Below are 57671 nucleotides of genomic sequence, written 5' to 3' on the forward strand. Positions count from 1 at the left end.
TGGTGTCTCCGAAGATTGCTGTGGTGAAGTCTTCTGATCCGGCGTCGGGTTCGAATGTTGTTGCCGGTCAGGACATCAAGTACACGTTGACGTTCACGAACACCGGTAGCGGTGCGGGTGAGGTCGCGTACTTCGATGATCTGCGTCAGGTCGTGGACAAGGGTGTTCTCAGTGGTTTGACGGCTGAGGCTCCGTTGGCTGCGACGATGGTCGGCGGCGATGGTTTCTCGGTGACGGGAACCCTGGCCGCGGGTGAGACGAAGACGGTGACGTATTCGGTGAAGGTCAATGCCGATGTGGTCGGTGGGGTGTTCGTGAACAACTTCGTTGTTCCGGGTACGACTCCGCCGGTGGATCCTCCGGAGGTGTGTGATCCGGCGACGCAGCTGTGCACGACGCATCCGGTTCAGGTTCCGGGGTTCACGGTCTCCAAGACTGCGGATCCGGTATCGGGTACCAATGTTGCTGCTGGCCAGACGATCACGTACACGGTGACCGGCGCGAACACCGGTAGCACGACTCTTGATCCGGTGGTGTTGACCGATGATCTGTCGAAGGTTCTCGACAATGCTGCTGTGGTGGACGGTTCGCTCAAGGCAGTAGTCGACGGTGTCGACGCGACTGCTCCGACCCTCGAGGGCACCACGCTCTCGTGGACCGGCGCACTTCAGGCTGGTAAGTCGGTTGTCCTGACCTACCAGGTGAAGGTCAATGCCGGTGTTGCCGGTGGCACGCTGATCAACAACAAGGTGACCGGTACTGCGAAGCCGCCGACCGGTCCGGAGATCACTCCTCCGCCGGTCACGACCGAACACCCGGTTGATGGCACTCCCGCAATCGAGGTACTGAAGTCCTCTGATCCGTCCACCACGAACCGTGTGGTTGCCGGCCAGGAGATCACGTACACGCTCACGTTCAAGAATGTGGGCACCGCGGACGGTGAGGTCAGCTTCTACGACGATCTGACCGATGTTCTCGACGATGCAGTAATGACGAAGAATCCGGCTACCACTTCCACGCTGGTTGTTTCGGGTGTCGTCGACAACGTCTTTACGGTCACCGGAAAGCTGGCCAAGGGTGCGAGCGCGACGGTGACGTACACCGTCAAGGTCAATCCCGAGATCGGAACGTTGTCGGGTCCCGGATTCACTCCGGGTGTCCTGAACAACTACCTGGTGGTTGGTGGCGAGAACCCGCCGGTGGACTGTGTCCCGGGCGACGCTCTCTGCACCGAGCACCCGGTGGACCCGCCGGAGACCACCACGACGGTCCCGCCGACGACCACCACCACGACGCCGCCGGTCACGACGGAGCCTTGTGTTCCTCCGACGACGACCACGCGGATGGTTCCGACCACAACGGCTGCGACGACGACGGCTAGCGCGATCACTACTGGTGATGCTGATGTGACCGGTACGGAGGAATCCGCCCTCACGGAGGAGACCACCACAGAGGAGACCACCACAGAGGAAACCACGACAGAAGAAGTTGTCGCGGAGGAGATTGTGGATCCGTGTGGCGTGACGACAACTACGCCGCCGACGACAACGACGCCGGTCACGACAGTTCCGCCGACCACGACGGTTCCGACCACGACGGTGCCGGTTACACCGACGATCATCATTCCCCCGATCGTCGTTGTGCCTCCGGTCGTCGTACCGCCGACGGTTCCGGGTCAGCCGGTTCCGAGCACGGTTCCGGGACAGCCGAAGCCGCCGACGGCAAACCCGGGTCAGCCCGGTCAGCCGAAGTCGCCGACGTCTACTCCTCAGGGCGGAACGATCAACTCGGGTGGTGGCGCTGGTGAGAGTGGCGTGAATACCACGTTGCTCGCAGCAGGTGGATTGGTTCTGCTGCTGGCGCTGGGAACGGGTGTGGTTCTCCTGACGCGTAAGCGTCGCGAGGATGGTGACCACTGATTCCCTTGAGAATCTGAGGTAAACGACGTGGGGCAAATCACAGAGTATGCGATCTGCCCCACAGTCGTTTTCGTGCGTATTACGAGCCGAGCCGAGATCCGTCCTTCTTCCAGGCTGCAACTACCGACGGGCGAGGCTGGGAGGAACCACCGTCGGGCCAATGGGATGCGGGGCTTTCGATGCTGGCGTCGTCGGTCTCGCCGGGGTGCTGGACGCAGACGATGACGCGCTTCTCGTCCACAATCGGTCCGCAGGTTTCGGCGCCGACGGGGACGGTGAGGAACTGCCTTGTCTCACCACGATTTTCGCCTTCGAGGACAACACTGAACAGTCCGTCGTTGGACTTGAGTGCGTTGCCGTCGGTGGAGATCCACAGGTTTCCGTGCGGGTCGAAGGCAAGGTTGTCCGGGCACGAGATGGGGCTGACCTTGCTCTTGTCGAATCCACCGAAGTAGGTATCGGCTGTGGCTGGATCACCGCAGACGAGTAGGAGATTCCAACCGAAGGTGGTGCCGGCGTGGTCGTCGGTGATTTCGAGGACCTGGCCGTTCTTGTTGTTGTTGCGCGGGTTCGCCTCGTCGGCCGCTGCGCCGCCGTCGACGCCGCGCTTGGTGTTGTTGGTCAGCGCGACGTAAACCTTGCCGCTCTTCGGGTTTGCCTCGAAGTCCTCGGGACGGTCCATCTTCGTTGCCCCGACCTTGTCGCCGGCCTGGCGGGTGAAGACGGCTACCTCTTCGGCACTCATGCCGTCGACCAGCGATTCGCCCTTGCCGTCTTCGCCGGTGCGCAGGATGGCTACCCACTCGCCGGTTCCGTCGAACTTGCCGTCCGCGGGGAGTTTGCCGCTGCCGTCGATCTCGCCGGCAGAGTTTCCGCTGAGCTTGGCGACGTACAGCGTTCCGGCGTCGAGCAGAGTCATGTTGTGACGCATGGCTGCTTGACTCTTGCCGTCCTGCATCTTTCGGCTGGAGACGAACTTGTACATGTAGTCGAAGCGCTCGTCGTCGCCGCTGTAGGCGACGACGGTGCCGTCCGACGTGATGTAGATGGTGGCGGCTTCGTGCTTGAAACGTCCGAGCGCTGTGTGCTTGATCGGAGTGGACGACGGATCCCAGGGATCAATCTCGACCACGTATCCGAATCGGTTGACCTCGTTGGGTTCTGCGACCAGATCGAACCGCTTGTCGAAGCGTTCCCACTTGCGCTCGGAAGCGGCGCCGGCGAGGCCGTAGCGCTTCAGCCGCGCTGCGACCGTGGGATCGCTGACTCCCTCGGCGTTCGCGAAGTACTGGTTGAAGTTCTCTTCGCCGGAAAGCACTGTGCCCCAAGGTGTAACGCCGCCCGCGCAGTTGTTGAGGGTGCCGAGCACTTTGGTTCCGGTGGGATCGGCGCTCGTCTTGAGGAAGTCGCTACCTGCAGCGGGGCCGGTCACGACAAATTCCGTGGTTCCGGTGATGCGGCGGTTGTTCGATCCGATCTCCGGCACCAGCTTGCCGTTGTCGGATTCTCCCTTGACCTGGACGACCGACAGTCCGTGGCTGGCCAGGCCGATCTTGAACTGCTCCTCGGTCGGGTTCTCCGCATCGTAGCCGCGGAACATCGCGGGCTCGGTGGAGTATTCGTGGTTGACCACGAGTAGGTAGGTGTTGGGCTGTCCGTCGACCGGAAGCAATCCGGCGAAGTCGTTGTTGAATCCGAACTGCAGTTCCTGCGCTGCCGCAGTCTGCTTGTCGAAGTCGAAAGCCGGGGCACCGGCGAGAACGGCGTCACCCCAGCGAATCACGACGGCCTGATCGTATCCGTCAGGGACGGTGACCTTGTCTTCCTTGTTGGGAGCGACAGCGCTGAAGTTCGTTCCCGCCGGTGTCGATCCGCTGCTGCTGCCACTCGCCGAACCGGTTCCCGGTTCGGCGCTTGCAGATTCGTCCGAACAGGCGACGAGGGCACTGCCGGCCCCCACCGCGAGGACCGCCATGCCGCTGCCCCGGAGCATGCCGCGACGAGTCAACGCCGTGCGTGCGATGTCGCGAAAGTACTCGCCGCCCGAGGCGTTGGGGACCTCGTGAGAGCACGCATTTCCGCACTTGTACTGGCAGGTGATCGACGCGCGTGCAGACACGCCGTCGTGTTTGACGAACAAGGCCAAAGGCTTGATAGCCACCGTGAACTCCCGAGATTCGATGTACGGACTTCGGGAACCGTAGAAGCTCTAAGCAAGGGTAAAGGAACGTAAAAATGAACGGCAAAACAACGAGGTGACCCTTACCCGCGGTTTACGACGCGTCCCCGCGGGGACGTCGCATGACATTTGTCATCGCCGATCCATGACGGTGTCACCGCAGGTGATGACGCTGTGCACTGTTCTCGGCTCTGACTTCCCGCGAAGCTTGGATGCATGAGAGAACCACATGAGGGAAGCCTCCTGACGGACCTGATGGACATCGGACCCGCACCCACGATGGGCCGCGAACTTGTAGTGATCGTCGTGAATATCGCGATCATCGGAGTGCTGTTCGCGATCATCGGCTCCAATCCCGTGTTCTGGATTCTTGTTGCCGCTCTCGCTGTCTATGCGGGTATCCGATTCGTGATCGGACTGCGCGGCTGGAACCGAGAGGAGGCGCAGCGATGAAGGGCGATCCCGTGATCGACGTTGTCGGAATGTCGCGGCGCTACGGCTCGGGCAAGGATGCGTTCGATGCTGTCCGCAATCTTGATCTGAGTGTCCAGGAAGGCGAGTTGTTCGGCCTCCTCGGAACTAACGGTGCCGGCAAGACATCCACTCTCGAAGTGATTCAGGGTCTTTCGCGAGCCAGTGCGGGTACCGTGCGCGTTCTGGGGATGGATCCGGTGCGCAACCGCAAGCAGATTCGCCCGTCACTGGGCATCATGCTTCAGAAGGGCGGTCTTCCCCAAGATCTCACTGCCCGCGAGAGTTTAGCGATGTGGGCAGGAACCTGCTCGAATCCACTTCCCGTCGACGAGGTCCTCGAGCGCGTGGACATGCGTGACCGTGGCGATACCCGCGTGAAGTTCCTCTCGGGAGGTGAAGCCCGCCGACTGGACCTGGCGTGCGCGATCATCGGCCGTCCCCTCGTCCTCTTTCTCGACGAACCGACTACCGGACTGGACCCCGAAAGTCGTCGTAACACTTGGCAATTGATCGCTGGCTTGAAAGCGTCGGGCGTCACCATCATGTTGACGACACACTACCTGGACGAGGCCGAGTCCCTGTGCGACCAGTTGGCGATCATGCACCGAGGATCGGTGGTGCGCAGCGGAACCGTGGCGGATGTCGTCGCGGATCATCCCGCCCAGATCAAACTGCACCGCCCAGGTCTTCCGCTCCCAGCGCTGGCCGGCGCCGAGGTGCGCGTCGAAAACGATCTGGTGGTGATCACCACTCGCACAGTGCAGGAGACTCTGACGGAACTGCTGCTGTGGGCACAGCACAACAACATCCTGCTGACCGGGCTGGATGCCCGCGCGGCATCCCTGGAGACCGTATTCCTCTCCATTGCAGACCAATTCGATCATCACGCAACTCTCGAAGGAGCGTCGGCATGAACCGCATAGCAACCCTGTCTCGTTCGGAGTTCACGCTCCTGGGACGAAATCGACTGCTGCTCTTCAATGCAATCGTCCTCCCGTTGATCTTTCCCGTGGGAATGCTGTACCTGTCGCAAGACGGCGGACTGTCCGACAAGTCGGTGTCGGCAGGCCTCGAGGTGTTTGCACTCTTCCTGCTCGTGTTCGTGGTCTTCTACAACCTGCTGTCGGTGTACGCGACGCGTCGTGACGAGTTGGTTCTCAAGCGACTACGGACCGGGGAATGCAGCGACGCCGAGATCCTCGCGGGCCCGGCAGTACCGTCGTGGGTGCTCACCGGACTGTTGACGGTGGTCATCGGCATTGCCGTGATGGTTCTCGGCGGCAGTGCTCCGGTTAATCCCGTGCTGGTGCTGGCCGCGGTGATAGGCGGCGCCGCGCTCTTCACCGCGCTGGCGTTGATCACTTCGGCCGTCACTCGGAACGCAGAAGCGGCGCAGATCACCTGCATGCCGATTCTGATTCTGGCGACAGCAGGTATGTCTTCAATCAGGAATGTCGTGCCGGACAACGTTGCTCGCATTCTCGATTTCACTCCGCTGGCCGCGGTAGTCGATCTTCTCAATCTCGGATGGCTGGGGCGGACCACTGGCGAACTGGCCGATCTGGGCGATGCGCCCGGTGCTGCGGCCGGATTTGTCAACACCTTCGGTTCGGCTGCTCAACCGCTGTTGGTCATGCTGGCATGGATCGTCGGTTCGGTTCTGATCGCGAACGTCCACTTCCGCTGGGAACCGCGTTCGTAGAACTCTGAGAAGGTAGTGGGCATGATCGCGCAGAACTTCGGACGCTGGAATCCGAGACGGACGTGGCGAACCGCGTCGAACGTCGACAAGGTTCGCCTCTACACGCGGCAATCGTTCATCATGGTCGCAGTGGTTTTCGGTGGCTTCGGTGCGGTCACCGAGGTCGTTGCGGATCGGTATCTGTCGGGTGTCTTCCTCGGAATCAGTGCCGTTGCGTGCGTCATCGCCGTGTCTCGGATGCCTGATCTGGGCGGAGTCGTGGTCAAGCCCGTCCAGATTCCTCTTGCCGTGATGACGTTGTCGGCGTTCTGCTCGGCGGGAATTGCCTTGGGAAGCAATGGCGAGAACGGCCCGTACTTCTGGTTGGCGGCAATCCTTGTCGTGCCGCTTGCGGGGTTGACGTCGTTGCGCTGGCTGATCCTGGGCTCGGTGGTCGCCGGGGTTGTATTGGGACTGCTTGCCGGTCCGGAAAGCGGCGTGTCCGTCGGAATCGTTGCCGGATTCATGGGGCTGACCGTCTACATGTCGGTGTGGCTGCTGCGGATGGTCACCGAATTGGACGAGGCGCGCGGAGCCGCCGCCGCTCTGTCCGTCGCCGAGGAGAGGTTGCGATTTTCGCGCGATCTGCATGACGTCGTCGGGCGGGCACTGTCTGCAATTGCGGTGAAAAGTGAACTTGCAGCCACTCTTTCACGACGCGGCGACGATCGTGCCGCCGCGCAGATGGACGAAGTACGCGAACTTGCCCAAGATTCACTCGACGAAGCGCGCGAGTTGGTTCGGGGATACCGGTCCATCGCCTTGGCGTCCGAGTTGGCCGGTGCGCAGTCGCTGCTCGAGGCCGCCGGAATCTCCACCGCGATACGTGGATCGGCAGATCAACTGCCGGTGGAACTGGCCGAAGCCGCTGCCTGGGTCGTCCGTGAAGGAGTGACCAACATTCTCCGGCACTCCAGTGCCGAGAATTGCAGCATCGAGGTGTTCGCGGACGGCGTCGTGATTGCCAACGACGGCGCACGTATCGCAGAGCCGAACAACGGAACCGGCCTGAACGGATTGCGCGAGCGCGTCGGCGCCGTCGGAGGAACTGTCGAAACCGTCCAAGACGAAGATCGCTTCACGCTCACCGCCCACTTTCCGTCCCGAACGAAGGAGTCTCGGTGACCGAGCCGATCAAGGTACTGCTGGCCGACGACGAGAACCTGATTCGCTCGGCTCTGGCCATGATGTTGTCGCTCGAAGACGACATCGTTGTCGTGGCAGAAGCCGAATCCGGCGAGGACGCCGTGATCGCTGCTGCGAAGCATCAACCTGACGTAGCCGTGCTCGACCTTCAGATGGCCGGGATCGACGGGATCGAGACGGCGCAACAGATTGCGCAGACGGTCTCGGGGTGCGTCTCGATCATCGTGACGAGCCACGGGCGTCCCGGGTACCTGAAGAAGGCTCTGTCAGCAGGCGTCCGCGGATTTCTGCCGAAGACGACGCCCGCGGCGACGCTCGCCGAGGTGGTCCGCAGCGTCCATGCGGGCGGGCGGTACGTCGATCCGTCGTTGGCAGCCGAGGCAATCGGCGCCGGTGACTCACCGCTTACTCCGCGTGAAGCGGACGTACTCGAGTACGCGGCGGACGGAGCATCCATCGAGCAGATCGCTTCCCGGGCACACCTCTCGGCAGGAACCACGCGGAACTATCTGTCGTCAGCTGTCACCAAACTCGGTGCTGCCAATCGGCACGAAGCTGCAGTGATCGCCCGCCGGCAGGGGTGGATTTAGGGCCGAAGGCCCCGCGATGTCGAGAATCCCCGACTTGCTTCGTCCCTGTAGTGACGTGCGACCAGAATGGGTGGCACCGACACAGAGGAGATTCACGATGGCCAAGTACTTGCTGCTCAAGCACTACCGCGGCGCTCCGGCTGCAGTCAACGACGTGCCGATGGACCAGTGGACACCGGAAGAGATCACAGCTCACGTGAAGTACATGCAGGATTTCGCGGATCGGCTCGAGAAGGCGGGCGAGTTCGTCGACGGTCAGGCTCTCGCTCCTGAGGGCACCTTTGTCCGGTACGACGGCGAGGGTCGTCCCCCGGTCACCGACGGTCCGTTCGCGGAGACCAAGGACCTCATTGCCGGCTGGATGGTGATCGACGTCGACAACTACGACCGTGCCGTCCAATTGGCCGGTGAGCTTTCGGCCGCGCCCGGCGCCGGCGGGAAGCCGATTCACGAATGGCTCGAACTGCGTCCGTTCCTGACCGAGCCACCGACCATCACGGACTGAAACCTGTCATGGACGACGCCTTGCTTCGGAGTCTGACTCCGAGCGTGCTCGGCATCCTCGTTCGCCGCGGAGCAGATTTCGCGTCGGCCGAGGACGCCGTGCAGGACGCTCTGCTCGAGGCGGTCAGGGTCTGGCCGGACAACCCGCCGCGGGACCCGAAGGGCTGGCTGGTCACAGTGGCCTGGCGGCGGTTCCTCGACGGGATCCGGTCGGATGCGGCTCGTCGCAAGCGGGAGTTTCTTGTCGACGAGCAGCCAGGCGAGCAGCAAGTGAACGGGCCCGCGCCGGCAGTGGACGACACACTCCAGCTCTACTTTCTGTGCGCTCACCCGTCTTTGACGCCGTCGTCCGCCGTCGCACTCACGCTGCGCGCTGTCGGCGGGCTGACCACTCGCCAGATTGCGCAGGCCTACCTGGTGCCCGAAGCGACGATGGCTCAACGCATCAGCCGGGCCAAGCGCACGGTCTCCGGTGTGCGGTTCGACCAACCCGGCGACGTCGCGACCGTTCTGCGCGTCCTCTATCTGGTCTTCAACGAGGGCTACTCAGGTGACGTCGACCTGGCTGCCGAGGCGATACGGCTCACCCGGCAGCTCGCGGCCGCGATCGACCATCCCGAGGTGGCGGGGTTACTCGCGCTCATGCTCCTTCACCACGCTCGCCGCGTCGCGCGCACTGCCGCGGACGGCAGCTTGGTTCCGCTCGCCGAGCAGGACCGCAGCCGGTGGGACACCGATTCGATCGCCGAAGGGGTCGTGATCCTCCAGGCAGCTCTCGCTCGCGACCGGCTCGGTGAGTTCCAGGCCCAGGCCGCCATTGCTGCGCTCCACGCCGACGCTCTCACAGCAGACGAGACGGACTGGGTGCAGATAGTGGAGTGGTACGACGAACTCGCCGCCCTGACCGACAGCCCGATCGTCCGGCTCAACCGAGCGGTGGCCGTCGGCGAGGCGGACGGACCACGCGCCGGCTTGGCAGCTCTTGCAGCGCTGGACGATTCACTTCCACGCCATGCCGCAGTCGAGGCCTATCTCCGTGAACGCGACGGAGACCTGGAGACGGCGGCGAGGCTGTATGCCGATGCAGCGCACAAGGCATCCAACCTCGCCGAACGTGACCATCTGATGCTTCAGGCGTCCAGGATCAACGCCCGTCGATCTCGCGCAAGCGCCCCTGAGTCAGAGAACCTGTGACAGGAACGCCTGCAGTCGATCGGTTTCGGGATCGTCGAAAAGCTGTTCCGGAGTTCCGGTTTCGACAACGGCGCCACGGTCCATGAAGAGCACCTTGTCGGAAACGGAACGTGCGAAGCCCATTTCGTGCGTCACGACGACCATGGTCATGCCGGACTTCGCCAGGTCGGCCATCAACGCCAGAACACCCTTGACCAGCTCGGGGTCCAGAGCCGACGTCGCCTCGTCGAAGAACATGACCTCCGGCTTCATCGCCAAGGCGCGGGCAATGGCGACGCGCTGCTGCTGACCGCCCGAAAGGTTGCCGGGCCGCGAGTCGGCCTTCTCCTTGAGTCCCACCAGATCCAGCTGCTCGAGTGCGAGCGCCCGAGCTTGCTCCTTGGACAACCCCTTGAGCTTGTTCGGCCCCAGTGCGATGTTCTCGGCGACGGTCTTGTGCGGGAACAGGTTGAAGTGCTGGAACACCATGCCGATTCGCTGGCGAAGCTCGTCGGGGTTGTCCTTCAGGACGGACTTACCGTCGAGCAGTACGTCACCCTGCTCGGGCTCGTGCAGACGGTTCAGCACCCGCAGGAGCGTCGACTTACCCGAACCGGAGGGTCCGATGACGGTGACGGTGTTTCCGGCGTCGACGTGCAGGTTGACGCCGCGAAGCACCTTGTTGGTACCGAAGGACAGATGCAGGTCCTTGCCGGTGAGCGATACGGACTTCAGTTCAGAGCTGGTGGTCATGTCCTCAGCCCCTTTCCACGACGATGGCCTGCTCGAGCGGATCCAACGTGCCTGAGGTGTCGGCGCGTCCGGTCCGGAGTCGGTTGTCGATGTAGTTGACGAGGTGCGTCAGCGGGATGGTCAGAGCAAGGTAGAACAAGCCTGCCGCTACGAGCGGGGACAGGCTGCCGGTCTGGGCGTTGAGATCGCGTCCGACGGCAAAGAGCTCCCGCTGGGTGACGAGCAGACCGAGGAAGTAGATCAGCGACGAGTCCTTGATCAGCGAGATGAACTGGTTCATCAACGCCGGCAGAACGCGTCGTACACCCTGCGGGATGACGACCAGCGACATGGACTTTCGGTAGCTGAAGCCGAGGGCACGGGAGGCTTCGAGCTGCCCGGACTCGACACTCTGGATACCGGATCTGAAGATCTCACCGATGTACGCCGACGCGAGCAGCGACAGCGCCGCGACACCGAGCCAGTACGGATTGCTGCCGGTGATTCCCTTGACGATCGGCCCGACGCCGAGCCCGATGATCAAGATGATGACGACGGCAGGCAGGCCACGGAAGATGTCGGTGTAGACGCGGGCAGGCCAGCGCAGCCAACGGGTTCGCGAGATGCCGGCGACGGCGAGCAGCATGCCGAGGATCGTGCCGATGATGCCCGACGCGAGCGCGAGGATCAGGGTGTTGGGCAGACCGGTCTTGAGGAGATCGGGGAATGCCTTCTTGTACAGATCCCAGTCGAAGAACGTGTCCTTGAGCTGTTCGAGCGTCGACTTCGGTTGATACGACGCGGTATCTCCACCGTCGCCGTTGGCTGCGTTTTCTGCTGCGAGGGCTGCGAAGTCGGGCAGCTCCGGAGTGGCCGCGGCCTTGGAACCGGGCTTCCAGCCTTCGGGGAGTTGGCGCGGCACCCAGTCGGCGTACAGCTGAGCCCAGGTTCCGTCGTCGATGACTGCGTCGAGGCCCGAGTTGAGGGCGTCGATCAGCGGCTGGTTCTCCTTGTTCACCGCCCAGCCGACGAAGTTGTTGACCGAGAAGGTGTTCTGGATGATCGAGGTCGGATCACCGGGAGCGATCGCGCCTTCGGCCTGCTGAGACGGAGCCACCCAGGCGTCGATCTGGCCGGACTTGAGGTTCGCGTACGCCGTGGCGTAGTCGGGGAACTTCACGGGATCGAGCTTGAGGGTGTTCACGACGTAGTCGTCCTGAACCGTTCCCTGGACGACGCCGATGCGCTTGGATGCGTCCAGGTCGCCGAAGCCGGTGATCGCGCTGCCGTTGGGGACCACGAGGGAGAAGTATCCGAAGTCGTAACCGTTGGTGAAGCCGACGGTGTTACGACGGTCGTCGGTGGTGGTGATGGACGACGAGCCGACGTCGAAGCGTCGACCGGCAACCTGGGCGAGAAGACCGGCGAACTCGGTGCCGACGAACTCGACCTTCAAGCCCAGCTTGTCCGCGACGGCCTTCAGCAGTTCGTTGTCGTAACCGGTGTACTGGTTCTCGGAGTTGACGCAGATGCTCGGGGGAGCGTCACCGAGCGTGCCGACCGTGATGACTCCGGGTTTGATCAGATTCAGCTTCGAGGTGTCGATCTGATCGACCGGGGTGACGGTGGCCGTGGTGTAGCGGTCTTCGGCGCCCGCACCCGCTGCCGCATCCAGGTTTGTGGGCGCTGCGGTTGCGGCTCCCACTCCTGGAGGTGCACACAGGTCTGTGGGGGCTGCCGACGAATCCGAGCCACTCGAGCACGATGACAGAGTCAGCGCCAGGAGGGCAGTGAGGAGCAGTGCCACCACCAGGCGGATCTTCGCTGCGACGGAAGAAAACATGCCAGCAGCGTAAACCTAAGGGTAGCCATTTCTCCGTGTAGAACTGTTGACAGTTTTCGGACAAGCGGCCGTTGCGCTGCGGGCTTGCCTTCAAATCAGCGTGATTTTAAGTATCGCCAGGTCGGGGAATCTCGTGCCAAGAGAGCGGCGTCAGCGGGCGGGTGCGAGTTCGACGCCCGACGGAGGTACCAGGCGACGCAGCGTCCCGTCGAAGCCGGTGACGTAGAGCGCCCAACCGTCGCCGTCCCGGCCGATACGCACGGAACTCGGCCCGGTCCATCCACCCGAGAGGCCCGAAGCGACAACGCAGGAAGTGCCGGTATCAGGGTCGACGCGATAGATCGAGCCTTCGACGTGAGCAGCGGCGTAGAGCATTCCATCCTGCGACACGGTCAGATCGTCGAGGCCGGGTATCAGGCTCGGGACTGTCGCTACAACTGTCCACGCGTCAGGGGTATCCAAGGGGACCCGGATGATCTGACCGGTGAACAGATCATCTGTGTACGCGGCTCGCTGATCCGGACTGAGTGCGAGTCCCTCCGACCGCGGCACTGCAGACCAATTGGGAACGACGGCTCCGGAGTCGTGTCGATAACGCGACACGCCCTTCGACGGGCCACCTTCCGTTCCAACCCACGTCGTCAGCAGATCGCCGTCGGGAAGTCGGAGCAGACCGTTGCCCGCGAAGTCGACGGGTGCGGACAGCTGATCCGTCGAGGTGTCCAGTTCCCACAGCTTGCCGTCCTGTCGGGTGAGGAAGGACAGCCTCGAGCCGTCGAGCTGCAAACCGCCAGGGGCAGCCATGCCGTCGAGGACGGTTCGTACCTGCCCTGCGGCGTCGACGTGATAGATCTTCGACTCGCCGGAGAGGTAGAACCCGCCGTTGTCATCGGGCTCGAGGTTTTCGAGCTGCTCCAACCCTTGCGCTACGGTTTCGACCTGCCACTCGCCGCACATCGGCGCGGTTGTCCAGGTTGCCTCCGCCGGCGTCGCCGCAGCCACGGTCCCGGCGGCCATCGCCGCGACGATCAACAACGCCCGAGCTCGGTCGCGTGATAACCCCATTGCGCACAACTTACGGCAAACCGGACGAATATCAAACGGTCTGGTCGGTATAGCCGACGCCCAGAGGGTCGCTCCAGGTGGTCCACACGTCCGGCCCGAGTTCGATCTCGGCTGTGGTGAGTAGGCACGCGTCGAGTTCTCGGTGCAGTCGAGACGGGTCGATGGCTTGGCCGATGAAGACGAGTTCTTGTCGGCAGTCTCCGACGGGTTCTTCCCACTTGTCGAGGATTCCGTCACGACGGTAATCGTCGGCCGGCCACTCGTCACGGGGTAGAAACTTCCACCAACGGCCGACGTATCCGTGGCGAATGAGATGACCGGCCTGAGAAATACTCCCGATCTCGGTGAACCGCCCGGCATTCCAGTAGTAGCCCTTGGCCCGAAGTAACTTTCCGTTGGTCCACTCGCTGCTCAAGAAATCATGCAGCCGTTGGGGGTGGAAGGGTGCGCGCTCGCGGTACACCACCGAACTGATTCCGTACTCTTCGGTTTCGGGGATGTGTTCACCTTGGAGTTCTTGTAACCATCCGGGGGCCTGTGCAGCCTTTTCGAGCGAGAACAAACCGGTGTCGAGAATCGTGTCGAGTGGGATGCGACCGAGCGTCATCGGAACTATCGCAGCGGATGCGTTCAAAGAGCGCAGGACTGCGGTCAATTCGACCAGGTGCTGGTGCGAGACGAGATCGGCCTTGCTCACCAGGATGACGTCGGCAAATTCGATCTGATCGACAAGCAGATCCGCGATGTCTCGTTCGTCTTCCGGGGCATCGGCTTCGACGCGGCCCCCAGCCGTGTAGTTGCGCAGAAAACTGTGGCCGTCGACGACGGTGACCATGGTGTCGAGTCGGGCGACGTCGGCGAGGGCGTGGCCGTCGGTATCGATGAATGTGAACGTCTCTGCGACGGGCAGCGGTTCGGAGATGCCCGAAGATTCGATGAGTAGGTAGTCGAATCGGCCATCGGCGGCCAAGGCACTGATCTCGGAGAGGAGATCCTCTCGCAGAGTGCAGCAGATGCAGCCGTTGGTCATCTCGACCAGTTTCTCCTCGGAGCGGCTGAGCGAGATCTCACGCTCGACTTCTGCACTGTCGATGTTGATTTCGCTCATGTCGTTGACGATCACCGCAACCCGCTGGCCCTCCCGATTTCGCAGGATCTCGTTGAGTAGTGTCGTCTTCCCGGCGCCCAGGAAACCTGACAGCACCGTGACCGGAAGTCGTGTGTCGACCATGGTTTCCAGTGTCCTTCCGAATGAGAGAATCGCTGTGATCAGGCGGCGGTCACGTGAAACGCTGTGATCGCGTGACCGCCGCCCGGAATGTTGGACGATCAGGCCGCAGGCTCGAGGTAGCCCTCGAAAAGATCGACTACGACGCTGCCGCCGTCGGTGTCGCTACCGAACAATTCCTCGGCCGCGAACTTCACGTGGTACGTCGGTTCTTCGCCGGCGTCGTTGCGCCCGTGTCCGATTGCGTCGGGAAACGGCCACTTCTCGGTAGTCCGATGAGAGATCGTTCCCACCCGTCCGCGGCAGTACGCAGGCATTCGAATATGCCCCGGAACGTACTCGTCGCGCACGCGTACTCGCTGACCGATTTCGAAGGTGGTCGTCTCGACGGGTGCCGGCCGCCCTTCGGATTCGCTGGGCCGCGACAGTGGGAACGGTCCTCCTGCAAAGCTTTCGAGTTCTTCCTGCGTCAGGATTCCCTTTTCGACCATCAGTGTCGCGACGCCGATGACGTACCTCTCGTAGTACGGGGTCATCATGTAGTGGCGTGGTTCCATCCGCTCGACGACGTATCGAACTTCGTCGACGCTGAAGGCTCCGAGTTCGGCGACACCCGCGAACATCAGGCTGTACGGCAGGTGTTCCCACTCGGCGTGGAAGGTGGGGCCGATGTCGGCGTTGACGGTATGCGGGACTTTGCCGAAGCCTTGAACTCCGGCAAGATCGTGTACTCCATCCATGGTGTGCTTCTTTCTTGTCGGGGTGATCAGACGGTGGGGACCTGCGGGACTGCGACGCCGATCAGGCAGTCCTTGGTGACGATCTCTTGAAGCTGTTCCTGGCTCCAGCCTTCGGTGCCTGCGGGACGTTGCGGGAGAACCATGTAGCGAGTTTCGGCGGTGGTGTCGTAGACGCGGATCTCGATGTCCGACGCGATCTCGGTTCCCATCTCGGAGAGAACCTTCCGTGGCTCACGCACCACTCGCGCACGGTATTCGAAACTCTTGTACCAGGTAGGGGGCAGGCCGAGAATGGGCCACGCGGTGCATGAACACAACGAGCACACGATCACGTTCTTGAGGGTCGGGGTGTCTTCGACTGCCACGATGTATTCGCCCTGGGGGCCCAGATATCCGTACTGGGCAACCGCGGCGGTACCGTCGGTGAGAAGCAACTGCCGGAACTCGGGGTCGGTCCACGCCCGCGCGACCAATTCCGCTCCGCGCCTTGGACTGAAGTCCTCCTCGAAGGTCTTCTTCCATCCTTCGACGTAACCGTCGGGTACCAATCCCTTGCCGTCGAGTGCGCGGAACAGTGCCCACGCCCGGTCGGAGACCGGCGCCTGGGCCGGTGCGGCGTTCTCCGTTGTGTGGTCGATCGTTACTGACATCTGGTTCACCTTTTCTATGCGGGCTGATCATGTGTGAATCGGTGGAATTTGTTGTGCAAGTGCGGATACAGAACTAGGCGAGGCTGAGTTGTGGTGCAGAATCGGAGGTGCGGTCGGCAGGTGTCGGAAACACACCGCGGAGCTTTTCGAATGCGCGCCCGACCCGGAGGACCGTCGCATCGTCGAAGGTTTTGCCGGTGATCATCATTCCGACCGGAAGTCCGTTCACCAAGCCGGCCGGAACGGACAGGGACGGATGTCCGGTCACGTCGAATGGTGCTGTGTTGGCGATCATCCCGAGGGCCTTCGTGATGAAGGTGGCGCGGTCCACGTCCTTCGCCGGCAATTCGGATGCGACGTAGGGCAGTGTGGGCATCACCAGGACGTCGAACTGTCTCAAGGCAGTGTCGTAGGCGGCGCGGGCGAGCGGTACCAGGTTGCGAGCTTTTCCGTAGCTCGCGCCGCCGAGGGTGGTGATGCCGTGGTGGCCGGTCAGGGCCACTAGTTTGACGGTTTCGGACAGAGCGTCGGCGTGCTGAATGCGTCGAGAAGCAAAGTGTGCCATCAGTTCTGGATCGTACAAACCTTCGGCGTTCATGCCGTATCCGTTGCCGTCCAACATCTGGTAGGCACCACCATCCGTGGCGATCACGTTCCAGATATGGAAAGCATGCAGGTGCCACGGGATGCTTACTTCCTCTACCGTGCAACCGATTTCGGTCAGGCTATGTGCCGCTGCGCGGACTGCGTCGTCGACCTCGGGCTGTGAGACTGCGTGCCCGAAACCTTCTCGAACGATCCCGATTCGCAGACCATCCACATCGGAGTCGAGGGTGGACAGATAGTCACCTGCTTCGACGCTGTCGGCTTGGCGTGGGTCGTTACCGTCGCGACCGGCGATGACCGAGAGCATCAGTGCGGCATCGTGGACCGTGCGTGTGATGGGGCCGAGGTGGTCGATTGTTCGCTCGATGGGAAATGCGCCCGTATACGGAACGAGTCCGAAGGTCGGCTTGTGTCCGACGACGCCGCAGAACGCGGCCGGGATCCGGATCGATCCTCCTTGATCTCCGCCGATGGCAAAATCGACGTCTCCGTTTGCCACGAGAGCTGCACTGCCACCGGATGATCCACCTGCTTCGCGCTGCGGATCCCATGGGTTGCGAACCGGCCCGCTTGCCGGTGTGAAGCTCGAGCCGGAGAAACACAGGTCCTCACACACGGCTTTGCCCGCGACGGTTGCACCGGCCGCCAGTAGTCGAGTGACCACAGTCGCGTCGCGAGACGGAGTGAACCCTTCTACTGTCCGAGACCCGTTCATCATCGGAACTCCGGCCACGGTCACGTTGTCCTTGATCGCCACGCTTCGGCCGGTCAGGACGCCGTCCGACGTCGGCGGGATGCTTGTGGTCACATACCAAGCGCTCAAAGGATTTTCGCTCGCAGTTGGCGCCTTGTGCTCGCGTGACGTGGTCGGCGGGGTTGCCTCGTCGGCGTACAACTGGTCGACGACGTCGTAGGAGCCCAGTGCTCCGTCGATCAGGGCCGGCCACTCGAGCCGGGCTGATTGGTCGAGAGTGATGCCGTAATGCTTTGCGGCGGTGTCTATTGCATTGTCGTCAGGTCGGATTGTCGCCATGAGAAGTGTGCTCCTGATGTGATCGGCTTCACTTGTCTTTCAGACTAGGGCCGGATCCATAATTGCGTCAATAGGTATCGACATATTGACTCGTTAAGTTCGGGTTACGCGCGCTCAGAGAGAGCGGGGGTACAGGCGCCCACGGCGTGATTCAGCGAGCAGAATCGGTCGCTGCAGTGGAACGCCGTTGTTCGTAGAGCTTTTCGACGTCGTGACAAGCTGCCGAAGTACTGTTTCCGGATCGCCTGCCGACGTTCGTTCGACTGCGCGTGCGTAAGCGACGATCGCTTCGTACGTTGTCTCCGACAGGGAACTGAGCGGAGGCAGGAGTTCGTTCGAGCTCGCGCTGTATCGCTTTTCGAGGTCGTGATCGCCGGCTGCGGATTGAAAGTAGCCGAATGCCGCCCAGACTCCGTCAGCATCGGAATTGCCGATGAGCTGCTGAGTGGCCTCGTCGAGGACCAATGCAAACGTCCGCGTGGTGGCCCGCAGTCCGTGCTGGGCGCATTGTCGTTCGAAGAAGACCTCGTCATGGCCCACCAGGGTGGAAAGAATCAGTTCGGCCCCGGAGTCGGCTATCGACTCGATGATGCGTGAGAAGTCGGTTGTCCCCAACGGTACGTAGGCTTCACCGGCCACCGAGCCGGTGGATTCGGCAATCACGCGCCGGGCCGCCCAATGTGCTCCGAACGACCAAGAGTACTGCTGACCGACCAGGAACCAAGTGCGAGAATCAGTTTCGGACATCATTGCGGGTATGCCCGCTCGCGTCTGGTCGAGTGGTCGCTCCCCCAAGCGAAGAACCCCTGGACGCGATCGACCTCCTTCGTTGAGAACTGTGTGCACCAACAGCACACCGGTGTTCTGCAAGGCAGATGCAGCGGCATTGAAGGTTGACGAGGTCACACACGCGAAAACTGCGCGGCATCCGCTCTTCACCAGTCGTAGTGCGGTCGCCGCTCCGGCCGCGGAGTCGGAAGCATCGTCGCCTATCACCAAATCGACGACAACACCCCCGATACCGCCGTCGGCGTTGATCTGTTCGACAGCCAGGGCGGCGAGTGTCTCTGTGGCCTGAGCGAATACAGCTGCCGAGCCGGATTTGCTGACCAGCAGTCCGATGCGATGGCGGTCGGAGCGCGGCGGCTCGGGCGGGGCGAATCCACGCTTGTTCGCAAGCCAGGAAATGCCGTCCTGATCGAGGCTGGATTCGAGAACGATCCGGGTCCCGGTGCCGTCGGGAAAGAACCGGATCGTCAGGCGTCCGCGCCACGGTTGGTGGTGCACGATCACCACCGATCGGCCCCGCTTTACGCCGGCGACGTATCCCAACAGCGTGATCGGCATTCCGGCTAGATCTGCGCGTGCGCCGTCGCCGACGGGAAGGGAGATGGCGGCAGCGGCCCCCACCGTCAGTTGCTCACATTCGAGTTCGAGCAGTTGCCCCGTTTCGAGGCGCTCGAAGGCTGACCCTGGTGGGTCGGTCGTCACGATCTGTGCCGTTACGGAGAGACCTGGCACGTTCTACTTCCTGCCTGAAATAGGTGCTGGGGCTCAACAGGGCCTCACGCCCGGCGACGCACCGAAGCCGCGTCGGAATCCACAGTCGCCGTGGTCGGCAACTCGGAGGCGTTCGAACCTGCTTCCAGCGCTCGTCCGAGGACGTCGCGCAGGAACTGGAGTGCATCGTTGGCGGGTCCCGAGGGATCTATCGAGAACAGGCGATGACGTCCTTGACGCCGTTCGACGATCACGCCGGACAACCGCAGCGCCTTGAGATGTGTGGATACCGTGGTGCGACCGACCGTCGAAATTTGATCGCTGATGAAGCCCGCGTTGCACTCGCCGTGGGTAGCCAGCGTGTCGAGAATCTGTCGACGCACTTGGTCGGCCAGCACAGCAAACGCCAACTCTTCGTTTCGTTGAGTAGTCACTGTCTGCTGTCCGCGCTTCCTCGATGGTCTCTACTGAGATATGTCGACACTCGTCAACATATCTCGAGTTGCCTCCGAGGGAAAGAACGTGGCCGAAGATTTCCGGCGTTTACGTTCAGTGCTCGGCGGTGCTCACCGCGTCGCGCAGCATTCCGGTGCCAGGATGACAATTGATGTACTCGTACAGCTGATCGGCGGCGTCGAACACCGAGACCTCATGGTAGAGGCGCAATTTCGACAGACCCGCGGCAACTCGGAAGAACGTCGTGAAGATCCGCAGATGGGTCGGGTGGGATTCCGACCACCGCTCGAGTTGGTCGAGCGAGGCCCAGTGGCCGATGTTGTAGCTCAAGTCGAGGAAGTTTCCGTCGATGTCGATGTTGCGAACGAATCGGTTGCTGTAGCACCCGACGGCCGGGCCGTTGTCGCGGAGGAAATCCATGCCTGATTGAAGAGTGGGCAAAATTTCGTCCAGGTAGAGGCTGCGCTCGTCTGCTTCCGCGTCGGCCCAGTCCTGCCCGGACCTGATCAGTGCGATGTTGTCGTGTCCCCGCACTACTACGCGTCCACCTACGGCGGGGTCACCGGCGATGACCCGCAGATCGCCCGAGGCCTGCATCCAGTCGGTCTGGGAGATCGGAAACCGCTCGCGCATCGAACCCCAGTAGCCGTGCTCGTTGATTTCGCCGCTGACACCGTCCATGACAGCTCCCACCCCGGGGAGGTCGTCTTGGAACGCGTAGAGCGTTTCGAATTGTTCGGCTCGTGGTGCCACGATCTCCCGGAAGAACCCCAACCCGTCCGACAAGCGGTCATCGGACTCCCACCAGGATGCCACTGGAGTTGACTTGCTCCAACGTTGTTGGGAAGAAACATCTTTCCAGTATCCAACCACGATCAGGTTCTCGTAGCCCTGGTTGTCGATGTGATGGGTGAGGTCGTGGTGTGCCGGTCCGTCCGGCAAATCGAAGCCGGCAACGATATCGCGCATTGCCTGCAGTGCTGCGGGGCGCTGATCCTCGCCGCGGAACTGCACGCCGAGATAGCCCATCACGACCTGTTGCAATGCGTCGTCTGCGCGCCCGACCCACATGGGAAACGGTGGCGTGTAGGTATCCGGAACACGCCTGGTCAGCGTGCGCGGGCATTGAAGGTGTTCGCCGATTGCAGATTCCATGAGTGCTCCATGTGACGTAGTAGTCGAATCGGGTGCCTGGCACTTGGCAACGCCGTGCCGAAAATCTACGCCCGCTGCGCCGAGCAAACTTGGCTGTCAGCGCCCGATACTTGGCTCACTGCGCCAAGAATTGTGGTTGCGCGTCGGCAGTGAGAGATTTTGAACACCATGTTGAATGGGTAAGTGTCCGAAGATGTTACAGATCAGCGGGCAGTACTTGTGGGGGCCGCTGCTTGCGACCGGTATCGGCGCGGGCTGATCCCGAACTCCGCCTTGAAGGCTCGACTGAAGGTGGCAAGGTCGGCGAATCCCCAGCGGTGAGAAATCTGGGTCAGTGACCGGTCTACTCCGTGGCGCTGCACGATCTCACGACGGCATCCGTCGAGTCGACGGGTGCGAATCGACCGCGACACCGTCGTGCCGTGTTCGGCGAAGGCTCGGTGCAACTGGCGAATGGAGACTTTGACCGATCCCGCGATGTCCACCGGAGACAGGGCCGGGTCTGCGATGCGGGCGTCTATGACCGACAGGGCGGATTCGTAGAGGCTGGTTCGCCGCGAGGTGATCGGTCGCGCAGTTGTGTGAAGAACGGACTTGACCAGGTTGCCGATCTCGTTGACGACTTCCTCTTCGTCTCCGCTCGCGTCGGACGTCATACGGACGGAGGCAAGATCGTGAAGAAAGCGACCAAGCAGGCCACTCAGGCCCGCGTGTCCGTCGAAGGCAATGGCGGTCAGGCTCGTGACCTCCGCGTCGCTGAGCGACAGGTACGACCGTGGCCAGGTGAACACCTCGAGTCCCCAGATGCCGTCGTGTGCGTGTCCCTCGATCTGCCAATCGAAGGGGCGCGTGGTGTCGTACAGGACGTAGTCGCCACGTCGCAGGACGCATTCACGGTCGTCTTGGCGCACTACCGCGCTACCACGACGAATCATCCCGATCTGCAGATAGTCCGCACTGTCGCTCTTGATCAGGCTGTTGCTACGGACTATTCGTTGTTCCATCGATTGAACTGTGGACACCCGCACGTGTGCGAGTTGCGCCGAGCGGACGGCCCCGCTGAACCGATCACTGTCTCCGATATCGGAGATGTCGAGCGCGACGAAATGCTCGCGTAGCAAGTCTGCCCAGTCGCCCGTGAGCGTCGTACGTGTGGGCAGGGAGAACCCGGATCGCGCGAGCATTGCAGGGCGCCTCCTCGCAAAAGTCGAAGTTCTCGGGTGCTCGATGGTCAGAGAGTAATCCCGCAAATCTGACATGTCGATAGGAATCGACACGTCATCGGGTCGGGTAGAAATTGTTTGCCATACAAACAACGCCGAGTTATTGTTTGTCATACAAACAAGTAGGAGTTCGCAATGGTCACCGAGGCAGTTCCCGCCGCGCGTGCGACGCGTGAGTCGGGCAAGCAGACGCGCATGGCGCTGTTCAACGCCGCAACCGAGCTGTTCCTCGAGCACGGCGACAGCGTCTCCATCGCGCAGATCTGCACCGCCGCCGGCGCCCATCCCAACCAGGTGACCTACTACTACGGCTCCAAAGAAAAGCTCTTCGTCGAGGTTGCGTGCGCGGCCGTTCTGCGTGCAGGCAAGCGCGCCGAGGTCGATGCCGCTGACGCCGATACGGTCGGCGACTACACCGAGAAGCTGGTCGGATCCCTACTGGGCTCGGGCGCTCCCAGCGTCGAACTCTTCGTGGAAGCGATGATGATGACGGGTCGTCGTGGTGAACTCCGCGACCTGATCTCCGAAACGCTTCGCACTCTGCACTCCTCGGGCGAAACCGCCCTCCTCCGTACCTTGGTCCGCACCGGCTGGCAGTTGCGCGCGGGCATCGACGTCGAGTCGAAGGCCTTCTGGTCTGCAATCTTCGGCCTCGTCATCCAGAAGACTGCCACCGGCGAAAGCTTCGGCTACTCCCTCGAGGAGGCGGTTGCCGTCATCTTCGCCACCCTCCAGATACCCGACGCCGTACTCAACAGCTCGATGGAATGAACTCTCTTCGAGCGTGATTCTCCGACAAGGACTTCGATGAACATCGTTCGCGTATTCGACAGCAACGTCACCAAGACCCCGGACAAACCCTTCCTGATCGCAGACGGTCACGATCACACGTACTCCCAGGTTCAGGATGGAAGTCGCCGTGCCGCGGGCTATTTGCAGACGCTGGGCGTGCAGCCGGGTGACCGCGTCGCGCTGATGTGTTACAACACTCCAGGATTCGTGTACGCGATGCTCGGAGCCTGGCGCTTGGGCGCCGTCGTGGTCCCCATCAATCACAAGATGCAGACGCCCGAAGTTGCCTACGTGCTGGAGCACGCGAAGGTGTCCGTGTGCGTCTTCGACGGCGAGTTGTCGCCGGTTGTCGGTCGACTGGAGACGACGGCCAAGCTGATCAGCACGGACTCTGTCGCAGACGGTTTCGACTTCTTCGACGACGCCATCACCCGCCAGGAGGGCGTTGACGGTATCGACATCGACGAGAACGATCCGGCTGAAATCCTCTACACCTCGGGGACTACCGGCTCGCCTAAGGGCTGCGTCCACAGCCACCGCAACGTCGTCGGTGTTGCCGTCACCGCGGCCCTCGCCGTGTCGACGACTCGGGATGAGCGACTGCTCATGGCCGTTCCGATCTGGCACGCTTCCCCGCTCAACAACTGGTTCATGTCCACGCTCTACATGGGCGGAACCGTCGTGCTGCTGCGCGAGTACCATCCAGTCAAGTTCCTGGAAACTGTTCAGGAACAGCGTATTACCCTCTGCTTCGGGCCACCGGTTATCTACACCACCGCACTCAACCTGGTGCCGAACTTCGCCGACTACAACCTCGGCAGCGTTCGCGCGTGGCTGTACGGCGGCGGGCCGATCGGTGCGGATGTCGCGCGGCGACTGGTGGAGTCGTACGGCACCACCGAATTCCGGCAGGTCTACGGCATGACCGAGACCGGGCCAGTGGGCACTGTGCTGTACCCCGAGGAGCAGTTGAGCAAGGCGGGGTCGATCGGGCGCGTCGCGCTGGCCGGCGTCGATCTGCGCCTGGTTGCCGATGACGGCACTGACGCGGAGCCCGAACAGATCGGTGAGATCTGGCTGCGCGCCGACACCGTCATGCAGGGCTACCTCGACGACCCTGCTGCCACCAAGGCTGCCTTCGCCGATGGAGGTTGGTACCGCACCGGCGATCTGGCGCGCAAGGATGCGGACGGATACCTCTTCATCGTCGACCGCGCGAAGGACATGATCATCACGGGCGGCGAGAACGTCTACTCCAAGGAGGTCGAGGACGTGATCTCCGGCCACCCGGACGTCGTCGACGTCGCCGTTGTCGGAAAACCCAACGAAGAATGGGGCGAGACCGTCGTCGCACACGTCGTCTGGCGTGAACCGGATGTCATCAGCGCCGACGACATCAAGGACTACCTCTCGGACAAGTTGGCGCGCTACAAGATTCCGCGTGAAGTGGTGTTCGCGACCATCCTTCCGCGCACACCGACCGGCAAGATCCAGAAGCACCTCATCCGCGCAGCGAGCTGAAAGGCCTGTCATGACTGATATTTCCGAGAACACCGTCACCCACCCGGCTCCGCATCGCACCCATGCAGTGCTCAACCAGTCGGTGCCGCGCACGGACGTCAACGAGTTCCTGCTCGATACGGTCCTGGCCGAAGGCGTCGCGCGCCACGACGCCGATTGGGCCACCAGTGAACTCACCGATATCGGTGAACTGGTCGGCAGTGCCGGGTTCCAGCACGACGCCGAGCTGGCCAACACGGTGATCCCCGAATTGAAGACCTTCGATCGCTGGGGAAACCGCATCGACGAGGTCGAATACCATCCGTCGTATCACCGGATCATCTCTGCCGCCGTTGCGCACGGTGCTCACACCTCTGCCTGGGCTGACCCCAAGCCGGGTGCCAACGTGGCTCGGGCCGCGGCATTCATGCTCTTCTCCCAGGTCGAACCGGGCCACGCGTGCCCGATCTCCATGACGCACGCTGTGATCCCCTCGCTCGAGCTGCAACCCGATGTAGCCGCCATCTGGACCCCGCGTGCCCTTTCTCGGAGTTACACCCCCGAGTTAGATGCTCCCGGAAAGGCATCCGCGATCTTCGGAATGTCGATGACGGAAAAGCAGGGTGGCTCCGACGTGCGAGCCAACACGACCATCGCCAAGCCGGCCGGACGTGGCGGCCCGGGTGCGGACTACCTCCTCACCGGACACAAGTGGTTCTGCTCCGCGCCGATGTCCGACGCCTTCCTGGTTCTCGCTCAGGCCGAAGGTGCTGCCGGCGAGGGACTTTCCTGCTTCCTTCTCCCCCGCATCCTGCCCGACGGCACACGCAACGTCTTCCGTATCCAGCGTCTGAAGAACAAGCTGGGCAACAAGTCCAACGCGTCGTCCGAGATCGAACTCGACGGCACCGTCGGCACCATGATCGGTGAACCGGGACGCGGTGTGCGGACCATCATCGAAATGGTGTCCCAGACGCGACTCGACTGCATCCTTGGCAGCACGGCAGGTATGCGTCAGTCGGTGGCCGAAGCAGTGTGGCATGCACGGCACCGCAGCGCTTTCGGTGCCGTCCTGGCAGATCAGCCGGCCATGACGTCGGTGCTTGCCGACCTGGCTCTCGAATCCGAGGCCGCGACCATCACCGCTCTGCGATTGGCCCGTGCGCAGGACGAGGACGCGGACGAGCAGGAGAAGGCTTTCCGCCGACTCGCGACGGCGGTTGCGAAGTACTGGATCTGCAAGCGCGGTCCGCACCACTCCTACGAAGCGCTCGAATGCCTGGGCGGCAACGGCTACACGGAGGACTTCCCGCTCGCCCGTCGTTACCGTGAGCAGCCCGTCATGGCCGTGTGGGAGGGGTCGGGCAACGTCATCGCACTCGATGTCCTGCGCGCCATGACCCGTGAACCCGATTCCGTTGCCGCCTTCGACCACGAGGTCAACCTCGCTCGCGGCAACAACCCGGTCCTCGATCAGCACCTCGATCGGGTACGACGCCAACTCGGTGAGCTCGCCACGATGGCACCCGCCGACGCGCAGTTCCGCGCTCGGACCGTCGTCGAGGCTATGGCGTTGGCACTGCAGGCTTCGCTCATGGTGCGCCACTCCCCGGCTGCCTCGTCCGATGCGTTCATTGCCGCTCGCCTCGGCGCCGACCGTGGTCACGAGTACGGAACTCTGCCTGTGGGAACAGATTTCGCCGGAATTCTCGCGAGAGCCTAAGGCTGCTCCCTCAGTACCCTCGTGACGGTGTGTACTGCCGGCGTCGGATTGTTCGGTCGCCATGCCATCGCGATTTTCAGCGTGGGCGTGGCCCCGGCGATCGGCAGGTACACGACCCCGTCCATGGACAGATGCGCCGTCGACTCCACGACGACGGCGATCCCGACCCCCGCTCCGACCATGGCCAACAGGCTGTACGGATCGGGGGCCTCGTGCGCGACGGTGGGTGTGAAACCTGCTGTGGCGCAGACGGACAATGTTGCATCGCGCACCACCGAGCCGTGCTCGGCGGGATACATCACGAATCGTTCGGTTGCGAGGTCTTCCGGTGACACCGAGTCAAGGGTACTGAGGTGATGCCTGGCCGGAACCGCGACCATCAAGGTTTCCTCGCGCACCGTGTGAGTCTCGAATCCGCGCGGAATGGGCAGGCCGACGATGCCCATGTCGAGGGTTCCGCGTCGGAGAGCGTCGAGCACCTCACCCGAGTACATCTGCGGCCGTAGTTCCAGTTCGATTCCCGGATGGGAGTCGGCCAGCGATCGTGTGAGGGCCGACAGCACCGTGTAGCCGCCCGTTCCGCCGAAACCCACTGTGACACGGCCTGTCTCGCCGGTCGACGCGGCCGATGCGATATCTCGTACGACGGCGATCTGCGCTTCGATGATCCTGGCTGGCGTGACCAAGGCTTCGCCTGCGGCGGTCAATTGCACTGATCTGGTGGTCCGGACGAACAGGTCGGTACCGAGTTCGCGCTCGAGCGCGCGAATGGTCTGGCTGAGCGGGGACTGCCCGATGTGGAGTCGCTCGGCAGCGCGGCCGAAATGAAGTTCGTCGGCGACTGCGAGAAACGCGCGCAGTTGACGAAGTTCCACGTCTCTACTCCCGTCATTTCATTATGTGGTTTGCCCACATAAATGAGTCGAACTAAGTCTTGGACTCTACATGGATTTCGGACGATAGTGATTCACGCCTCACATTGCATCCCTTGGTGATGCCCGACGCGAGAATCAGGGAGAACCGTGGATCAACACCCAGGTCACGACACCAATCCGCCCGAATACAGCACCAAGCAAGCACGGAAGGCCGGCATTACGGCGTTTGTCGGAACGACCATCGAATGGTTCGACTTCTACATCTACGGAACCGCATCCGCTCTGGTGCTCGGCCCGCTGTTCTTCCCGGACGCGTCGCCGGCGGTGGGAACACTCGCTGCCTTCGCAACTTTTGCCGTGGGATTCGTTGCTCGCCCGGTCGGCGGAGTGGTCTTCGGTCATTTCGGAGACAAGTTCGGCCGCAAGAACGCCGTGATCATCACCCTCGCGCTGATGGGGTTGGGAACTGTCGGGGTCGGCCTCCTCCCTACGTACGCCCAGATCGGGATCTGGGCACCGATACTGCTTGTTGCACTTCGCGTTCTCCAGGGCATTGCCATGGGCGGCGAATGGGGTGGTGCCGTGCTGATCGCCACCGAGTTCGCTCCCCCGAAGAAGAAGGTGCTCTACGGCGCGTTCGCGCAGCAGGGTTCACCGGTCGGCAATCTGCTCGCGACGCTGGCATTCCTAGGCCTGACCCTGATGTCGGATTCGGTGTTCGAGTCGTGGGGTTGGCGCCTGCCGTTCCTCGGATCCGCAGCTTTGGTCATCGTCGCCCTCTACATCAGACTGCACATCTCCGAGACGCCCGAGATGAAGAAGGCAGTTGCGGCACAGGAACGTACACGGATGCCGCTGGTAGAGGTCCTTCGTTCGCATCCCGTCGAACTTGCTCTCGGCGTCGGCGCCGTGGTTGCCGGCGTCGCCATCACCTACGTCAAGACAACCTTTGCGCTCTCCTGGGCGACAACGGATCTCGGATTCGAGCGCAGCGACTTCCTCCTCGTGATCACCGTGGCACTGGTAGCCCAGGCGCTCGTACAGCCTTTCGGCGCCGTGCTGGCCACGCGAATCGATCCGTCGAAAGCTGTCCGTTGGATGCTGCTTCCGGAACTCGTGCTCCTACCGCTGATGTTCGTGCTGGTTCAGACCGGCTCCGTTCCCTTGGCGATTCTGGGTATGGTCCTCGCGACGGCACCTCACGCGATGTATTACGCCGCGTTGGCCGGCATTCTGGCGCAGGTTTTCCCCACCAATGTTCGGTATACGGGCATCTCTCTGTCGTACCAATTGTCGACCGCCGTTTTTGCCGGAACAGCCCCGATGGTCAGCCAGTATCTGCTGACGCGAACCAACTCGATCTGGCCGGTCGTGGCTCTCGGACTCGTCTATGTCGTTCTCTCCCTTGTCTGTATGACGGCTTTGTTGCGCAGGAGTGCGCTGCACGGGCAAGGGCTGGAGTCGACGAGCTCCTCGAACATGACTGATGCTTCCACCCTGAAAGGCGTTGACCACTGATGAACTTTGCACACACCGACCCCGCTCTGACAGCGGTAGTGGACAGATGGACCGCCGGGGCGGACCGAGAGACGTTGAACGGCTTGCTTGACCGACTGGGCCGAGATGCCGCCGGCCGTTTGTCCGAGCTTGCCGACATCGCAGACAAGAACCCGCCGGTGCTGCAGCAGTTCGACAAGGCCGGTGATCGCGTCGACCGGATTTCTTATCACCCGGCCTACCTGGAACTGTGCCGGGCGGCGTACAACGAGTACGGCCTTTCCGCGATGTCGCATCGAAAAGGTTTGCACGGATGGGACTCCGTGCCCGCTCCACTCGCGAAGTACCTGGCGTCGTACATCTTCGTGCAGGCAGAGTTCGGGCTTGCTTGCCCGGTGTCGATGACCGATGCGGCTGCGCGGACCCTGCGTATGTTCGGTGATCCGGCCGTGTTCTCGCCCTGGATCGACGCGTTGACGTCGACGGACCCCGAGCAGGCGAAGACGGGTGCGATGTTCATGACCGAGATTCAGGCAGGCACCGACATCGCCTGCACCGAAACACGCGCCGAGCGCGACGGTGACGGATGGGTTCTGACGGGCAAGAAGTGGTTCGCCTCCAACCCGGATGCCGACGTGATCATCACCCTCGCACGATTCCCGGGCGGACAGGATGGTTCGACGCGTGGAGTCGGAATGTTCATGGTGCCCAAGACTTTGGAATCCGGCGAGCGCAACAACCTCACGATCGATCGTCTCAAGGACAAGCTGGGTACGCGTTCCATGCCGAGCGGCGAGGTGACGCTGAACCGCGCGCACGCTCTCCAGGTCGGTGAACTCGATCGAGGGTTCCGCCAGATGGCGGAGATGGTCAACACGTCTCGCCTCTCCAATGCGATGCGTTCGAGTGCTCTCATGCGCCGAGCAGTTCGTGAAGCCGTCCAACATTCGAAGAGCCGAGTCGTGTTCGGTAAGAAGCTCTTCGATCAGCCGTTGATGCGGGCGACTCTTCTTCCTCTTGCGCTCGATGCCGAAGCCTCGCTGGCTCTGGTCGCGTACAGCGCACAGTGTCTCCAGGCTGCAGACGGAGGGGACGAACAGGCGCGCGCGCTGATCAGGGTACTGACGCCGATCGCCAAACACTTTGTCTGCAAACGCGCGCGGGTGGTCACCGGCGAGGCAATGGAGGTCCGCGGAGGAAACGGGTACATCGAGGAATGGGTGAACGCGCGACTCGTGAGAGACGCCCACCTCGGCTCGATCTGGGAGGGCTCGAGCAATGTCATCGCGCTGGACGTACTTCGGTGCCTGCGCAAGTTCGGCTCGCACCGCACGGTCGCGGCAGTGATGGCGGACATCCTGTCCACTGTCGGACCTGACTGTGACGCCGGGTCCGGAGTTCTGTTGCAGCGCTGGGAGGAACTGGTCGAGGAGGGAGATCGTCTGATCGCCGGATCTGACGATGCCGCCCAGGCTGCCAGTGCAAAATATGCGGACGAGTTGGCTCGTACCGTCATGGCGAGCCTGCTCTTCGATCTTGCGGATCACAGCATTCGAGAAGGTCGCGGGTGCCGGTCGCTGTTGGTGGCGAACTCCTACCTGGCCGGTCTTGCCGGGAAGGTGCCGTCGGCTGCGCTCGGCAATCTCGACGTGATTACCGATGGCGGCGACGTCAAGTTGGATGACGTACGCGAGGTCGTCGCCGAGTTCCTCTCTGTGGCAGGAGTTCACCGGTGAATTCTCCCCAAGGACCCGCACCTCTCGCCGGTGTCCGCGTTCTCGATCTCTCGAAGATCCTTGCCGGACCGTACGCAACTATGTCGCTTGCCGATCTCGGAGCGGACGTCACCAAAATCGAGCACCCCGAGGGCGGCGACCCCACACGTTCGTGGGGGCCTCCCTTCGTCGGGGTCGATGCCGCCTACTATCTCGCGATCAACCGCGGCAAGAAGTCGGTGACGATCGACCTCAAGTCTGCCGAAGGACAGGAGATCATCCACCGCATGCTCGAAGAGGCCGACGTGGTCGTGGAAAACTTCAAGCCCGGCAGCGGATTACAGAAGATCTTCGACTACCAGACACTGTCTGAGCGGTATCCCCACCTGATTGCCCTGCACATCTCTGCGTTCGGTGAAGAAGGACCGCTGCGCGACGAGCCGGGGTACGACATGATCGCGCAAGCCGCGGGTGGGCTCATGTCACTCACCGGTGAACCGGGTGGCGCTCCGATGAAGTCCGGATTTGCGTTGGGGGACTTGGGTGCAGCGCTGTTCGGACTGGTCGGGGTGCTGGCTGCATTGGTCGAGCGGGGCCGGACCGGGCGCGGACAGTACGTGACCACGTCGCTGTACGAGTGCCAACTCGCCATGCACGTGAACTGGGCCACCAGCTACTTCGCCACCGGTGAGCGCCCGACGGCGTTGGGCTCCGGCCACCCGAATCTTGCTCCCTACCAAGCATTTCCTGCCAGCGACGGGTACTTCGTCATCGCCGTCGGCAACGACTCGATGTGGGCGTCGCTGTGCGAGGCGATCGGTCGAGGCGAACTGGCGACCGATCCTCGTTTTGTCCACAACCGCGAGCGGGTGGAGAACCGGGAGAGTCTGGAACGAGAACTCACCAGCGCTTTCGCGTCCGGAACCGTCGAATACTGGTGCGCTCTGCTCGCCGAGCGCGCCGTACCGGTCTCACCGATCCGGCATCTCGACGAGATCTACTCCGATCCACACACCGCCGCACTCGGCATGGTCGGAACCGTCGACCATCCGACGCTCGGATCGTTGAAGCAAGTAGCCTTTCCGGTCAACTTCTCCGGCCAGAGGCCACGTCTGACGTCGGCGCCGCCCGTTCTCGGCGCCGACAACGACGAAGTCCTTGGTACCGCTCAGGCCAGCCCGCTCAATGCAGGTGCCGTGTTGTCGTCGCGCCAGCCGATGGCCTCGACAAGCGTCGTCAGGTCGTAGTCAGGCCCGCTGACGCCGACGGTGAAGAGCGAGACACCGTCGGCGACCAGGTCGGCTGCATTTTCGAGCCCAGGCCACGGAACCGAGTGCTCTACTTCCAGCGGGTTCCGGCCCACGTCGGCGCAATGGTCGGAGAGGATGTCCGACTTGCGCAGGTGTGTCTCACGGTCGCCGAAGCTGTGCCAGACGTCGGCGTACTCGGCGACCAGGCGCAGGGTCTTCTTCTCACCGCCACCGCCGATGAGGACCGGGATGTTGCGCGTCGGCGGCGGGTTGCCCTTCGCCAGGCGGCCCGTGATGCGTGGGAGGTATTCGCCCAGCAGTTTCAGCCGTGAACCAGGAGTGCCGAATTCGTAGCCGAACTGGTCGTAGTCCTTCTCGAACCAGCCGGCGCCGATGCCGAGGATCAGCCGTCCACCGCTGATGTGGTCGACGGTTCGCGCCATGTCGGCCAGCAGATCCGGATTGCGGTAGCCACCGCCGGTGACCAGGGCGCCGATTTCGACGCGTTCGGTCTGCTCGGCCCAGGCGCCGAGCATGGTCCAGCATTCGAAGTGGGCTCCGTCGGGATCGCCGGTCAACGGGTAGAAGTGGTCCCAGTTGAAGACGATGTCCACTCCAGCGTCCTCGGACCGCAAGACGGCGTCGCGTATCAACCCGTAGTCGGGTGCGTGCTGGGGTTGGAGTTGAACACCGATGCGTACCGGACGAGTCATGCCACGCTCCTGACGAGAGGAATGGTTGTCTTCTCCCATCATGGCCGGGTGTGCGCGGTACCGCTACCGCCGCAGTTGGTGACCGGTATGCCCGCTTTCTTCCCACCCCGTTTCGAGCGAACGGTACTTTCGGCGCCTTAGATCGACTGAACATGCCGTTCGCTCGGAAACGGGGGGACACAAGCAGGGGGGTGCAGACAGGGGTGGTCTGCCCACAGCAGACAGGCGGGGCCCCGGTATCGCTTCGCCGGTAGGAATGGATTCATGACTACCGAAGCGCCCACAGATACCGGCTACCGTGACCTGTTGACAGACAGGCTTTTCCGACAGCGAACCATCCTACTCACCGGCGAGGTCAACGACGCCATGGCCGAACGTGTGTGTTCGGAACTGGTACTCCTCGCCACCACCGACCCCAAGCGCGACATCGTGCTTTACATCAATTCACCTGGCGGATCGGTATTTGCCGGCCTGGCCATCTACGACACGATGAAGCTCATCCCCAACGACGTCGTGACGGTCGCGATGGGCTTCGCGGCGAGCATGGGCCAGGTGCTTCTCTGCTCCGGCACGCACGGTAAGCGAATCAGCCTGGCGCACAGCCGCATCATGATGCACCAACCTTCGGCCGGTATCGGCGGCACTGCGGTGGACATCGCGATTCAGGCCGAGAGCCTCGAACTGATGAAGCGTCAATCGCAGGAAATCCTCGCCGCCGAAACGGGCCGAACCGTCGAAGAGATCGAGACCGACAGCGATCGGGATCGCTGGTTCACCGCCGAACAGGCGCGCGAGTACGGAATCGTCGACCGCGTCGTGACGTCCTTCGCCGAGATCGCACCGCAAGCCACCTTCCCCAAGATCGGATTGTGACGTCATGTCCCAGTACACGATTCCCAGTGTCATCGAGCGAACACCAACGGGTGAGCGGTCTTTCGACATCTTCAGCAGGCTGCTCAACGAGCGCATCGTCTTTCTGGGTACGGAGATCGACGACGGCGTCGCCAACGTCGTGATGGCTCAGATGCTACATCTGCAGGCCGACAACCCGGATCGCGAAATCGGTTTGTACATCAACTCTCCCGGCGGTTCCACCACGGCGATGCTCGCGATCTACGACACCATGCAGTTCTTGAAACCCACTATTTCCACGTACTGCATGGGTCAAGCGGCGTCGGCTGCTGCAGTGCTTCTCGCCGCTGGTACTCCCGGCCATCGGCATGTGCTCGCCCATTCGCGGGTGCTGCTGCACCAACCGTCGACGCAAGGTAGTGGCACCATCTCGGACCTCGCGCTTCAAGCAGCCGAGATCCTGCGAATCCGGGAGCAGACCGAGGCGATTTTGAGTAAGCACACCGGTCAGAGCGTCGAGCGATTGCGTAAGGACACCGATCGCGACAGGATCTTCACCGCCGACGACGCAATCTCCTACGGACTGGCCGACACCCTCATCGAAGGGAGCTGATCAGGCCGCCATCAGGACGGGACCCGAGATCGGTGCGGGAGAGTGCCCGAAGGTGAGGGAGTTGAGCGCAACGATCCTGTTGCCCGCTCGGAACAGCAGATGCTCGAGCGGCATCCCGAGCGCTTCGCAGATTGCGCGCAGAATTTCCGACGACGGTTCCTTCTTGCCCCGTTCGATCTCGGAGAGGTATTGCTTCGACATCCCGACCTTGGCGGCTACGTCGTCGAGAGTTCGGTCCTGATCGCGTCGAACCTCCCGCAGCACTCGTCCGTAGGCTTCACGAATCAGTGGGGGTTTGCGCACGGCAGCGGATGGATCGGGATGTTCGGACCCATCCTCGACCAGGACTAATCTGCGCGGCGCATCCATAGGCCGAGTATTCCAGCCGACCGGTTCTGACGCCACCGGGTTCGCCGAGGGCTGACAACCCTCAACTTGTCCGGACACCACCGGCAAGGAACATCGCGCGAAGAACGAAGGCCGCCTCGGGCCCGATGATCTCGCCGACGAGGTGCGTGTAGCGGCCGACGAACTCGGGCCCGTGGGAAGCCTCGTCGGAGGCGGGGTCGCCGAGGTGGTGCGCGAGTTCGTGCAGGACAACGAATTCGCGCAGTGCCCACCGGCCGTCGCGGTCGTCCGGAACGGCGATGACGTCATTCGAGTAATGGGCGGCAGCGTTGCCGGCTCGGGATCGCACGGACACCGAAACGGTTGCGCGAGGCCAGGTCTCCCGTACCCAGTTCAGTCCGAGTAGCTGATCGCAGTACGTCTGTACCGACTCCAAGGAGCCGAATTTGCGCTCGACCGGCAGCGTGATGGTGGAACCCATGACCTCGACGCTCCGGAGTCCGCGCTCGTCGGCGCGATCGAACATGGTGCGTACCAACGTCTCTGCCTCGTAAACCGCGCTGCGCTGCGTATCCCTCATGAGTCGAGTTGCCCGCGCACCCCGCCGATCTCCGGAAGGCTACCCAGACGTGCGGAGCGCGCTGCCCGATCACCCGCTCGTCGAGCATGCGAGGAATGGCCGGCACTCGCGCGGCCACCGCCCCGCCACGTCCCACGCGCTTTGGAGTTGGACGAGTAGTAATCCTCGAGCTCGATTTCCTTGTTACGCAGCACGAGTGCGGTTTCGGAGGACGACGCGACAGATTCGGCGATCGCGGCCTTCTCCGTCTCCTGCTTCGTCTCGGCCAACCGAGCACCGATGCGGGACGCGTACGCCATCTGGAAGTTCAGGCGCGCCGTCACTCCGGCTACCGGCTTGCGGACCTGCGTGCTGACGCGTCGTCGTCCACGAGTTTCGACGACGGTCCGCACGGACGTTTCGCCGCGGTACGCACCGGAGCGCACGTACGCGTCGGAGTCACGCACCATCTGGAAGAGCAGGCTCGAGTACAGGGCCTCGCACACGTCGATGTCCCCGGCGAAGCCGTAGGCGTAGATGACGGCCGACGTCTGAGCGATGTCGCACTGCACGTCGTTGGCAGCGGCGATCGCGATGAACAACTGGGCGTACGTTCGCAGTCCGCGCTTGCCCGGTTCGCCGATGGTGATGAGCCGTTGCGTGGGCGTCGCACGTTTTTCCGAGGACGCGGTGTGGGCACGCGCAACCGCCAGGTCGATGGCGGAACTGGTGGCCAACCGCTGCGCGGCGGCCATGAAGGCTTCGCCTTCGTGTGGATTGTCGGTGGACTCCGCTTGGCGAAGCAGCGCACCGATGCGGGTCAGCATCTTCTCCGAACTCACCGTGAAAGACTACGCTCGCGCGCCGACACGGACGTTTATGCTGCTAGCGCACACGCTCACCCTCAACTTGGATCGTCCGGCACGTTCCTGCCGGTAGAAGGGATCAACCCCGTCATGGCTTCAGTGACTTTCGAGAGCACCACCTGCCTGTTCCCCGGATCGAACACTCCGGCAGTGGACAAGCTCGACCTCGAGATCGAGGACGGCGAGTTCCTCGTCCTCGTCGGACCCTCCGGCTGCGGAAAGTCGACAACGCTGCGCATGCTCGCCGGGCTCGAAGACGTCCACAGCGGACGCATCCTCATCGGCGACCGAGACGTCACCGGTCAGGAGCCGAAAGAGCGCGACATCGCGATGGTCTTCCAGAACTACGCGCTGTACCCGCACATGTCGGTGGCCGAGAACATGGGTTTTGCGCTCAAGCTCGCCGGAACCAACAAGACGGAGATCCGCGCCCGCGTCGAAGAGGTCGCGAAGATGCTCGATCTCGAGCCGTACCTCGATCGCAAGCCCAAAGCGCTGTCCGGTGGTCAGCGTCAGCGAGTGGCGATGGGCCGCGCAATCGTCCGCCAGCCGCAGGTCTTCCTGATGGACGAGCCGCTCTCGAACCTCGACGCGAAACTCCGCGTGCAGACGCGTACGCAGATCGCTCAGCTGCAACGACGCCTCGCGACGACGATGGTTTACGTGACCCACGACCAGGTCGAGGCCATGACGATGGGTGACCGCGTCGCCGTCCTCGAAAAGGGAATCCTGCAGCAGTGCGCCTCGCCGCGCGAGCTCTACAACAAGCCGAAGAACGTCTTCGTCGCCGGCTTCATGGGTTCGCCCGCGATGAACCTCTTCACCCTCCCCGTCCTCGACGGCGGCGTCGCATTCGGTGACGGGATCGTTCCGGTTCCGCGCGAGACGATGAACGGCGTCGTCGAAACCGAGGTTGTCCTGGGTATTCGCCCCGAGCACCTCGAGATCGCCGCCGAAGGTCTGCCGATGGAGGTCGACGTCGTCGAGGAGCTCGGCTCGGACGCCTACGTCTACGGCCGGACCACGATCGGCGGACGGTTGCAGCAGATCGTCTCGCGTGGTGACTGGCGCAATCCGCCGCAGAAGGGCGAGCGCGTCAACCTGCGCGTCGACCCCGAGAAGGTGCACATTTTTGCCACCACCGACGGGCGTCGCCTGGGTTAGGTGGACCTGTCAAACGACACATGACCGATTCAGGTTCGGCGTAATACCCACAAGTACGGGTGTCTCGTGCCACAGTAGGGGCCGATGCCGGGAGCCGGCACTCATGGCGCATGCCGTGAGCAGGCTCTCGGTGACCGTCTATTTGTCATACACATACGGGGAGCGAATCCATGGTTCTGAACTCGAAGGCGATGCGCCGCGCTGCAATTGCAGCGACGGCAGCGTCCATGCTGGTACTGGCGGGCTGCTCGTCCGATTCGGACAAGGACAGCGGAACCAGCACGACGGCCGCATCCGGGGGATCGTCCTCGAGCGAAGGCCGCGGACCCATCACGATCGTCGAGGGGCAGGATGCCCTGAACGAGGCGCTCGAAAACATCATCACCGACTGGAATGCCGAGCATCCGGACGAGAAGGTGACGCTCAAGCCGCTGGCCAAGGAAGCCAACGCACAGGTCGACGACATCACCCAGCGCATGCAGGCCAAGAGCGACGAGTACGACCTCATCGGTGTCGACGTCGTCAACACCGCCCAGTTCGCCGCAAACGGTTGGCTGCTGCCGCTCGAGGGTGACCTCGCGATCGACGAGTCCGGCCTCCTGCCGTCGACCGTCGCTTCGGGCACCTACAACGGCAAGCTCTACGCAGCGCCGAAGAACACCAACGCCGCGTTCCTGTACTACCGCAAGGACCTTGTCGAGAAGGCTCCCACCACGTGGGCCGAGCTCAAGGAAAACTGCCCGAAGGCTGTCGAAGCCGGCATCTCCTGCTACATCGGTCAGTTCAAGAACTACGAGGGCCTGACGGTCAACACCACCGAGATCACCAACGCCTTCGACGGCCCGTGGGTCGGCCCGGACGGACTCACCCCGGCCATCGACGACAAGACGAAGGCAGGCGTTCAGTCGATCGTCGACAACTTCGCCGACAACACCATCCCGCAGGAAGCACTGACCTACTCCGAGGGCGAGTCGCAGACCGCATTCGGCGACGGCAAGGCACTCTTCATGCGCACGTGGTCCGGCTTCTCGGTCGACGGTGAGAAGACCTCGGTTGCCGGCAAGTACGGCTACACCGTTCTTCCGGGTGTCGACGGACCGGGTGCTTCGACGGTCGGCGGCTACAACGTCGGCATCAGCGCGTACTCGGACGCACCGGCCACGGCTCGTGACTTCCTCGAGTTCATGCAGACCAAGAAGTCGCAGACGTACTTCACCGAGGTCGGCGGCGCACCCGTCCTCTCGGCTGTCTACGACGACCCGGCAGTGCTCGCTCAGTTCCCGTACTTCGCGACCCTGAAGGAAGCACTCGCTACCGCTCAGCCGCGTCCCGTCACGCCGTACTACACGCAGGTGTCGAAGTCGATCTCCGACAACACCTACGCTGCTATTCGCGGCGAGAAGACCGTCGAGCAGGCTTTGGCGGACACCAAGGCCGGCATCGAAACCGCCGGTAACTGATCTACCAGGAGCAATAAGCAATGGCAGAACCGCAGGATCCTTCCGCGGCTGTGCCTACCAACCCCACGGTCGGGGCCGGTTCAACCGGTCCCGACCGTTCGGGCGTTGGTGGGAGACACCGTGCACCGGAACCGCTAGAAGAGCCGTCGGCATCCGAGGCAGCAGGGAATTCCCTGACCAAGGTTCTGCCTGACCTTGCAGCTACTCCACCCCCACCGACCTCGCCCCCGCCTGCGTCGGCCGACAAGCCGAAGAAGCGTCGACGAGTTCCCGTGTGGGCGTTCGTCGCACCGTCGCTGATCGTTCTCGCCGTCATCATTCTGTATCCGCTCGGACGAGCGATCTGGATGTCGATGCACAGCGACGGCAAGAAGCTCGATCCCGAGACCGGCATGTTCGTCACCGGTCAGTTCACGTGGTTCGACAACTACAAGAACTGGATCACCCAGTCCTGCAACACCGCCAACGGCTCGATTCCCTGCCCGCCCGGCACACTCGGATCGCAGTTCTGGCAGTCGATCGGAAATACGTTCGGCTTCACCGTCGTCACGGTCCTGCTCGAGACGGTGATCGGTCTGTCGATGGCGCTGATCATGGCCAAGACGTTCCGCGGACGCGGTTTGCTCCGCGCCTCCGTGCTGATTCCCTGGGCCATCCCCACCGCCGTCACCGCGAAGCTCTGGTTCTTCATCTTCGCCAACGACGGCATCGCCAACAAGATTCTCGGCACCAACATCCTGTGGACGGCCGATCCCTGGCCGGCACGATTCGCGATCGTCGTCGCCGACGTCTGGAAGACGGCGCCGTTCATGGCGTTGCTGATCCTCGCGGGTCTGCAGATGATTCCCGCCGACGTCTACGAGGCCGCCAAGGTCGACGGCGCGACGGCGTGGCAGCGTTTCCGCATGATCACGCTCCCGCTGGTCAAGCCCGCTCTCATGGTGGCGGTGCTCTTCCGCACGATGGACGCTCTGCGGATGTACGACCTGCCCGCGATCATGATGGGATCCAACCCGGCCACCTCCACCATCTCGGTTCTGGTGGTCGATCAGATGCGCGTCGGCGCCAATTCGGCGTCGGCACTGTCCACCATCACGTTCCTCATCATCTTCGCTGTGGCCTTCATCCTGGTCCGATTCCTCGGAGCCAATGCGGTCAGCACGCAGGAAAAGCAGCGGAAGGGGGAGCCGGTATGAACAAGGCACTACGCGGCAAGATTGGCACCTACGTCGGCGTCGTACTGATCATCGTGTGGGGACTCGCTCCCTGCTACTGGATGATCGTGACGGCGCTGCGCGACCCGGCGGACACGTTCTCGACGTCGCTGTGGCCCACCAATCTCACGCTCTCCAACTTCACCGCGGCGCTCGATCCCGACGCCAAGGTGAACTTCACCCGTGCACTGATGAACAGCCTCATCATCGCTGGCGCGACCACGCTGATCGCCTTGGTCATCGGCGTGTTCACGGCGTACGCGCTCTCGCGTTTCGATTTCCGTGGCAAATACTTCGTCACCGGAATCATCCTCGGTGCGTCCATGTTTCCGGTCGTCGCACTTGTGACTCCGCTGTTCCAGCTGTTCACCGACATCGGCTGGATCGGCAGCTACAAAGCGTTGATCATCCCGAACATCTCGTTCGTGCTGCCGCTGACGGTCTACACGCTGACGTCGTTCTTCTCCGAACTTCCGTGGGAGCTCGAGGAGGCGGCGCGTATCGACGGCGCCACCCGTGGCCAGGCCTTCCGCCTGATCATGCTGCCGCTCGCCGCGCCGGCGCTGTTCACCACCGCGATTCTGGCCTTCATCGCAACGGTCAACGAGTATCTGCTCTCGCTCCAACTCTCGAGTGACAAGACCGCGCCCGTCACGGTGGCGATGGCCAAGTTCTCCGGAACGGACCCATTCGTCACGCCGTACACCTCGATCATGGCCGGCGGCACCCTCGTGATGGTCCCCCTGGTCATCATGGTTCTCATCTTCCAGCGACGAATCATCGCCGGTCTGACCGCAGGCGGCGTCAAGTCGTGATGCGCGCCTGCGCGCGGTTCACGTGAGGCGGGCTTCGCGCGCCCAGCGCATGGAGCTGATCGCCGGCTTCATCTCGGTCTTCGCCCTGATGGCGTTGATCGGAGCTGTGGTGGCGATAGTCAAGGGCGACCCCGGCGTGATGCCGTCTTTGGTGCTGCTCGGTTGCGTCGTCGCTCTCGGGCTGGCGTTCCGTGGATATCGGAACGCGGTCCGAGCAGAACGTCGCGAGTAGCCGGCCCGGTAGGGTGACATTTCGGTATCGCAGTTGCCGGGAGTTATCTGATCGAGATATCACCCTGGTGGAATGGTGCCGGTAAGTCCGGATCCACGACCGGGAGTGTTGAGTGAGTCCATCGAACAGATCGAGTGCGACGGGTGGCGATCAGTCGTCGGCTCGGTCGGGCAAGTCGGCTAATTCGCCCCGGTCGAACAAGTCGGCCCAGCCCGCGAAGAAGCAGCGCTCGAAGTGGCGGTACGTCCGGCGGACCATCTACGTTCTCGTGCTCTTGATGATCATCGTGCCTGCGTCGGTTTTTGCTGTCGCGTACAGCCGGACCGACGTCCCGCGCCCCTCTGACATGCAGACCAATCAGGTGTCCACCATTTACATGGCCGACGGCACGACGGTGCTGGGCAAAGTGGTGCCGGCGGAAGGAAACCGGACCGAGGTCGCGTTGTCGGCCATCCCGATTCACGTCCGCGATTCGGTGCTCTCGGCGGAGGATCGCAATTTCTACACCAACCCCGGCTTCTCGATCTCCGGATTTGCTCGCGCTGCCCGCGACAACGTGATGGGCAAGGAAAGCGCCGGCGGTGGCTCGACGATCACACAGCAATACGTGAAGAACGTGTTGGTGGGCGACAAGCGCAGTATCGACCGAAAGCTGCGTGAGCTCGTCATCTCCGCGAAGATGGCGCGCGAGTGGTCCAAGGACGACATCCTTGCCGCGTATCTCAACACCATCTACTTCGGCCGCGGTGCGTACGGCATCGCCGCCGCATCCAACGCGTACTTCGACAAGCCGGTCAGTGAGCTGAGCGTCGAGGAAGGCGCAGTTCTTGCCTCCGTCATCCAGAGCCCGTCGTTCCTGGACCCCGAGACCAATCTGTCCGCGCTGCAAGCACGCTGGGACTACGTTCTCAACGGCATGGTCGAACTGGGCAGCCTGACCAAGACGGATCGCGACGCGATGCAGTTCCCGGCCGTCGCCCCCGCCAATCGGCCGACCGATCTGAACCAGGCGCCAGGACCCGAAGGCCACATCAAGACCCAGGTACTCAAGGAACTGGCCGAGGCCGGTATCAGCGATCAGACGCTGAACACTGCTGGTCTGCAGATCACGACGACCATCGACCCGGTTGCGCAGGAAGCTGCGCTGAACGCCGTCAGGCGGAATCTCGAAGGCGAGCCGGAAGACCTGCGGACCGCAGTAGTGTCCATCGACCCCAAGACCGGTGGCGTCGACGCCTACTACGGCGGTGACGACGGAGCCGGCTTCGACTACGCCCAGGCGCCGTTGCAGACCGGTTCAGCGTTCAAGGTCTTCGGCCTGGTCGCGGCGTTGATGGAAGATATTCCGCTGTCCGCACGGTTCGACAGTTCACCGCTCACGATCAACGGTGTGACGATCGGAAACGTCGGCGGCGAATCCTGTGGCCGCTGCACCATCGCCGAGGCACTCAAGCGCTCGCTGAACACCAGCTTCTACCGGTTGATGCTCTCGATGGAGAACGGTCCCCAGAAGATCGCCGACGCCGCTCACCTGGCCGGACTACCCGAACACATTCCCGGACTCGACTACCCGACGCTCACGCAAGAGGGTGGTCCGCCGGAGAACGGAATCGTGCTCGGCCAGTATCAGTCTCGCGTCATCGACATGGCGTCCGCGTATGCGACGCTCGCCAACTCCGGTGTGTATCAGCAGCCGCACTTCATCCAGAAGGTCGTGACGGCTGAAGGTGAAGTCCTGCTCGATCGCCCGGTGTCTCCCGGTGAGCGTCGTCTCGATGCGGCCGTCGCGGACAACGTCACGCAGGCGATGATGCCGATTGCGTCGTACTCGAACGGTCACGCGCTTGCCGGTGGACGCCCGTCTGCCGCCAAGACCGGTACCGCGCAGCTCGGTGACACGGGCCAGAACAAGGATGCGTGGATGGTCGGGTACACGCCGTCGCTGTCCACCGCGGTGTGGATCGGAACCTCCGACGCGCAAGCCATCACCAACTCCTACGGTGGTTTGATCTACGGCTCCGGAGTGCCTGCCGATATTTGGAAGAGCACGATGGACGGCGCGCTGAAGGGTTCCGACTGGGAGAGCTTCCCGTGGCCGGACCCCATCGGTGGTCAGGCTGGCGTTCCCGCGAACTCCGGCGTGACCTCAGGTGACGGGACGGGCACGCCCACGACGGGCGCGGTCGCTCCCCCGGCGCCCATCGAGATTCCGGGCTTACCCCCGATCGAAGTGCCGCAGCTTCCCCAGTTGCCGCGTCAGATCGAGATCCTGCCTGGCATCGTCATTCCGCTACCGGGCTGACAAGCAGCGCTCGATTTTCGGCTTTCAGGCCTGATCATCGAAGAGGCCGAGCTGGGTCGGCGCTGCATCCTTGGCGGGAAGTACGACGACGCGCAGTCCGCGCCTGAGGTTGCGGATCGCGTGCGTCCACGCGCGCTTTTCGCCCGCACACAGGTCGGTGTCGTCGTCCTTGCGTCGGATGGACTCGGTCAACGCCTCGTGCCACGCAGTCTCCTGCTCCTGACTGATCCGCAGGTAGTCGAGAATGGTGTCGCGGTCGTGCTCACAGATCACGGCAACCTCTTCGGCGCTGAGCTCACCCGTTCCGTCCGCGTCGAGTTCGAGGAGCGCCATGAGTGCCGGGGGAAATTCGTGGCACTCGTGTGACTCGTACTCGGCACCGGGATCTTCGTGCTCGGAGGCCATACCGTCGTTGAAGGCGGTGTCTCCCGTTGCGCGAATGGGTTGCCCGCCCAGTTCTTCGGCGAGTTCGTCGGATGCTTCGGCCAATTCGGCAAACGAGCGTAGAGCCCGGAGGAGGTGCTCGGCGACGAAGGGTGCGCCGTCCACGCGGACCACGCCGAGCACACTCTGCTCGACGAGAATGAGCTTGATGGTCGGCCACTGCCGATTGAGCTGTGCAAGAACAACAGCAGCGTTGTCGAGGTTCTCGACCGAATGCACGACCCGCGAGAACACCTCCACGTACTCGTCGTCTTCGAGGACGCGCACATAGGTGACCTGCTCACCCCGGACCAACGGGATGTCGCCGTCGTCGTCACGCTTGGGCGGATGACCGAGAAGGCGTTCGACGGCCCCGTCGACGAGGATCCTCAGCATGTCGCCCGAACCCGAGGGTGCGTGCGACGGCGTCGTGGCGAAAGTCGGCGTCGACTCGCGTCCACTGGTGCTGGCACGTAGGAACGACGGGTGCGCAATGCTCCACATCTCGCGGAAGACGCGCAGCACCTTCGTCACCAATTCCTCGGGATGAGCGCGGTCGACGTCGATGTAGAAGGACATGGACCCGTTGCCCTCGGGTTCGTGCTCGCACAGGTCGGGAGCGTTGAACCCCATGTCGAGCAGCGCGGAGTGGTCTTCCGGTTCGAGCATCCGCAGTGGATGCAGAAACCTGTTGGAAGGAACTTCGCAGCGCACGGAGGTCTGGTTCCACGCGAAGAACTGGATGCACGCGGGTGCGTCGGCCAGCTCGTCCATGCTGTCGTAATGCGATTCCACCACGAGGGTGTCGTCGTCCTCCATCACGGAGATGTAGCGAGCGAGATGAGTCTCGAAAGTAGTCCAGGCACTCAGGATTTCCAGATCGAAAGTATTGTCCGACATCGTCGCTCCTCTGGTCCGGGGGCGCATGGGGCCCTACCGACGACTCGCCGAAACCCCTGCTTTTCAAACCCCGCCTACGACGTTAGTCGTGGGGTCCGACAGTGACAGTGTTCGTAGGATCCGAAGTGACCGTCTGAAGATGTGTTGCGGTCACCCCAGTACGCCGCGGACGACACGATTCCGCAGTTGGTGAAGCGAATTCGCACAGACGTGTGGAAGCGGTTGCTGCGCAGGTTGGCCAGCGTTGCCGCGTATAGCCGTCTGGTTTCGGCGGTTTTCGCTGACATTGGGGTTGTCGTGTCCTGCGGTGCAGGCAGCCGTCCGGATGATCCAACCTCTCGCGTTGGTGATCGTGTGACTCGTGACCACCGGCCGGCGACCGAAGGAATTACTTGTCCAAGAAGGTCCGAACGAAGGGCGGCCGACGAAGCGGGCTCAGGCATTGTGCTTCGTATTCGGCGCGGTCGTCAGGGAGCCGTCGGCTCTCAGAAGGCAAAAGCCGATTGCGGATACGAGATTTGGGAGGAGTAGCGGGTTCGTACTCGACGTAACCGGCCTGCCCGGATCTACTGCCGCCCCGCATGCTGACAGCAAACCACTCTCATGGCTTTCAACAGTCCGAGCGGTGGGAGGAACAAGGAATGGCGAGAAACGGAGCCAATCAAAGTCTCCGGAAGCTGCGGGGCGCTATTTAACACGATGAGGCGGCCTTCAGCAGCTGAAATGAGAGTGATGATGCAAAACTAGTGGCTTCGCAAAGCTGGCGGGTCGTCAATCACTGTCGTATCCCTGGCTGGCAATCTCCACTGCACGCGCTGCGACGTACCTGGGGAAATCCGGGTGCCCGAAGATCGCGGCAAGTTTTCCGTCGGCACCCACCTTTTGTGTAATCAACGCGGCAATCGCTTCCGGACTCGGCCAGAAGTGACCTGACTTAATTTGGTTGACGATTACGCCTTCTTTGCCCGCTACCGAGGATCGTCGCGACTGAAATTCTCTCTCGCTCAGGTCGAGTGAGTCCAGGATTCCCCGAATGAGGACCTTTGCCGACGCGCCGCCCTCGACGTGTTCCAGTGGGACAGATGCCGGCAGAATCCACCAATAGACCTTCCGCCCCCCGACACGACCGACGACTCGCCGCTCACTCAGCTTGTTCAACGTGTTGGTTTGGATACTGCTATTTCGTATCGGCGCGGGAACTGAGGTGCCAAAACTTCGATACGAGCGTTCGACACCCGTGTCCTTGGTCGCAGCGACAATATGCCCTGGAGGCAAGACCTCGACGAGGGAACGCAACGCAACCGAAAAGTGAACATCGGCGACGTCTAACGCGGTCAAGATCTCTTCCTTGGTCTGCAATTCCAAACGCTGCCTAAGTTGACTTGGTGGAACCAAGATGCGTCGAGCAAAGAGATGCGCCTCAGACTCAGTTCGGGGAAGCTCAAACCCGTCCTGCTCGGAGTTCGATTCGCCGCCTTCCTTGCAAAAAGTCAATCCCGAATGCCAACTCAACTCCAAGTGTCCGAGTTCGTGGGCAATCGTGTAGCGAAGTCGACGGCGTTGATGGTCTGCGAGATTGGTGGGGTTGCCAATCCGTGAAACATTGAGGGCGATATGCGGTCGGTCGAGTCGTGGTTCACCAACCAGACCGAACAAGATTGCGTCAATGTCGTCGGGAATCTGCACGTATGCCACGTCAGCATATGTGTTGCACAGGGCATGGATGTCGAATCCGACATCCAAACCATGGTTTATGACCATCTTCTCAGCTGCGTACTCAACACCCCGCATATTTGGCCCTTGTGAGACCTTAGGTGCGATCAACGCCGCTGCTTGTCGGTCGGGGAGAGTTCAGCGGCGTAGCTCGTCAGCCATTCGGACAAACTTGCGGGATCAAATACACCATCAGATCTGGCCGCGAGCGCATAGTGATTCTGATGCGAATCCTCAACACGCGCCACGGCGGTTTCGACCTCTTCGAATGGAATTTCTTCCCGATGGGCCGAGATCAACGCGCGTAACCTTCGCGGATCTACTTCAACAAACGCGCGTACGCGGTCGGGGAATCCGAAACTGTCGGGATCAGACTGCCATGCCCTCACCAGCTCTGAATACAGGATCTCGCCCGCAGCTGCCTTTTCGAGCATCGTGACCGTTGGATTCTCTACGTCGCCGCGGCGAGGGACAGGGAGTCCACCCAGTATTTCGTCGATGAGCGATCCGTGTTCGATCCGATCGATGTCGGCCTGTAGGGCGCGAGCCTCTTCGATCCTTGCCTCGGCGTTTTCCACGTCGGTCGCCGTGCCGAACAACAAAGCACGTTGGAGTGCCTCGCGCGCTTCGCCGAGTGCAACGGAGGGGGACTTGGTGGGCAGACTGTGCCTGCTCGGCATGACGACTCCCTCCGTTTCCTCTTCGTTTGTCTCCGACAATACAGCTATGATGCCAGTTTTACCGCGGCCGAGCCGACAGAACCGAATGTTCCATCTCCATCGATGACGGTCGGTGCCCCTGGAAGCTGGGCATTGGAGGAATCGAATACTCCCCACCCTGCTAGGTCGATCTCCCCCGCTTCACGAGCGAGGAGCAGGGCATCCAGTGCCTTCCGTGGTCGATCGCCGACGTTCTGAGCGAATTCGATATCGACGATTCTTCCAGATTCAACCGCGCGACGTTTGATCCGTTCTACCGCTTGTTCGATCGGACACTCCGCCACGAGCGCATAGACGCGGTATCCGGCCTGATCTAGCGCCCTCCAGTCGTCCAATGCGTACTGAGGATCTCCAATTACGTCGATACACACGCCAGCGTGATTGGGGGTCCCAGACAGGAATGTTTCGCGGAGTTCTCCGTATGTCACGAATGAACATTCCTCCTGAACAATCTCGCTCCCCTGCCCACCGGCGTACTCCGGCAGAGCAACTCGCACATCGTCGGCATCAAGCGGAATCGGTGCGACCATGCCAGTGCGTGAAACCAACGGTCTCAGCGAAGTGCTCTTACCTGAACCCGGGCCACCGAACAGTAAAAAGGCAGGTGGCCGATCGTTTTTGTCGACAGGCCTGCATCCCTGCAGGAGATTGTCGACGATCTCGGCGTGCATCGCGGGTCTCGGGTACAACCAAACCTTCTCAGGAGTCCGGTGCACATCCGCTGTCTGGATCACTCCGCCACTTTTGACCAGACCATAGAGTCGATCGTATAACTCTGCGTCCGACTCCCACCGGGACCGAGCATTCTCGTCATCGATCCACCAAGACCTTGCGTAGCGAATCATCTCCAAATGCAGACGGCTGAACTGCTCATCGAGAGCGTCGCCGTCCAGATCGATCACAGTGTCGATGATTCACTCCGGTCGTCAGTTGGTTGAGAACGCAATTGCCAATGTTATGTCACTACTCCGACGCTCTTCTTTGAAGGTTGCAAAGCAGTGCTCACCACTCCGAAGGTTCAATGATCGGTGCCGGCGTCCGAAGGCATCACTGTGGTGCCGTCGCCGGCAACTTGAATAGTGCATCGATGATGCACAACACTTCGCCGGTCCGTTTAGAAAGCGGCGAGGAAAATAACGATTATTACTCTTCGAGTAGATGGAGTACCCGATCCGGATCGCGTAGAACGACCAATGCAACGATGATCCCGCAGACGTTGTGGCAAAACCTCACATCGCCGGAGCCGTCGGTATGTGCATTGTGGTCGTTTCTCGGCTTGCTCGTTGTCCTTAGGCTCGGCAGAGGGTACTGGCAAGGAGAGGCGTGCGATGAGTCGTGAGAGCTGGGTGGGCCGCGATGCTCGATCCATCGCCGAGGCCGTGCGGTCGGGTCAGGTGTCGGCGCGGACCGTCGTCGAAGACCATCTCGCACGGGTCGAGGAATGCAATGGCGAACTCAACGCACTGGTCACCGTGTGCGCCGAGGAGGCCCAGGCGGCCGCGGACGACCTGGACGAACGACGCCTTCTCGGCGAGACACTCGGCCCCCTTGCCGGGGTTCCGTTCACGGTCAAGGACCTGATCGCCACTGCCGGCGTGCGCACTACCGCGGGTTCTCGCACTCTGGCGGACAACGTCCCGACCGTCGACGCCCCGGCCGTTGCAGCGTTCAAGGCTGCCGGTGCAATTCTGATCGGCAAGACCAACACCCCGGAATTCGGCGCGTGCGGCCTGACTCGAAACGAACTGTTCGGAACCACGGCCAGTCCGGTGCGACCGGACGGCGTCGTCCGCTCGCCCGGTGGATCGAGTGGCGGCGAGTCCGCGTCGGTTGCTGCCGGAATGAGCGTGCTCGGACTCGGTACGGATTTTGGTGGCTCGGTGCGTTGGCCCGCCCACTGCACCGGCCTCACTTCGGTTCGCCCGACGCTCGGACGTGTCGATCCGGAAGGTCAGTATCCAGGCGTGCTTTCGGATGGACGGGTACTCGCCAACCCTGCGACGATGCACGGCACGATCCAGACCATCGGCCCACTGGCCCGCAACCTCGGTGATGCGGCGCTTGCGTTGCGCGTCCTGTCGATGCCGCATTTCTCGTGGAGCGAGCCTGATTCGGTCGACGTCGACGACCTCGACATCCGCTGGGCCCCCGGCGAGGGAACTATGCCCGTCGACGAAGAAATCCTGGCGGCGGTTCGGACGGTGGCGATCAGCCTGGACGCGAGCGAGTACGACGGTCTGGCTCTGCCGCGGGCCAACGCGCTGTTCGGTGCGTTGCGATCGGTCGAGACTCACGCGGACATCCACGCTCTCACCGAAGGTTCAGCGCACTCTTTCGACGCGGACATCACCGCCATGCTTGCGGCAGGCCGTGATCGCAGTTCCGCCGAGGTGGAAGCGCTGTGGGCAGATCGCGCGGTGTTGATCAGCGAATTCCTCGGCGAGATGGGCGACGTACTGATTCTGCCGGTTGCGTCGGTGCTCGTTCCGCCGCTCGGTGTGGAGAGCTTCGAGGTGGACGGTCGCAAACTCACGTGGATGGATGCGCTCGCGAGTTGTCGGGCGATCAGTGTGCTCGGCCTTCCGTCGGTCGTGGTTCCGGTAGGACTCTCCCGCAACGGTTTACCGATCGGGGTGCAGGTGGTGGCGAGACCGTTCCGCGAGCATGTCGCGCTGTCCGTCGCGGCGCGAATCACGTCGGACGTGCAGGCTCTAGTCTGACTTCCATCTTTCGGTTTCGGCCGCGAAACGTGCAGCGTACGAGTCGGCCAGATCGTGAAGCGTGGTGACGCAGTCGCCGTAGTACGTCGGTGCGTGCATGGTGGCCAGAATCCGCGGCTCGAGGTCGGCCAGCGCACGGATCGTGGGTTCGAGATCCGGGGTGAGGCAGGTGGCGTGGCCCAAGTCCTCGGCTTCCAAAGCAGGACCGACGATTTCGTGCTCGGTGGTCGCCGGGTGGTGCCCGAATGCGGTGAAGAGATCTCCGCAGAACAGCGTGGACGTCGTCTCCTCGAACATCAGACCTGCATCCCAACCGTGCGGGACGTGTGGGGTGTCGATGTGCCGAACTCGACGGCTCCCGGTTTCGAGTACATCGCCGTCCTGCAAGGGAAGTGGCGCCCGATCGGCGAGGTCGTTGACCTGAACGAAGCACCCCATCGCGCCGTGGGCCACTTGCGCTTCGGGGGCTGCCGCAAGCCAGGAGTTCATGGATCCGCACTCGTCGGCCTCGACGTGACCGAACGTGATCCATTTCAGGCGGTCGATGTCGATCAACGTCGAGAGTGCGTCGGAAGCCGAGGTGAACAACGCTCGCTGCCCGGTGTGGAAGAGCAGAGGTTCCTCGCCGTCGACGAGAAACTGGTTCATCGTGAGGTTCGCTTCGTCCACAAACGTTGACAGTCGGTAGATGTCCGGCGCGATTTCGGTGATCGTGGTGGTCATCGCTGTGCTCCGATCAGGGCTGTAGTACTCGTCAAGCTGTCCTCTCCAGCCTTCTCGCCGCCCATCGTCCGCACAAGGCTCTGCAATAGTGGAGGACGTGTTCGTACTATTGCTGACAGGCCCGCCGGGCGCGGGAAAGAGTTCCGTGCTGACCGCACTTCACGATCGACTCGGTGAGGCCGGCGTGGGCAACGCGATGATCGAGGTGGACGAACTCGAGCGCTGCTATCCGCCGCTGGGGATCGAACGGGCAATCGCACACGTCGGGATGCTGTGCGCGTCGTATCGGGAAGCGGGGTACGAGCTCCTGTTCCTCACGGCGACCGTCGAAGACGACGACTACGGGCGCGCCCTGCTGACCGCGACCGGCGCCGATGGGCACCTGCTGGCACGCCTCGAGGCCGATCCGGATACGTTGCGCACCAGAATCATCGAGCGTGAACCGGCCGGATGGGCCGGGTTGGACGAGTTGGTGGAGGCGTCACAACTGCTGGCCGGTTCGATGCCATCGCTCAGCGGGGTCGACGTGGTTCTGAGCACCGAAGGCCGCGAACCCGAAAGTGTTGCCGACGATCTGGAAGCGGCTCTGCGAGAACACAGTCCGTCGCTTCTAGCCGTCGGTGTTCAGAGCGGTGACCACTGAAGCGAACATCGTCGACTTGATGGCGCCCAGTGTGCCCGGATTCTTGGGCCCGATCGGTGCAACCAATTCGATTGCCTTGGCCGTCAGGGTGTCGACGGAGGCAGTGGAGTCCACCAAACCGGCTGCGAGTGCGTCACTTCCGCCGTATCGCCTGCCGGTGGTCATGGCGACGATCGCCGATGCAGGGTTGAGTTTGGCCTGGATGAGTGCTGCCATTCCTTCGGTGAAGGGGATGTTGATGTCCACCTCTGGGAAACAGTAGTAGCCGCGATCATCGCGCATGACGCGGTAATCGTGCGCGATACCGAGCATGGCGCCGGCTCCGAAGGCGTGGCCATTGATCGCAGCGACGGTCGGCATGGGGAACGTCAGCATCCGAGCGAACAGTGACTGCACTTGCTGCACATACCACTTCCCCTTGTCGCTGTTCGCGCCCAGCCAGTCGAGGTCGAGTCCGTTGGAGTAGAACTTGCCTGTCGCCGTGGTGACCAGGGCATGTGCGCCTTCGCTCAGAGCCTGGTCGAGTAGCTTGTCGACGGAATCGAGCCAATCCGGGGAGAAACGATTTTCGTCCTCGCCGAGATCGAGAACGGCGATCTTGTCTTCGAAGCGAAGAGTTGCGGTCATGATTAGCCTTTCCTGTTGCGGGACTTGGGGAGTGGTGGGTCGAGATGCAGAATCGCTCGAACGGCGGCGTCCAACCGCGCGCGTGCTGCTGCGTCGGGGACTCGCCAACCGTCGGCACGTTTGGCCGGGTGAATGAGTAATCCGGTAGGCAGGCCGACAACACAGGCCTCGATTGCCTCGACGGCTCGGCCGTCTTTGCGGCCCCAGAGCGCGGTCGACAACCGGATGAACAACTCGACCAGAGACCGGTCGAGTTGTGTGAGTTGCTCGGCGATGTCGGCAGGGACGTCGGTGCCGAGCAGTTCGTCGCGCTGGATCGTCAGCAGCAGCAACGCGGATTGTGGGTAGTCGAGAGCGAAGACAGCCGGAACTTCGGCGGCTGCGACGACGGCGGAAACCGCTGCAGTTGGCGACGGGTCCGCGAGTGCGTCGTCCACTCTCGATTGCTGAAGCGCGAGAAAACGCTGCGCGGCACGCAGCCACGCGCTACCGACCAGTCCACTGCGAGAGCCGAATGCGTGGTAGATCGCCCCGTTGGACACGCCGGTGGCGTCAGAGACAGCCCGGACCGTGACAGCACTCGGCCCGGCAGTGGCGGCAAGTTTTTCGGCAGCGTCGAGCAGCGTGTCGAGATCGTGGACGCGTGGCCGAGGCATGAACGCACAGTAACAGAGCGTCTGCTCTGTCACTAGTGTGCGGTCAGATCACCGAATTCGCGCGAAGGTCTTCGATCTCCTCCGGACGCAGCCCGAAGTCGGCGAGGACGGCGTCGGCGTCACCGCCGAGTGTCATGGGTGGTGCATTCCTGACGGGAAGAGTCTTGCCGTCCACCCAGAACGGCCCGCGGACAACGGGAATCGACGTCCCGTCGGCGCCGTGCGTCTGCGCGACCATCTGCAATGCCTCGACCTGTGGGTCGGAGAACACCTGATCGATCGAATGGATCGGGCCGCAGGGAATTCCGGCACCGCGTATCTCGGTGATCCACTGCGCCGCGCCCTTGGTGGTCAGTAGGTCCTCGAGTTCTTTGGTCAGTTGGTCTCGGTGCGCCAAACGTTCTTTACCCGTGGCATATTCGGCACGGAAGGCGAGGTCGGGGTCACCGAGCACCGAGCACAGCGCGATCCAGTGCTTGTCCGAGCCGGTGGCGATGTTGATCGGGAAGTCTGCGGTGTCGAAAGCGCCGTACGGCGTGATCGTCGGGTGTGTATTGCCGTTCGGCGTCGCAACGCGTCCGGTGCTCAGGTAGTCCTGCGCCTGGAAGGTCATGATCGAGATCGCGGATTCCAGCAGCGAGGTCTGCACGCGGTGCCCTCGACCGTCGCGACCGCGAGAGGCCAGCGCCGCCGTGATCCCCAACGCTGCATAGATGCCCGAGACAGTGTCGATGATGGGGATACCGACTCTCATCGGAGTCTGATCCCCGGCGCCGGTGACCGACATCAGCCCGGACATCCCCTGGGCCACCTGATCGAGTCCGGGCGCGAACTGGTCCGGGCCCACCGGGCCGAAACCACTGATGCTCATCACGACGAGCCCCGGATTCTCCTGCTCGAGCGAGTCGGGATCGAGCCCCATGTCGGCCAGCACTCCCGGACGGAAGTTCTCGACCAGCACGTCTGCGTCGAGTGCCAGGCTGCGAAGCAGTTTCCGCCCGCGGTCACTGCGCATGTCGATGGCGATGGACCGTTTGCCGCGGTTCACGGAAGCGAAGTAGAGGCTCCGATCGCCGTCGAACGGCGGCCACTGACGCGAACTGTCGCCGGAGCCACGGGTTTCGACCTTGACCACGTCGGCGCCGAAGTCGGAGAGTAGTGACGTGCACAGAGGCCCCGCGAGAGCACGGGTGAGGTCGAGAACTTTGATACCGCTGAGCAATTGGTCCATCGGAGAAACCTCGGTTCTGTGGTGTGCAACGTCGCCCACTCGATCCGTCGGCACCATCTGCGTGAGTTACGGCTGCAGTGATCGTCGGAGAGGGGAAGAATGAAGGTCAGGCCTGCTTTCGGCTGGGCTCGGTGACAACACTGGTCGAGAGCGCAAGGTGATGCGACGGCGACATTGCACAACTGCAGGGCCCGGATTTAGGCGCATTGTGTGACAGGAAGGATTGCGGTGGGCCGATACCGTGAACTCTCTACAGACGGCAATCTCTACAGACGGCAATGCAAGCGGGAGGCGAGGCGATGCGCGACATTTCCACTCAGCTGGCGCAGTGGCACGCCCGTGGCGAGGACTTTGCGCTGGCGACGGTTGTCCGCACCTGGCGATCGTCACCGCGTATGCCAGGAGCATCGATGGCTGTCTCACGCTCCGGTGAGGTGGTCGGCAGCGTCTCGGGCGGGTGCATCGAGAGTGCCCTGTACGAGATCGCCCAGGAGGTTCTCGCCGACGGCACCAGCCGCGTCGAGGTCTTCAGCGTCTCCGACGACGATGCCATCGGAGTGGGCCTGACCTGCGGCGGAACCATCGAAGTGTTCGTCCAGGCGGTCGGAGCAGGTTTCGCCGACTTCGGTCACGTCTGTGAACGGATCGAGGCGGATGCGCCCGTCGTCGTGGTCACCGAAGTGCGTCCGGGTGCACCGGCGAGGCACCTCGTCGTCGAGCACGGCCGACGCAGCGGGGATCTGGATGCCACGGAGGAAGAAGTCTCCGTCCTGCTGCGCACGATGGAGACCGGTGAGTCCGTAGCTTTTGTCTCGCCGGCGGGAACCCTCATCGATTCACAGCACGACCTGCTGGTCGAGATCTTCGCGCCACTACCGCGGATGTACGTGTTCGGGGCCATCGACTTCGCGGCATCGATGTGTACGTTGGGCGCCTTTGCGGGTTACCGCGTGACCGTCGTGGACGCACGGCCCGTCTTCGCGACACGTGCACGCTTTCCCGACGCCCACGATCTGGTCGTGATGTGGCCACACAAGTTCCTCGAAACCGCCCCGATCGACAACCGAACGGTCCTGGCCGTGCTCACGCACGACGAGAAGTTCGACATCCCGTTGCTCGAGATCGCGCTGCGTTCGGACGCTGCCTACGTGGGCGCGATGGGAAGTCGTGCGACGCATGAGCGTCGGGTGGCGCTGTTGAAGGAACGTGGCGTCACCGACGCCGAGTTGGGGCGTCTGCACTCGCCGATCGGGTTGGATCTCGGCGCCAGGACGCCGGAGGAAACTGCAGTGTCGATCCTGGCCGAGATGACCAAGACCCTGCGCAATGCCTCCGGTTTGGAACTGCGGGATCTGCAGGGGCCGATCCACCCGCCACCTCAGGAGAATCCGACCGCCCTGCATCGAACGGCCTGAGTCGACTGCGCTGAATTCGGACATCTTGTGTTCGGTGGGGATAGGATCGTTTCTTTCGTGAACCATCTTCCGTGATCCGAATGAAATCGAGGTGCCTGCCAAGTGGCAAACCCGGCCGTACCGGCATCCGAGGTGAATGCTGTTCTCTCCGAACTTCTTCGAACCCCGCTCCTTCCTGGTGTTCGAAAGGTTTCCGGCGGCTGCGAGGACCCGACGGTTGCGCGGGTGGGATTCATGGCGGTTCCGGACATCGGGCCGTGGCTACGACGCGGGCAGTTGCTGATCACCACCCCGGAAACCCTCGCCCGGGTCACCGAACCCTTCAAAGCATTTGTCGGACGTTTGTCGACGCGCGGAGTTGCAGCCCTTGCCGTCCAATTCAGTGCCGACGGGGACACTCTCGCACCGGAACTGGTCGACGCAGCCGACAGTGCCGACTTTCCGCTTCTGGTTTTTCACGGCGCCTGCGATCACCCCGCAGCGGGGGACCGTGAGCAGACGGAGTCGGCGCAGATCGACGCCATGTTCGGGGCCGAGCGGTTGCGGCGGCTCCTGGTCGACGTCGTGATGGGCGGCGGCGGACTCCCGCAGTTGACCGAAGTCATCGCGCGCGAGATGAAGGGCGCGGCTCTGGTCACCACCTCGGACGGACGCGAGATCTGCCGCGCCGGGGATGCCGCGGAGCGCAAGCATCTGTCAGCCTGCCCGGCCGTCGATTCCACCGGTCGTCTGCGGACCGACACCGTCGAGGGCGGGTTGGGCCTGCACGAGTTCGACGGCCAATTCATCGCGGTGTCCGCGATTTCCGCCAATCACATCGACCACGGGCGTCTCGCGTTGTTCACCGGTGAGCGCGTGATGACGAGTTACGACCAGTACCTGGTCGAGCGTGCCGCGTCGGTGTGCGCCTTGGTCATCACCCGCGAACAGGCCGTGGCGTCGGTGGAGGAACGCCATCGCGCCAACTTCGTTCACGACCTTCTCCTCGGCCGGGCCGGGGACCACGATCACGTTGTCTCCCACGCCAAGACGTTCGGGTGGGACTTCGATCGCCCGCTGGTGATCGTCTCGATCGAACCGGATCCGGTGGACGAACCGACCTCCGCGGCGCCCGCTCGGCTGCCCGTCGTCGATCGTCAGGCGATGGCATTCTCCGGCGCGATCGCTCACCGTGATCCCGGTGCGGCGGTGACCGCGCTGACGGGCGAGACGGTGATCGTGATGGGTGTCGGCACCGACACGATGGCACTGGTGCGGGACCTCGTCACGGTCGTTCGCGGCGAAGGTGGCGGCGGCAGAAGGCCGTTCAGTGTCGGGGTGTCCCGGCCGACGGCTGCGATCGAAGCCGTCCCTGCGCTCTACAGCCAGGCGCGCACCGCACTGACCGTCGGCCGGCGGATTTCCGGTCCGTGGACGGTGACTCAGTTCGACGATCTGGGCGTGTACAGACTCCTCAGTCTGGTCGAGGACGAAAACGAGCTCGAGACGTTCGCCCGCGAGACGCTGCGGGAACTGACGGAGGAAACTGCCGAAGCGCAGGACATGCGCAAGACATTGGAAGTCTTGCTCGCGACCAACATCAACATTGCCGAGACGGCGCGCAAGCTCCACTTCCATTACAACACACTGCGTTACAGGGTCGTTAAGCTGGAGAAAATGCTGGGACCCTTCACGGCGCAACCCGAACTCCGGCTGGATCTGTCTCTAGCACTGAAGATAACCGCGATGCGCGGCATCAATCACTAATATTGCCAATCCGGGTCGGTGGGTTCTGGCAGATTGTCATCACGTCGATACCCCCGCGCTGTAATAGCGTTTCACTCCAGTCACGGTGTTTTGTGAGCTGGAGCACACTCAGCGTTCGGACACCTTCCTCTGCACGAAAGGTCCCATCATGCCGATTTGGACGTTGCACGGAGATGGAAAGAACATCAAACCGGGTGAAGTGGTCGCTCCCGGCGAGCGGCTCAGCTGGGGAAGAACCATCGGGCTGGGCAGCCAGCACGTGGTGTCGATGTTCGGCGCGACGTTCGTGTTCCCGATCATCATGGGCCTCAATCCTCAACTAGCCGTGATGATGTCGGGTTTCTGTACGCTCTTCTTCCTGCTGGTGGTCAAGGGACGCATTCCCAGCTACCTCGGTACGTCGGCGGCCTTTGTCGGTGGTATCGCCGCCATTCGCGCCCAGGGCGGAACGTCCGCAGAGGTGACCGGCGCGATCCTGGTGTCCGGACTCGTCCTGGCGGCCATCGGTATCGCGATCCACTTCCTCGGCGGCCGGGTCGTGTTCAAGGTTCTTCCGCCAGTGGTGACCGGCGCGGTGGTGATGCTGATCGGATTCAACCTGGCACCCGTCGTCGCGGGGCTGTACTGGCCGCAGGACCAGTGGGTGGCCCTGATCGTCATGGTGGCCCTGATCGTCATGAGTATCGCGCTACGCGGCTTCATGGCCCGCATCGCCATCTTCCTGGCGCTGATCTTCGGCTACGCCCTCTCCTGGATCCTCGACCGCGTCTCGGGCACGATCACCTCGTACGACGCAGGCACCGGTGAAATCACCGAGCACTTCCGCGTCAACTGGGATTCGGTGCACTCGGCGTCGTGGTTCGGCCTGCCCCCGTTCTCGGACGAAGCCAACGGAATCGTCGGCATCCACGCCCCGTCGTTCAGCCTCACGTTCATCATCCTGGTCCTTCCGGGCGTCATCGCGTTGATCGCGGAGAACGCGGGCCACGTCAAGGCCGTGGCCGAGATGACCGGGGACGATCTCGACCCGTACATGGGACGTGCGCTTGCCGGTGACGGCTTCGCCACCGCTATCGCCAGCAGCGTCGGCGGCTCGCCCACCACGACGTACGCCGAGAACATCGGTGTTATGGCAGCGACCCGGGTGTACTCCACCGCTGCCTACGCGGTTGCCGGCATCGTCGCCATGATGCTCGGCTTCTCCCCCAAGTTCGGTGCCGTCATCTCTGCGACGCCCGGCGGCGTTCTCGGCGGAATCACCGTGGTGCTCTACGGCATGATCGGCCTGCTCGGCGCCAAGATCTGGAAAGAGAACGGCGTCGACTTCGGGAATCCGCTCAACCTCATGCCGATCGCGGCCGGCCTCATCATCGGTATCGGCGACACGGCTCTGAAGTTCAGTGACACGTTCTCACTCAGCGGCATCGCGCTCGGCACCATCGTCGTGATCGGGATGTACCACCTGTGCCAGTTCATAGGTTCGAAGAATCCTGAACTGAATGCGAAGAATCCGGAACCGAACAAGCCGGATTCGAAGACTCCCGGCGGCGATCGGGAGGAACCCGCCAAGCAGCTCACGTGACGTCTGGCTGAGTGTGCTCGATCGACGAAGGCCGGACATCCTCCGTGGAGGATGTCCGGCCTTTCCGGTGTTCTGGGTACTGATCGATCAGACGGAGGTACTGGCTTCGACCAGGCCGATACGGTC

Annotated in this window: 53 protein-coding genes (1 of these 53 cut by a window edge); 27 read left to right on the forward strand and 26 right to left on the reverse strand. The window is 62.6% G+C overall.

Annotation, left to right across the window (positions count from 1 at the left end):
• A partial coding sequence (locus tag ACWF6P_RS02810; protein ID WP_452619885.1) for a DUF7927 domain-containing protein occupies positions 1-1919 on the forward strand: 1919 nt, incomplete at its 5' end.
• 79 nt (positions 1920-1998) lie between these two features.
• Here the strand turns inward: ACWF6P_RS02810 and ACWF6P_RS02815 are convergent.
• Positions 1999-4080, reverse strand: a complete 2082-nt coding sequence (locus tag ACWF6P_RS02815) for a PhoX family protein (RefSeq protein WP_452619886.1) — start codon at positions 4078-4080, stop codon at positions 1999-2001.
• Positions 4081-4314: 234 nt separating this feature from the next.
• Between ACWF6P_RS02815 and ACWF6P_RS02820 the strand changes: the two genes are divergently transcribed.
• From ACWF6P_RS02820 to ACWF6P_RS02850, 7 genes are all read left to right on the forward strand, one after another.
• Positions 4315-4551, forward strand: coding sequence for a hypothetical protein (locus ACWF6P_RS02820; RefSeq protein WP_283305558.1), 237 nt, complete (start codon positions 4315-4317; stop codon positions 4549-4551).
• Positions 4548-5486, forward strand: a complete 939-nt coding sequence (locus ACWF6P_RS02825; protein WP_452619887.1) for an ABC transporter ATP-binding protein — start codon at positions 4548-4550, stop codon at positions 5484-5486. The genes ACWF6P_RS02820 and ACWF6P_RS02825 overlap by 4 nt, the downstream gene beginning before the upstream one ends.
• Entirely contained in the window at positions 5483-6274 is a 792-nt protein-coding gene (locus tag ACWF6P_RS02830) for an ABC transporter permease (RefSeq protein ID WP_452619888.1), read from the forward strand. The genes ACWF6P_RS02825 and ACWF6P_RS02830 overlap by 4 nt, the downstream gene beginning before the upstream one ends.
• A 21-nt stretch (positions 6275-6295) precedes the next feature.
• A complete protein-coding gene (locus tag ACWF6P_RS02835) occupies positions 6296-7438 on the forward strand; it encodes a sensor histidine kinase (RefSeq protein WP_452619889.1) in 1143 nt (380 codons plus the stop codon).
• On the forward strand, positions 7435-8049 hold the full coding sequence (locus ACWF6P_RS02840) for a response regulator transcription factor (protein ID WP_308371631.1): 615 nt from the start codon (positions 7435-7437) through the stop codon (positions 8047-8049). The genes ACWF6P_RS02835 and ACWF6P_RS02840 overlap by 4 nt, the downstream gene beginning before the upstream one ends.
• Before the next feature lie 97 nt (positions 8050-8146).
• The gene (locus ACWF6P_RS02845) at positions 8147-8554 is read left to right on the forward strand and encodes a YciI family protein (protein ID WP_283377368.1); all 408 of its coding nucleotides are present in this window, start codon (positions 8147-8149) and stop codon (positions 8552-8554) included.
• An 8-nt stretch (positions 8555-8562) separates the two neighbouring features.
• A complete protein-coding gene (locus ACWF6P_RS02850; RefSeq protein ID WP_452619890.1) occupies positions 8563-9747 on the forward strand; it encodes an RNA polymerase sigma factor in 1185 nt (394 codons plus the stop codon).
• On the opposite strand, the gene ACWF6P_RS02855 is transcribed toward ACWF6P_RS02850, so the two are convergent.
• The 11 genes from ACWF6P_RS02855 to ACWF6P_RS02905 all read right to left on the reverse strand — a co-directional run bounded on the left by ACWF6P_RS02855 (position 9733) and on the right by ACWF6P_RS02905 (position 21918).
• Positions 9733-10479: an amino acid ABC transporter ATP-binding protein gene (locus ACWF6P_RS02855; protein WP_020909781.1), complete on the reverse strand. Its 747-nt coding sequence runs from the start codon at positions 10477-10479 to the stop codon at positions 9733-9735. The two genes, ACWF6P_RS02850 and ACWF6P_RS02855, sit on opposite strands and share 15 nt — an antisense overlap.
• Before the next feature lie 4 nt (positions 10480-10483).
• Positions 10484-12301, reverse strand: a complete 1818-nt coding sequence (locus ACWF6P_RS02860; protein WP_452619891.1) for an ABC transporter substrate-binding protein/permease — start codon at positions 12299-12301, stop codon at positions 10484-10486.
• Positions 12302-12451: 150 nt separating this feature from the next.
• Positions 12452-13366 (reverse strand): SMP-30/gluconolactonase/LRE family protein, encoded by a 915-nt coding sequence (locus tag ACWF6P_RS02865; protein ID WP_452619892.1) that lies wholly within the window; start codon positions 13364-13366, stop codon positions 12452-12454.
• A 31-nt stretch (positions 13367-13397) separates the two neighbouring features.
• Positions 13398-14597 (reverse strand): GTP-binding protein, encoded by a 1200-nt coding sequence (locus ACWF6P_RS02870; protein WP_452619893.1) that lies wholly within the window; start codon positions 14595-14597, stop codon positions 13398-13400.
• Positions 14598-14695: 98 nt separating this feature from the next.
• Entirely contained in the window at positions 14696-15334 is a 639-nt protein-coding gene (nthB, locus tag ACWF6P_RS02875; RefSeq protein WP_452619894.1) for a nitrile hydratase subunit beta, read from the reverse strand.
• Between the two features lie 26 nt (positions 15335-15360).
• Positions 15361-15984 (reverse strand): nitrile hydratase subunit alpha, encoded by a 624-nt coding sequence (gene nthA / locus ACWF6P_RS02880; RefSeq protein ID WP_452619895.1) that lies wholly within the window; start codon positions 15982-15984, stop codon positions 15361-15363.
• A gap of 73 nt (positions 15985-16057) precedes the next feature.
• Complete coding sequence (locus ACWF6P_RS02885) at positions 16058-17623, reverse strand: amidase (protein ID WP_452619896.1); 1566 nt, start codon at positions 17621-17623, stop codon at positions 16058-16060.
• Between the two features lie 114 nt (positions 17624-17737).
• Complete coding sequence (locus ACWF6P_RS02890) at positions 17738-19144, reverse strand: substrate-binding protein (protein WP_452619897.1); 1407 nt, start codon at positions 19142-19144, stop codon at positions 17738-17740.
• Between the two features lie 44 nt (positions 19145-19188).
• Entirely contained in the window at positions 19189-19557 is a 369-nt protein-coding gene (locus ACWF6P_RS02895; protein ID WP_452619898.1) for an ArsR/SmtB family transcription factor, read from the reverse strand.
• Positions 19558-19672: 115 nt separating this feature from the next.
• Positions 19673-20734 (reverse strand): aliphatic aldoxime dehydratase, encoded by a 1062-nt coding sequence (oxdA, locus tag ACWF6P_RS02900; RefSeq protein WP_452619899.1) that lies wholly within the window; start codon positions 20732-20734, stop codon positions 19673-19675.
• A gap of 203 nt (positions 20735-20937) precedes the next feature.
• Positions 20938-21918 carry a helix-turn-helix domain-containing protein gene (locus tag ACWF6P_RS02905; protein ID WP_452619900.1) on the reverse strand — a complete coding sequence of 327 codons (981 nt, stop codon included), beginning with the start codon at positions 21916-21918 and terminating at the stop codon, positions 20938-20940.
• Between the two features lie 174 nt (positions 21919-22092).
• Here ACWF6P_RS02905 and ACWF6P_RS02910 point away from each other — a divergent pair, with 174 nt between their 5' ends.
• Genes ACWF6P_RS02910 through ACWF6P_RS02920 form a run of 3 tightly spaced genes read left to right on the forward strand, consistent with a single transcriptional unit; the run spans position 22093 to position 25972 of the window.
• Entirely contained in the window at positions 22093-22728 is a 636-nt protein-coding gene (locus ACWF6P_RS02910; protein WP_095973585.1) for a TetR/AcrR family transcriptional regulator C-terminal domain-containing protein, read from the forward strand.
• Positions 22729-22764: 36 nt separating this feature from the next.
• Positions 22765-24270, forward strand: coding sequence for a class I adenylate-forming enzyme family protein (locus tag ACWF6P_RS02915; RefSeq protein WP_452619901.1), 1506 nt, complete (start codon positions 22765-22767; stop codon positions 24268-24270).
• Positions 24271-24280: 10 nt separating this feature from the next.
• On the forward strand, positions 24281-25972 hold the full coding sequence (locus tag ACWF6P_RS02920; protein WP_452619902.1) for an acyl-CoA dehydrogenase family protein: 1692 nt from the start codon (positions 24281-24283) through the stop codon (positions 25970-25972).
• Here ACWF6P_RS02920 and ACWF6P_RS02925 read toward each other — a convergent pair.
• Positions 25969-26847: a LysR family transcriptional regulator gene (locus ACWF6P_RS02925; RefSeq protein WP_452619903.1), complete on the reverse strand. Its 879-nt coding sequence runs from the start codon at positions 26845-26847 to the stop codon at positions 25969-25971. The two genes, ACWF6P_RS02920 and ACWF6P_RS02925, sit on opposite strands and share 4 nt — an antisense overlap.
• Before the next feature lie 147 nt (positions 26848-26994).
• Here ACWF6P_RS02925 and ACWF6P_RS02930 point away from each other — a divergent pair, with 147 nt between their 5' ends.
• From ACWF6P_RS02930 to ACWF6P_RS02940, 3 genes are read left to right on the forward strand one after another with little or no spacing between them, the layout of a single operon-like run.
• On the forward strand, positions 26995-28365 hold the full coding sequence (locus ACWF6P_RS02930; RefSeq protein WP_452619904.1) for an MFS transporter: 1371 nt from the start codon (positions 26995-26997) through the stop codon (positions 28363-28365).
• Positions 28365-30080 (forward strand): acyl-CoA dehydrogenase family protein, encoded by a 1716-nt coding sequence (locus tag ACWF6P_RS02935; RefSeq protein WP_452619905.1) that lies wholly within the window; start codon positions 28365-28367, stop codon positions 30078-30080. Before ACWF6P_RS02930 ends, ACWF6P_RS02935 begins: the two co-directional genes overlap by 1 nt.
• Positions 30077-31306, forward strand: a complete 1230-nt coding sequence (locus ACWF6P_RS02940) for a CaiB/BaiF CoA transferase family protein (RefSeq protein WP_452619906.1) — start codon at positions 30077-30079, stop codon at positions 31304-31306. The genes ACWF6P_RS02935 and ACWF6P_RS02940 overlap by 4 nt, the downstream gene beginning before the upstream one ends.
• Here ACWF6P_RS02940 and ACWF6P_RS02945 read toward each other — a convergent pair.
• On the reverse strand, positions 31228-32022 hold the full coding sequence (locus ACWF6P_RS02945) for an LLM class F420-dependent oxidoreductase (protein ID WP_452619907.1): 795 nt from the start codon (positions 32020-32022) through the stop codon (positions 31228-31230). The genes ACWF6P_RS02940 and ACWF6P_RS02945 overlap by 79 nt on opposite strands.
• 264 nt (positions 32023-32286) lie before the next feature.
• Here ACWF6P_RS02945 and ACWF6P_RS02950 point away from each other — a divergent pair, with 264 nt between their 5' ends.
• Together ACWF6P_RS02950 and ACWF6P_RS02955 are read left to right on the forward strand one after the other, a co-directional pair.
• Entirely contained in the window at positions 32287-32895 is a 609-nt protein-coding gene (locus ACWF6P_RS02950) for a ClpP family protease (protein WP_020909763.1), read from the forward strand.
• A 4-nt stretch (positions 32896-32899) separates the two neighbouring features.
• The gene (locus ACWF6P_RS02955; protein WP_452619908.1) at positions 32900-33487 is read left to right on the forward strand and encodes an ATP-dependent Clp protease proteolytic subunit; all 588 of its coding nucleotides are present in this window, start codon (positions 32900-32902) and stop codon (positions 33485-33487) included.
• Here ACWF6P_RS02955 and ACWF6P_RS02960 read toward each other — a convergent pair whose 3' ends face one another.
• From ACWF6P_RS02960 to ACWF6P_RS02970, 3 genes are all read right to left on the reverse strand, one after another.
• Entirely contained in the window at positions 33488-33856 is a 369-nt protein-coding gene (locus tag ACWF6P_RS02960; RefSeq protein WP_452619909.1) for a helix-turn-helix domain-containing protein, read from the reverse strand.
• A 61-nt stretch (positions 33857-33917) separates the two neighbouring features.
• On the reverse strand, positions 33918-34415 hold the full coding sequence (locus ACWF6P_RS02965; protein WP_452619910.1) for a TIGR04338 family metallohydrolase: 498 nt from the start codon (positions 34413-34415) through the stop codon (positions 33918-33920).
• Entirely contained in the window at positions 34412-35236 is an 825-nt protein-coding gene (locus tag ACWF6P_RS02970) for a DUF2786 domain-containing protein (RefSeq protein WP_452619911.1), read from the reverse strand. The genes ACWF6P_RS02965 and ACWF6P_RS02970 overlap by 4 nt, the downstream gene beginning before the upstream one ends.
• Before the next feature lie 114 nt (positions 35237-35350).
• On the opposite strand from ACWF6P_RS02970, the gene ACWF6P_RS02975 reads away from it, so the two are divergent.
• From ACWF6P_RS02975 to ACWF6P_RS03000, 6 genes are all read left to right on the forward strand, one after another.
• Positions 35351-36424: an ABC transporter ATP-binding protein gene (locus tag ACWF6P_RS02975; protein ID WP_452619912.1), complete on the forward strand. Its 1074-nt coding sequence runs from the start codon at positions 35351-35353 to the stop codon at positions 36422-36424.
• A 170-nt stretch (positions 36425-36594) separates the two neighbouring features.
• Positions 36595-37884 carry an ABC transporter substrate-binding protein gene (locus tag ACWF6P_RS02980; RefSeq protein WP_003946022.1) on the forward strand — a complete coding sequence of 430 codons (1290 nt, stop codon included), beginning with the start codon at positions 36595-36597 and terminating at the stop codon, positions 37882-37884.
• A 20-nt stretch (positions 37885-37904) separates the two neighbouring features.
• On the forward strand, positions 37905-39080 hold the full coding sequence (locus ACWF6P_RS02985; RefSeq protein ID WP_452619913.1) for a carbohydrate ABC transporter permease: 1176 nt from the start codon (positions 37905-37907) through the stop codon (positions 39078-39080).
• Positions 39077-39913, forward strand: a complete 837-nt coding sequence (locus ACWF6P_RS02990; RefSeq protein ID WP_452619914.1) for a carbohydrate ABC transporter permease — start codon at positions 39077-39079, stop codon at positions 39911-39913. Before ACWF6P_RS02985 ends, ACWF6P_RS02990 begins: the two co-directional genes overlap by 4 nt.
• Before the next feature lie 22 nt (positions 39914-39935).
• A complete protein-coding gene (locus ACWF6P_RS02995; RefSeq protein WP_019746112.1) occupies positions 39936-40145 on the forward strand; it encodes a hypothetical protein in 210 nt (69 codons plus the stop codon).
• Positions 40146-40257: 112 nt separating this feature from the next.
• Positions 40258-42447 (forward strand): transglycosylase domain-containing protein, encoded by a 2190-nt coding sequence (locus ACWF6P_RS03000; protein ID WP_452619915.1) that lies wholly within the window; start codon positions 40258-40260, stop codon positions 42445-42447.
• Positions 42448-42471: 24 nt separating this feature from the next.
• On the opposite strand, the gene ACWF6P_RS03005 is transcribed toward ACWF6P_RS03000, so the two are convergent.
• The 4 genes from ACWF6P_RS03005 to ACWF6P_RS03020 all read right to left on the reverse strand — a co-directional run bounded on the left by ACWF6P_RS03005 (position 42472) and on the right by ACWF6P_RS03020 (position 47104).
• A complete protein-coding gene (locus tag ACWF6P_RS03005) occupies positions 42472-43770 on the reverse strand; it encodes a T3SS (YopN, CesT) and YbjN peptide-binding chaperone 1 (RefSeq protein ID WP_452619916.1) in 1299 nt (432 codons plus the stop codon).
• Between the two features lie 771 nt (positions 43771-44541).
• Positions 44542-45561, reverse strand: a complete 1020-nt coding sequence (locus ACWF6P_RS03010; RefSeq protein ID WP_452619917.1) for an ImmA/IrrE family metallo-endopeptidase — start codon at positions 45559-45561, stop codon at positions 44542-44544.
• Positions 45562-45590: 29 nt separating this feature from the next.
• Positions 45591-46061, reverse strand: a complete 471-nt coding sequence (locus ACWF6P_RS03015) for a hypothetical protein (RefSeq protein WP_452619918.1) — start codon at positions 46059-46061, stop codon at positions 45591-45593.
• Positions 46062-46207: 146 nt separating this feature from the next.
• The gene (locus ACWF6P_RS03020; RefSeq protein ID WP_452619919.1) at positions 46208-47104 is read right to left on the reverse strand and encodes a zeta toxin family protein; all 897 of its coding nucleotides are present in this window, start codon (positions 47102-47104) and stop codon (positions 46208-46210) included.
• Between the two features lie 426 nt (positions 47105-47530).
• Between ACWF6P_RS03020 and ACWF6P_RS03025 the strand changes: the two genes are divergently transcribed.
• Complete coding sequence (locus tag ACWF6P_RS03025) at positions 47531-48922, forward strand: amidase (RefSeq protein ID WP_452619920.1); 1392 nt, start codon at positions 47531-47533, stop codon at positions 48920-48922.
• Here the strand turns inward: ACWF6P_RS03025 and ACWF6P_RS03030 are convergent.
• On the reverse strand, positions 48914-49645 hold the full coding sequence (locus ACWF6P_RS03030) for an MBL fold metallo-hydrolase (protein ID WP_452619921.1): 732 nt from the start codon (positions 49643-49645) through the stop codon (positions 48914-48916). The two genes, ACWF6P_RS03025 and ACWF6P_RS03030, sit on opposite strands and share 9 nt — an antisense overlap.
• Before the next feature lie 97 nt (positions 49646-49742).
• Between ACWF6P_RS03030 and ACWF6P_RS03035 the strand changes: the two genes are divergently transcribed.
• Positions 49743-50288 carry a hypothetical protein gene (locus ACWF6P_RS03035; RefSeq protein WP_452619922.1) on the forward strand — a complete coding sequence of 182 codons (546 nt, stop codon included), beginning with the start codon at positions 49743-49745 and terminating at the stop codon, positions 50286-50288.
• On the opposite strand, the gene ACWF6P_RS03040 is transcribed toward ACWF6P_RS03035, so the two are convergent.
• Genes ACWF6P_RS03040 through ACWF6P_RS03050 form a run of 3 tightly spaced genes read right to left on the reverse strand, consistent with a single transcriptional unit; the run spans position 50256 to position 52802 of the window.
• Complete coding sequence (locus ACWF6P_RS03040; protein WP_452619923.1) at positions 50256-50915, reverse strand: enoyl-CoA hydratase-related protein; 660 nt, start codon at positions 50913-50915, stop codon at positions 50256-50258. The genes ACWF6P_RS03035 and ACWF6P_RS03040 overlap by 33 nt on opposite strands.
• Before the next feature lie 2 nt (positions 50916-50917).
• Positions 50918-51571, reverse strand: coding sequence for a TetR/AcrR family transcriptional regulator (locus ACWF6P_RS03045; RefSeq protein WP_452619924.1), 654 nt, complete (start codon positions 51569-51571; stop codon positions 50918-50920).
• Between the two features lie 43 nt (positions 51572-51614).
• Positions 51615-52802 (reverse strand): CaiB/BaiF CoA transferase family protein, encoded by a 1188-nt coding sequence (locus tag ACWF6P_RS03050; RefSeq protein ID WP_452619925.1) that lies wholly within the window; start codon positions 52800-52802, stop codon positions 51615-51617.
• 299 nt (positions 52803-53101) lie between these two features.
• Between ACWF6P_RS03050 and ACWF6P_RS03055 the strand changes: the two genes are divergently transcribed.
• The 3 genes from ACWF6P_RS03055 (at position 53102) to ACWF6P_RS03065 (ending at position 57545) form a co-directional block, all read left to right on the forward strand.
• Positions 53102-54217: an XdhC family protein gene (locus ACWF6P_RS03055; RefSeq protein WP_452619926.1), complete on the forward strand. Its 1116-nt coding sequence runs from the start codon at positions 53102-53104 to the stop codon at positions 54215-54217.
• 102 nt (positions 54218-54319) lie between these two features.
• On the forward strand, positions 54320-55963 hold the full coding sequence (locus ACWF6P_RS03060) for a PucR family transcriptional regulator (RefSeq protein ID WP_452619927.1): 1644 nt from the start codon (positions 54320-54322) through the stop codon (positions 55961-55963).
• 148 nt (positions 55964-56111) lie between these two features.
• Positions 56112-57545 carry a uracil-xanthine permease family protein gene (locus ACWF6P_RS03065; protein WP_452619928.1) on the forward strand — a complete coding sequence of 478 codons (1434 nt, stop codon included), beginning with the start codon at positions 56112-56114 and terminating at the stop codon, positions 57543-57545.
• 87 nt (positions 57546-57632) lie between these two features.
• On the opposite strand, the gene ACWF6P_RS03070 is transcribed toward ACWF6P_RS03065, so the two are convergent.
• Positions 57633-57671 carry the 3' portion of a carboxyl transferase domain-containing protein gene (locus tag ACWF6P_RS03070; RefSeq protein WP_452619929.1) on the reverse strand. Its footprint extends 1473 nt past the window's final position, so 39 of the gene's 1512 nt are visible here — the last part of the coding sequence; the start codon falls outside the window, past its right edge; it ends in the stop codon at positions 57633-57635.

The sequence above is a fragment of the Rhodococcus sp. NPDC055024 genome, assembly GCF_053608585.1.

Coding starts and splice junctions, on each gene's coding strand:
- ACWF6P_RS02835 (WP_452619889.1), top strand. CDS start 6,296: ATGATCGCGCAGAACTTCGGACGCTGGAATCCGAGACGGACGTGGCGA.
- ACWF6P_RS02820 (WP_283305558.1), top strand. CDS start 4,315: ATGAGAGAACCACATGAGGGAAGCCTCCTGACGGACCTGATGGACATC.
- ACWF6P_RS02870 (WP_452619893.1), bottom strand. CDS start 14,597: ATGGTCGACACACGACTTCCGGTCACGGTGCTGTCAGGTTTCCTGGGC.
- ACWF6P_RS02980 (WP_003946022.1), top strand. CDS start 36,595: ATGGTTCTGAACTCGAAGGCGATGCGCCGCGCTGCAATTGCAGCGACG.
- ACWF6P_RS02860 (WP_452619891.1), bottom strand. CDS start 12,301: ATGTTTTCTTCCGTCGCAGCGAAGATCCGCCTGGTGGTGGCACTGCTC.
- nthB (WP_452619894.1), bottom strand. CDS start 15,334: ATGGATGGAGTACACGATCTTGCCGGAGTTCAAGGCTTCGGCAAAGTC.
- ACWF6P_RS02905 (WP_452619900.1), bottom strand. CDS start 21,918: ATGCTCGCGCGATCCGGGTTCTCCCTGCCCACACGTACGACGCTCACG.
- ACWF6P_RS02955 (WP_452619908.1), top strand. CDS start 32,900: ATGTCCCAGTACACGATTCCCAGTGTCATCGAGCGAACACCAACGGGT.
- ACWF6P_RS02965 (WP_452619910.1), bottom strand. CDS start 34,415: ATGAGGGATACGCAGCGCAGCGCGGTTTACGAGGCAGAGACGTTGGTA.
- ACWF6P_RS02960 (WP_452619909.1), bottom strand. CDS start 33,856: ATGGATGCGCCGCGCAGATTAGTCCTGGTCGAGGATGGGTCCGAACAT.
- ACWF6P_RS02855 (WP_020909781.1), bottom strand. CDS start 10,479: ATGACCACCAGCTCTGAACTGAAGTCCGTATCGCTCACCGGCAAGGAC.
- oxdA (WP_452619899.1), bottom strand. CDS start 20,734: ATGGAATCTGCAATCGGCGAACACCTTCAATGCCCGCGCACGCTGACC.
- ACWF6P_RS02845 (WP_283377368.1), top strand. CDS start 8,147: ATGGCCAAGTACTTGCTGCTCAAGCACTACCGCGGCGCTCCGGCTGCA.
- ACWF6P_RS02885 (WP_452619896.1), bottom strand. CDS start 17,623: ATGGCGACAATCCGACCTGACGACAATGCAATAGACACCGCCGCAAAG.
- ACWF6P_RS02975 (WP_452619912.1), top strand. CDS start 35,351: ATGGCTTCAGTGACTTTCGAGAGCACCACCTGCCTGTTCCCCGGATCG.
- ACWF6P_RS02865 (WP_452619892.1), bottom strand. CDS start 13,366: ATGGGGTTATCACGCGACCGAGCTCGGGCGTTGTTGATCGTCGCGGCG.
- nthA (WP_452619895.1), bottom strand. CDS start 15,984: ATGTCAGTAACGATCGACCACACAACGGAGAACGCCGCACCGGCCCAG.
- ACWF6P_RS03025 (WP_452619920.1), top strand. CDS start 47,531: ATGAGTCGTGAGAGCTGGGTGGGCCGCGATGCTCGATCCATCGCCGAG.
- ACWF6P_RS02850 (WP_452619890.1), top strand. CDS start 8,563: ATGGACGACGCCTTGCTTCGGAGTCTGACTCCGAGCGTGCTCGGCATC.
- ACWF6P_RS03005 (WP_452619916.1), bottom strand. CDS start 43,770: ATGTCGGACAATACTTTCGATCTGGAAATCCTGAGTGCCTGGACTACT.
- ACWF6P_RS02945 (WP_452619907.1), bottom strand. CDS start 32,022: ATGACTCGTCCGGTACGCATCGGTGTTCAACTCCAACCCCAGCACGCA.
- ACWF6P_RS02920 (WP_452619902.1), top strand. CDS start 24,281: ATGACTGATATTTCCGAGAACACCGTCACCCACCCGGCTCCGCATCGC.
- ACWF6P_RS02990 (WP_452619914.1), top strand. CDS start 39,077: ATGAACAAGGCACTACGCGGCAAGATTGGCACCTACGTCGGCGTCGTA.
- ACWF6P_RS03045 (WP_452619924.1), bottom strand. CDS start 51,571: ATGCCTCGGCCACGCGTCCACGATCTCGACACGCTGCTCGACGCTGCC.
- ACWF6P_RS02830 (WP_452619888.1), top strand. CDS start 5,483: ATGAACCGCATAGCAACCCTGTCTCGTTCGGAGTTCACGCTCCTGGGA.
- ACWF6P_RS03065 (WP_452619928.1), top strand. CDS start 56,112: ATGCCGATTTGGACGTTGCACGGAGATGGAAAGAACATCAAACCGGGT.
- ACWF6P_RS02935 (WP_452619905.1), top strand. CDS start 28,365: ATGAACTTTGCACACACCGACCCCGCTCTGACAGCGGTAGTGGACAGA.
- ACWF6P_RS02915 (WP_452619901.1), top strand. CDS start 22,765: ATGAACATCGTTCGCGTATTCGACAGCAACGTCACCAAGACCCCGGAC.
- ACWF6P_RS02985 (WP_452619913.1), top strand. CDS start 37,905: ATGGCAGAACCGCAGGATCCTTCCGCGGCTGTGCCTACCAACCCCACG.
- ACWF6P_RS03010 (WP_452619917.1), bottom strand. CDS start 45,561: ATGCGGGGTGTTGAGTACGCAGCTGAGAAGATGGTCATAAACCATGGT.
- ACWF6P_RS03040 (WP_452619923.1), bottom strand. CDS start 50,915: ATGACCGCAACTCTTCGCTTCGAAGACAAGATCGCCGTTCTCGATCTC.
- ACWF6P_RS02825 (WP_452619887.1), top strand. CDS start 4,548: ATGAAGGGCGATCCCGTGATCGACGTTGTCGGAATGTCGCGGCGCTAC.
- ACWF6P_RS02910 (WP_095973585.1), top strand. CDS start 22,093: ATGGTCACCGAGGCAGTTCCCGCCGCGCGTGCGACGCGTGAGTCGGGC.
- ACWF6P_RS02950 (WP_020909763.1), top strand. CDS start 32,287: ATGACTACCGAAGCGCCCACAGATACCGGCTACCGTGACCTGTTGACA.
- ACWF6P_RS03050 (WP_452619925.1), bottom strand. CDS start 52,802: ATGGACCAATTGCTCAGCGGTATCAAAGTTCTCGACCTCACCCGTGCT.
- ACWF6P_RS03030 (WP_452619921.1), bottom strand. CDS start 49,645: ATGACCACCACGATCACCGAAATCGCGCCGGACATCTACCGACTGTCA.
- ACWF6P_RS03055 (WP_452619926.1), top strand. CDS start 53,102: ATGCGCGACATTTCCACTCAGCTGGCGCAGTGGCACGCCCGTGGCGAG.